49 protein-coding genes (1 of these 49 only partly in view) are annotated in these 56,320 nt (G+C 71.4%); 23 read left to right on the top strand and 26 right to left on the bottom strand.

The genetic code is table 11. From position 1 onward, the window contains the following. Positions 1–432 carry the 3' end of a hypothetical protein gene (locus tag ACO2Q3_RS14915; protein ID WP_423307811.1) on the top strand. It extends 615 nt beyond the left edge of the window, so 432 of the gene's 1,047 nt are visible here — the last part of the coding sequence; its start codon lies beyond the left edge, outside the window; its stop codon occupies positions 430–432. A gap of 27 nt (positions 433–459) precedes the next feature. On the opposite strand, the gene ACO2Q3_RS14910 is transcribed toward ACO2Q3_RS14915, so the two are convergent. Beyond that, complete coding sequence (locus ACO2Q3_RS14910; protein WP_423307809.1) at positions 460–1,203, bottom strand: phosphodiester glycosidase family protein; 744 nt, start codon at positions 1,201–1,203, stop codon at positions 460–462. Positions 1,204–1,296: 93 nt separating this feature from the next. Between ACO2Q3_RS14910 and ACO2Q3_RS14905 the strand changes: the two genes are divergently transcribed. The 3 genes from ACO2Q3_RS14905 to ACO2Q3_RS14895 all read left to right on the top strand — a co-directional run bounded on the left by ACO2Q3_RS14905 (position 1,297) and on the right by ACO2Q3_RS14895 (position 3,572). Further along, entirely contained in the window at positions 1,297–1,641 is a 345-nt protein-coding gene (locus ACO2Q3_RS14905) for a YciI family protein (RefSeq protein ID WP_423307807.1), read from the top strand. Between the two features lie 10 nt (positions 1,642–1,651). Further along, positions 1,652–2,185: a DUF1993 domain-containing protein gene (locus ACO2Q3_RS14900; RefSeq protein WP_423307805.1), complete on the top strand. Its 534-nt coding sequence runs from the start codon at positions 1,652–1,654 to the stop codon at positions 2,183–2,185. A 145-nt stretch (positions 2,186–2,330) separates the two neighbouring features. Then, positions 2,331–3,572: a pyridoxal phosphate-dependent aminotransferase gene (locus tag ACO2Q3_RS14895; RefSeq protein ID WP_423307803.1), complete on the top strand. Its 1,242-nt coding sequence runs from the start codon at positions 2,331–2,333 to the stop codon at positions 3,570–3,572. Here ACO2Q3_RS14895 and ACO2Q3_RS14890 read toward each other — a convergent pair. The 4 genes from ACO2Q3_RS14890 to ACO2Q3_RS14875 form a co-directional block, all read right to left on the bottom strand. Then, the gene (locus ACO2Q3_RS14890; protein ID WP_423307801.1) at positions 3,563–5,239 is read right to left on the bottom strand and encodes a winged helix-turn-helix domain-containing protein; all 1,677 of its coding nucleotides are present in this window, start codon (positions 5,237–5,239) and stop codon (positions 3,563–3,565) included. The genes ACO2Q3_RS14895 and ACO2Q3_RS14890 overlap by 10 nt on opposite strands. A gap of 251 nt (positions 5,240–5,490) precedes the next feature. Then, a complete protein-coding gene (locus ACO2Q3_RS14885; protein ID WP_423307799.1) occupies positions 5,491–5,856 on the bottom strand; it encodes a UrcA family protein in 366 nt (121 codons plus the stop codon). A 197-nt stretch (positions 5,857–6,053) separates the two neighbouring features. Next, entirely contained in the window at positions 6,054–6,476 is a 423-nt protein-coding gene (locus tag ACO2Q3_RS14880; RefSeq protein WP_423307797.1) for a MaoC/PaaZ C-terminal domain-containing protein, read from the bottom strand. 3 nt (positions 6,477–6,479) lie between these two features. After that, positions 6,480–6,989, bottom strand: a complete 510-nt coding sequence (locus ACO2Q3_RS14875; protein ID WP_423307795.1) for an FAS1-like dehydratase domain-containing protein — start codon at positions 6,987–6,989, stop codon at positions 6,480–6,482. A gap of 216 nt (positions 6,990–7,205) precedes the next feature. On the opposite strand from ACO2Q3_RS14875, the gene ACO2Q3_RS14870 reads away from it, so the two are divergent. Both ACO2Q3_RS14870 and ACO2Q3_RS14865 read left to right on the top strand, forming a co-directional pair. Next, positions 7,206–7,388 carry a hypothetical protein gene (locus ACO2Q3_RS14870; RefSeq protein WP_423307793.1) on the top strand — a complete coding sequence of 61 codons (183 nt, stop codon included), beginning with the start codon at positions 7,206–7,208 and terminating at the stop codon, positions 7,386–7,388. An 82-nt stretch (positions 7,389–7,470) separates the two neighbouring features. Continuing rightward, positions 7,471–7,899, top strand: coding sequence for a hypothetical protein (locus ACO2Q3_RS14865; protein WP_423307791.1), 429 nt, complete (start codon positions 7,471–7,473; stop codon positions 7,897–7,899). Between the two features lie 30 nt (positions 7,900–7,929). Here ACO2Q3_RS14865 and ACO2Q3_RS14860 read toward each other — a convergent pair whose 3' ends face one another. Continuing rightward, complete coding sequence (locus tag ACO2Q3_RS14860) at positions 7,930–8,955, bottom strand: N(4)-(beta-N-acetylglucosaminyl)-L-asparaginase (protein ID WP_423307789.1); 1,026 nt, start codon at positions 8,953–8,955, stop codon at positions 7,930–7,932. Between the two features lie 127 nt (positions 8,956–9,082). Here ACO2Q3_RS14860 and ACO2Q3_RS14855 point away from each other — a divergent pair, with 127 nt between their 5' ends. After that, entirely contained in the window at positions 9,083–9,835 is a 753-nt protein-coding gene (locus ACO2Q3_RS14855; protein WP_423307787.1) for a copper homeostasis protein CutC, read from the top strand. Here ACO2Q3_RS14855 and hisC read toward each other — a convergent pair. Together hisC and ACO2Q3_RS14845 are read right to left on the bottom strand one after the other, a co-directional pair. Beyond that, positions 9,806–10,867 carry a histidinol-phosphate transaminase gene (hisC, locus tag ACO2Q3_RS14850; RefSeq protein ID WP_423307785.1) on the bottom strand — a complete coding sequence of 354 codons (1,062 nt, stop codon included), beginning with the start codon at positions 10,865–10,867 and terminating at the stop codon, positions 9,806–9,808. The genes ACO2Q3_RS14855 and hisC overlap by 30 nt on opposite strands. Positions 10,868–10,954: 87 nt before the next feature. Further along, entirely contained in the window at positions 10,955–12,256 is a 1,302-nt protein-coding gene (locus tag ACO2Q3_RS14845; RefSeq protein WP_423307783.1) for a glycosyltransferase family 87 protein, read from the bottom strand. 283 nt (positions 12,257–12,539) lie between these two features. Here ACO2Q3_RS14845 and ACO2Q3_RS14840 point away from each other — a divergent pair, with 283 nt between their 5' ends. Further along, positions 12,540–13,295 (top strand): N-acyl homoserine lactonase family protein, encoded by a 756-nt coding sequence (locus ACO2Q3_RS14840; protein ID WP_423307781.1) that lies wholly within the window; start codon positions 12,540–12,542, stop codon positions 13,293–13,295. An 87-nt stretch (positions 13,296–13,382) separates the two neighbouring features. On the opposite strand, the gene ACO2Q3_RS14835 is transcribed toward ACO2Q3_RS14840, so the two are convergent. Beyond that, on the bottom strand, positions 13,383–14,561 hold the full coding sequence (locus ACO2Q3_RS14835) for a carbohydrate porin (protein WP_423307780.1): 1,179 nt from the start codon (positions 14,559–14,561) through the stop codon (positions 13,383–13,385). Between the two features lie 208 nt (positions 14,562–14,769). Between ACO2Q3_RS14835 and ACO2Q3_RS14830 the strand changes: the two genes are divergently transcribed. Then, entirely contained in the window at positions 14,770–15,144 is a 375-nt protein-coding gene (locus ACO2Q3_RS14830) for a hypothetical protein (protein WP_423307778.1), read from the top strand. Positions 15,145–15,164: 20 nt separating this feature from the next. On the opposite strand, the gene ACO2Q3_RS14825 is transcribed toward ACO2Q3_RS14830, so the two are convergent. Further along, on the bottom strand, positions 15,165–17,048 hold the full coding sequence (locus tag ACO2Q3_RS14825) for a methyl-accepting chemotaxis protein (RefSeq protein ID WP_423307777.1): 1,884 nt from the start codon (positions 17,046–17,048) through the stop codon (positions 15,165–15,167). Positions 17,049–17,268: 220 nt separating this feature from the next. Here ACO2Q3_RS14825 and ACO2Q3_RS14820 point away from each other — a divergent pair, with 220 nt between their 5' ends. Then, entirely contained in the window at positions 17,269–17,853 is a 585-nt protein-coding gene (locus ACO2Q3_RS14820) for a sigma-70 family RNA polymerase sigma factor (RefSeq protein WP_423307776.1), read from the top strand. Between the two features lie 91 nt (positions 17,854–17,944). Here ACO2Q3_RS14820 and ACO2Q3_RS14815 read toward each other — a convergent pair whose 3' ends face one another. The 11 genes from ACO2Q3_RS14815 to ACO2Q3_RS14765 form a co-directional block, all read right to left on the bottom strand. Next, positions 17,945–20,374, bottom strand: coding sequence for a glycosyltransferase (locus tag ACO2Q3_RS14815; protein WP_423307774.1), 2,430 nt, complete (start codon positions 20,372–20,374; stop codon positions 17,945–17,947). 548 nt (positions 20,375–20,922) lie between these two features. Then, entirely contained in the window at positions 20,923–22,356 is a 1,434-nt protein-coding gene (locus tag ACO2Q3_RS14810; protein ID WP_423307772.1) for an efflux transporter outer membrane subunit, read from the bottom strand. Beyond that, entirely contained in the window at positions 22,353–24,035 is a 1,683-nt protein-coding gene (locus ACO2Q3_RS14805) for an MFS transporter (RefSeq protein ID WP_423307771.1), read from the bottom strand. Before ACO2Q3_RS14805 ends, ACO2Q3_RS14810 begins: the two co-directional genes overlap by 4 nt. Continuing rightward, on the bottom strand, positions 24,032–25,174 hold the full coding sequence (locus ACO2Q3_RS14800) for an HlyD family secretion protein (protein ID WP_423307769.1): 1,143 nt from the start codon (positions 25,172–25,174) through the stop codon (positions 24,032–24,034). Before ACO2Q3_RS14800 ends, ACO2Q3_RS14805 begins: the two co-directional genes overlap by 4 nt. Positions 25,175–25,269: 95 nt before the next feature. Beyond that, on the bottom strand, positions 25,270–25,692 hold the full coding sequence (locus ACO2Q3_RS14795; RefSeq protein WP_423307767.1) for an OsmC family protein: 423 nt from the start codon (positions 25,690–25,692) through the stop codon (positions 25,270–25,272). 109 nt (positions 25,693–25,801) lie between these two features. Further along, positions 25,802–27,571 carry an ATP-binding protein gene (locus ACO2Q3_RS14790; protein WP_423307765.1) on the bottom strand — a complete coding sequence of 590 codons (1,770 nt, stop codon included), beginning with the start codon at positions 27,569–27,571 and terminating at the stop codon, positions 25,802–25,804. 175 nt (positions 27,572–27,746) lie between these two features. Further along, entirely contained in the window at positions 27,747–28,685 is a 939-nt protein-coding gene (locus ACO2Q3_RS14785) for a nickel/cobalt efflux transporter (RefSeq protein WP_423307763.1), read from the bottom strand. Beyond that, on the bottom strand, positions 28,682–29,695 hold the full coding sequence (locus tag ACO2Q3_RS14780) for a class I SAM-dependent methyltransferase (RefSeq protein ID WP_423307761.1): 1,014 nt from the start codon (positions 29,693–29,695) through the stop codon (positions 28,682–28,684). The genes ACO2Q3_RS14785 and ACO2Q3_RS14780 overlap by 4 nt, the downstream gene beginning before the upstream one ends. Positions 29,696–29,716: 21 nt before the next feature. Continuing rightward, complete coding sequence (locus tag ACO2Q3_RS14775; protein WP_423307760.1) at positions 29,717–29,971, bottom strand: metal-sensing transcriptional repressor; 255 nt, start codon at positions 29,969–29,971, stop codon at positions 29,717–29,719. Between the two features lie 43 nt (positions 29,972–30,014). Continuing rightward, positions 30,015–31,451 carry a serine hydrolase domain-containing protein gene (locus tag ACO2Q3_RS14770; protein ID WP_423307758.1) on the bottom strand — a complete coding sequence of 479 codons (1,437 nt, stop codon included), beginning with the start codon at positions 31,449–31,451 and terminating at the stop codon, positions 30,015–30,017. Positions 31,452–31,518: 67 nt separating this feature from the next. Next, entirely contained in the window at positions 31,519–32,685 is a 1,167-nt protein-coding gene (locus ACO2Q3_RS14765) for a helix-turn-helix domain-containing protein (RefSeq protein ID WP_423307756.1), read from the bottom strand. 313 nt (positions 32,686–32,998) lie between these two features. On the opposite strand from ACO2Q3_RS14765, the gene ACO2Q3_RS14760 reads away from it, so the two are divergent. From ACO2Q3_RS14760 to ACO2Q3_RS14740, 5 genes are all read left to right on the top strand, one after another. Further along, a complete protein-coding gene (locus ACO2Q3_RS14760) occupies positions 32,999–35,518 on the top strand; it encodes a TonB-dependent receptor (RefSeq protein ID WP_423307754.1) in 2,520 nt (839 codons plus the stop codon). A 38-nt stretch (positions 35,519–35,556) separates the two neighbouring features. Continuing rightward, positions 35,557–37,053, top strand: a complete 1,497-nt coding sequence (locus ACO2Q3_RS14755) for an MFS transporter (protein ID WP_423307752.1) — start codon at positions 35,557–35,559, stop codon at positions 37,051–37,053. Between the two features lie 88 nt (positions 37,054–37,141). After that, the gene (locus tag ACO2Q3_RS14750; protein ID WP_423307750.1) at positions 37,142–38,386 is read left to right on the top strand and encodes a TetR/AcrR family transcriptional regulator; all 1,245 of its coding nucleotides are present in this window, start codon (positions 37,142–37,144) and stop codon (positions 38,384–38,386) included. Positions 38,387–38,481: 95 nt separating this feature from the next. Continuing rightward, positions 38,482–38,736, top strand: a complete 255-nt coding sequence (locus ACO2Q3_RS14745) for a GlsB/YeaQ/YmgE family stress response membrane protein (protein WP_423307748.1) — start codon at positions 38,482–38,484, stop codon at positions 38,734–38,736. Between the two features lie 113 nt (positions 38,737–38,849). Next, positions 38,850–40,679: an MATE family efflux transporter gene (locus ACO2Q3_RS14740; protein WP_423308013.1), complete on the top strand. Its 1,830-nt coding sequence runs from the start codon at positions 38,850–38,852 to the stop codon at positions 40,677–40,679. A gap of 55 nt (positions 40,680–40,734) precedes the next feature. Here the strand turns inward: ACO2Q3_RS14740 and ACO2Q3_RS14735 are convergent, their stop codons facing one another. Continuing rightward, positions 40,735–41,631 carry a LysR family transcriptional regulator gene (locus ACO2Q3_RS14735; protein ID WP_423307746.1) on the bottom strand — a complete coding sequence of 299 codons (897 nt, stop codon included), beginning with the start codon at positions 41,629–41,631 and terminating at the stop codon, positions 40,735–40,737. A gap of 112 nt (positions 41,632–41,743) precedes the next feature. On the opposite strand from ACO2Q3_RS14735, the gene ACO2Q3_RS14730 reads away from it, so the two are divergent. Genes ACO2Q3_RS14730 through mmsB form a run of 4 tightly spaced genes read left to right on the top strand, consistent with a single transcriptional unit; the run spans position 41,744 to position 46,388 of the window. After that, entirely contained in the window at positions 41,744–43,255 is a 1,512-nt protein-coding gene (locus ACO2Q3_RS14730; protein WP_423307744.1) for a CoA-acylating methylmalonate-semialdehyde dehydrogenase, read from the top strand. A gap of 13 nt (positions 43,256–43,268) precedes the next feature. Beyond that, entirely contained in the window at positions 43,269–44,405 is a 1,137-nt protein-coding gene (locus ACO2Q3_RS14725; protein ID WP_423307742.1) for an isobutyryl-CoA dehydrogenase, read from the top strand. A gap of 16 nt (positions 44,406–44,421) precedes the next feature. Next, complete coding sequence (locus ACO2Q3_RS14720) at positions 44,422–45,495, top strand: enoyl-CoA hydratase/isomerase family protein (RefSeq protein WP_423307741.1); 1,074 nt, start codon at positions 44,422–44,424, stop codon at positions 45,493–45,495. Further along, on the top strand, positions 45,492–46,388 hold the full coding sequence (gene mmsB / locus ACO2Q3_RS14715) for a 3-hydroxyisobutyrate dehydrogenase (RefSeq protein ID WP_423307740.1): 897 nt from the start codon (positions 45,492–45,494) through the stop codon (positions 46,386–46,388). Before ACO2Q3_RS14720 ends, mmsB begins: the two co-directional genes overlap by 4 nt. Before the next feature lie 187 nt (positions 46,389–46,575). Here mmsB and ACO2Q3_RS14710 read toward each other — a convergent pair whose 3' ends face one another. After that, the gene (locus ACO2Q3_RS14710) at positions 46,576–47,352 is read right to left on the bottom strand and encodes a tyrosine-protein phosphatase (protein WP_423307739.1); all 777 of its coding nucleotides are present in this window, start codon (positions 47,350–47,352) and stop codon (positions 46,576–46,578) included. A 122-nt stretch (positions 47,353–47,474) separates the two neighbouring features. Between ACO2Q3_RS14710 and ACO2Q3_RS14705 the strand changes: the two genes are divergently transcribed. From ACO2Q3_RS14705 to ACO2Q3_RS14690, 4 genes are all read left to right on the top strand, one after another. Continuing rightward, on the top strand, positions 47,475–48,254 hold the full coding sequence (locus ACO2Q3_RS14705) for an enoyl-CoA hydratase (RefSeq protein WP_423307738.1): 780 nt from the start codon (positions 47,475–47,477) through the stop codon (positions 48,252–48,254). 193 nt (positions 48,255–48,447) lie between these two features. Continuing rightward, positions 48,448–49,035, top strand: coding sequence for an OmpH family outer membrane protein (locus ACO2Q3_RS14700; protein ID WP_423307737.1), 588 nt, complete (start codon positions 48,448–48,450; stop codon positions 49,033–49,035). A 153-nt stretch (positions 49,036–49,188) separates the two neighbouring features. Beyond that, a complete protein-coding gene (locus ACO2Q3_RS14695; protein ID WP_423307736.1) occupies positions 49,189–51,183 on the top strand; it encodes an ATP-binding protein in 1,995 nt (664 codons plus the stop codon). After that, positions 51,180–52,928, top strand: coding sequence for a hypothetical protein (locus ACO2Q3_RS14690; RefSeq protein WP_423307735.1), 1,749 nt, complete (start codon positions 51,180–51,182; stop codon positions 52,926–52,928). Before ACO2Q3_RS14695 ends, ACO2Q3_RS14690 begins: the two co-directional genes overlap by 4 nt. 158 nt (positions 52,929–53,086) lie before the next feature. Here the strand turns inward: ACO2Q3_RS14690 and ACO2Q3_RS14685 are convergent, their stop codons facing one another. Genes ACO2Q3_RS14685 through ACO2Q3_RS14675 form a run of 3 tightly spaced genes read right to left on the bottom strand, consistent with a single transcriptional unit; the run spans position 53,087 to position 56,163 of the window. Beyond that, positions 53,087–54,211, bottom strand: coding sequence for a protein-glutamate methylesterase/protein-glutamine glutaminase (locus tag ACO2Q3_RS14685; protein ID WP_423307733.1), 1,125 nt, complete (start codon positions 54,209–54,211; stop codon positions 53,087–53,089). Between the two features lie 6 nt (positions 54,212–54,217). Then, positions 54,218–55,117 (bottom strand): CheR family methyltransferase, encoded by a 900-nt coding sequence (locus ACO2Q3_RS14680; protein WP_423307731.1) that lies wholly within the window; start codon positions 55,115–55,117, stop codon positions 54,218–54,220. Then, the gene (locus ACO2Q3_RS14675) at positions 55,117–56,163 is read right to left on the bottom strand and encodes a methyl-accepting chemotaxis protein (protein WP_423308011.1); all 1,047 of its coding nucleotides are present in this window, start codon (positions 56,161–56,163) and stop codon (positions 55,117–55,119) included. The genes ACO2Q3_RS14680 and ACO2Q3_RS14675 overlap by 1 nt, the downstream gene beginning before the upstream one ends. Positions 56,164–56,320: the final 157 nt, after the last annotated feature.

Raw genomic sequence — 56,320 nt, 5'->3', positions numbered from 1 at the left:
GACACCGTCGCCCGCCACTTCGACATCCCGGTCAACCGCGAGGGCGCGTCCTGGGCGATCATGGCCTTCATCATGGTCGGCTGCGTGGCGGGCTACCTCTGGTACAACGCCGCGCCCAGCCAGGTGCTGATGGGCGACGCCGGCTCGCGCCCTCTGGGGCTTCTGATCGGCATGCTGGTGGTGGCCACCAACAATCCGCTGTTCCTGCTGCTGGTCGGCTCGGTGATCCTGCTGAACGGCGCCACGGGGCTGGTAAAGGTGGCGCTGGCGCGGTTCTTCGGCCTGCGCATCCTGTCGAAGATCCGATTTCCGCTGCACGACCATTGCCGCAAGGAGCTGGGCTGGTCGAACACCCAGGTGCTGGTGCGCTTCATGCTGCTACACCTGGGGGTGTCGGCCCTGCTGGTGATCCTGGTGCTGAAGATTCGCTAGAGCGCGGCGGAGGGGCAGGGACGCGCCCTAGCGTCCCCTGCGCAGCACGACCACGAAGGTCCCCAGGCCGGTGCGGCCGTCCTGCCGCTTCAGTGTCGGCGACCACAGACTGGCCACGTGGCCGTCGAGGTAGAGGACGTCCGGGCAGCCCAGGCCGTCGCGCACGAACCGCGCCAGGCGGCCGAACGACACCGGTCCGTCGCTGACCACGAACAGCGCCAGGCGGCCCTTGACCCCGACCGCGTCGCGCACGGTCAGCGAGGTCCCGTTGGGGGCGATCGCCGGGTGCAGCACGCCCCGCGAGACCAGCAGCGGCCCGGACTGGGTGGCCCACTGCGCCGCCGGCGCGGCGGCGGCGAAGGCTTCGGACTCGTCCACGTGCGGCGCGCCGTCGGCGCCGGTCCAGAACACGCCGTTGGGCTTGAGGAAGAAGTTGCCCGTTCCCGCCGCGCGGTTCAGCGCCGCCTCGGTCCGGCCCCCGGCGACGTAGAGGCCCACCGGCGACTGGTCGGGCTGGTACATGCCGCCGTTGAGGGCGAAGCGCACCCGGGCGGCATCGCCGCCTAGAAACGCCCTCAGACCCTGCAGGCTGTCCAGCGGCCCCGTCGGGCCCCGCGCCGCCAGGCGCAGGATGTCGTGCGCGGGGTCGTAGCGGCAGACCACGAAGCCGTCGCCCTCGAACGTCGCCTTGCGGCAGGCCGGGGCGGCGGACAGCGGCGTGGCCCACAGGGCGGCCAGCAGCGAGGCGATCAGCAGCACGACGCGGCGCATCCAGGCTCCGGAAGCGAGACGAAATTCGGATGTAGGATCGCCGCGACGACCCGCGTCCTGAGGTCGGCCAACCCGGCCGCAAAGGAGCCCAAGATGCAATACCTGCTGATGCTCTATGTCGAGGAAGCCGGCTGGGGCCGGCTGACGCCCGGCGAACAGGAAGCCGCCATGGGGGCCTACGGGGCCTACAACCAGGCGCTCGCCGACAGCGGCGCCATGCTCGCCAGCGGCCGGCTGCAGCCCGTCGCATCCGCCCACACGGTCCGGGTCAAGGACGGCCGGCGCCAGGTGCTGGACGGCCCGTTCGCCGAGACCAAGGAGGTGGTCGGCGGCTACTACCTGATCGAGGCCGCCGACGAGGCCGCCGCGCTGGACTGGGCGGCGCGCTGCCCGGCCGCCGGCCATGGGGCGGTCGAAGTCAGGCCGGTCTGGGGTTGAGGGGCGCGCCATGAGCCGGGACATCCATCGCCTCGCCGTCGGGACCTTCGCCCCGATGCTGCGCAACCTCTCCACCTGGATCGACAAGGCGGCGGCCGGCCGCGCCGATCCGGACGCCCTGACCGCCGCCCGCCTGGCGCCGGACATGTACGACCTGGCGCAGCAGGTTGAGCTCGCCTGCCGCCACGCCGCCGACACGGTCGCCAGGCTCACCGGCCGACCGCCGAGCCCGCCCACGGAGGCGCAGGACCTGGCCAGCCTGGCCCGGCTCCAGGCGCTGATCGCCCGCACGGTCTCGGCGGTCGAGGCGGCCCCGGCCTCCGGCTTCGCCGGCGCCGAGGATCGCGACATCCGCCTGCCGCTGAACCCGCAGATGGAGTTCCGCTTCAGCGGCGAGCGGCTGCTGCGCGACTGGGGCCTGCCGCACTTCTATTTCCACCTGGTGACGGCCTACGACATCCTGCGCCACGAGGGGGCGGCGATCGGCAAGCAGGACTATCTGGCCCAGGTCGCCGACGCGATCACGCCGCTGGGCGCGCCCTGATCGCAGGCGCCGGCCTGTGCAGGCGGCGCCCATCGTGACCCGATGGTGGGCGCCGTCGCCGCGCCGCCGCCCGCGGCCGGCCACTCGGCTTGCCTGCGCCGGTCGCGGGCGGTGAAGCTGATCCATCCGCGGATGGAGAGCGCCGATGTCCGACCCTGCCGATCAGACCCCGTCTTCGCTGCTGGCCCGCCGGGGCTTCCTGGGCTTCGCCGCCCTGGCCGCCGCGGCGCCGATCGTCGGCGAGGCCACCCTGGCGCGGGCCGCGACTGCCGCCACCACATCGCCGCCCTCAGGCATGGCCCTGCACGGCCAGTCGCCGAATACGCCGCCCCCCGACGCGGTGCTGATCAACGCCAACGAAAATCCCCTCGGCCCGTCGCCCGCCGCCTGCGAGGCGATCGCCAGGATCGCGCCGCTGGGCGGGCGCTACGACCTGCTGGGCGAGACCGACAAGCTGGCGGCGACCTTCGCCGCCCAGCACGGCCTGCCGCAGGACCACGTGGCGGTCTACGCCGGCTCGTCGGAGCCGCTGCACTATTCGGTGCTGGCCTTCACCTCGCCTGAGCGGGCGCTGGTCACCGCCGACCCCTCGTACGAGGCGCCGATGTACGCGGCCATGACCACCAAGGCGCCGGTGCGCAAGGTGGCGCTGGCCGCCGACTACGGCCACGACGTCAAGGCGCTGGTCGCCGCCGACCCCAAGGCCGGCGTGATCTATATCTGCAATCCCAACAACCCCACGGGCACCATCACCCGGCGCGAGGACATCCTCTGGGCGCTGGAGCACAAGCCGGCGGGGTCGATCCTGCTGGTGGACGAGGCCTACATCCATCTGTCCGACGCCGAGGACGTGCTGGACCAGGTCGCGGCCGGCAAGGACCTGATCGTCCTGCGCACCTTCTCCAAGATCTACGGCATGGCCGGCATCCGCTGCGGCTTCGCCGTCGCCCGGCCGGATCTGCTGGCCCGGTTGCAGCCGTTCGGCCAGAACGCCATGCCGGTCACCGGCTCGACCGCGGCCCTGGCCTCGCTCAACGACGCGGACCTTGTGCCCACGCGCAAGAAGCTGATCGGCGACACCCGGCGCGACACCCTGGCGTGGCTGAAGGCGTCCGGCTACCGGGTGATCGGCGACCCGCAGACCAACTGCTTCATGATCGACACCGGCCTGGATGGAAAGGCGGTGATCGCCGCCATGCGCGCAAAGGGGGTCTGGATCGGCCGCACCTGGCCGATCTGGCCCAACGCCGTCCGGGTCTCCGTCGGCACGCCGCAGGAGATGGCCAAGTTCAGGACCGCCTTCAAGGCGACCATGGACTCCAAGGCGGCGCTGGCCTGGAACGCCCCGCCGTCAGCCGGCGCGCCGCGGTTTCCGCATCAGTCCTGAGTGAGCATCGCCGCCTCGCAGGCCTCGCTCTGCAGGCGCGCCTGCAGGTCCGCCAGCAGCCGCTCGTAGCGGGGATGGCCACGCAGGCCGTCCAGGTCGACGTCGCTCATCACGTACTTCAGCTTCACCGCCGAGGTGGCCGCCAGCACGGGGGCCAGCAGCTCGACGGCATAGTCGGGATCGCCCAGCTGGGTGACCGCCGCGCAGGCGAAGTTGTGGCGCATGGTCTGGTTGTCGGGGTCGATCAGCAGCGCCCGCTCGATCCATTCGCGGGTGCGCTCCACCTCGCCCAGCGCCGACAGCGCCAGCACCCCGGCGCTGAGCGCCGGACCATGGCTGTCGTTGCGCGAAAGCCACCACTCCGCCCGCGCCAGGGTCATTCGCGCGGTGCGGCGCAGGCCCTCGGTGTCGCCCAGGGCGCGGTAGCAGGACATCAGCATGCCGGCGCAGTTCACCGCCGGATCGCCCAGCTGGCTGGAGCGCTCATAGTGCCGCGCGGCGTCCTCGAAGCGGCGCTGCAGATAGGCCACGCGCCCGGCCTCGGCATTGGCCTCCCAGGCGTCGGGTTCCAGCTCGATCGCCAGCTCGGCCCAGGCCCGGGCCTCGGCGTCGCGGCCCTCCTGCCACATGTACCGCGCGACGATGGCGTGCGCCGCCGCCAGCTTGGGGTCCAGCGCCAGCGCCCGCTGCGCCGCCTTCAGCCCGCCCTCGCCGCCCAGGCCGTGGATATAGTGCAGGGCGTTCTGGCCCCAGGCCATCAGCGCCCAGGCGCGGGCGAACCTGGGGTCGATCTCGGTGGCGCGCACGCACAGGCGCACGATCCGGCGCAGCTCCGACACCTCGGCGTCGCGACCGTTCACATAGTAGCGCCGCGCCATCAGGTACAGGTTGTAGGCCTCCAGGCTGACGGTGCCGCGCGTCTCGATCGCCTGCTTCTCCTCGGGCAGCAGCTGCAGCTTCAGCGCCGCGACGATGGCCTCGGAGATCTCGTCCTGCAGGGCGAAGATGTCGTGCAGGTCGCGGTCGTAGCGCTCGGCCCAGACCTGGCCGCCGCTGGCCACGTCGATCAGCTCGGCGGTGATCCGCACCCGACCGCCGGCCTTGCGCACGCTGCCGGTGACCACGTGGCCGACGCACAGCCGCTGCGCGGCCTCGCGCGGGTCGGCCGAGCGCAGGCCGAAGGCGGTGGTGCGCGCCACCACGAACAGGGACGAGACCTTGGACAGGTCGGTGATGATGTCCTCGGTGATGCCGTCGCTGAAGTACGCCTGCTGCGGATCCTCGCTCATATTGGCGAACGGCAGCACGCACACCGACAGGCGCGGCGGCGGTTCGTACCGCGCCGGCTCCAGCGTCGCCGCCAGCATCTCGGCGACCTCGCACGGGACCAGCCGGTAGCCGACCTTGGTGACGGTGACGATCTCGAAGCCCCCAAAGCCGTCGGCGAGGCGCCGCAGCCGGCTCATCGCCCGGTTCAGGGCGTCCTCGCCCACCACCACGCCGGGCCAGCAGGCGGCGAAGATCTGCTCGCGCGAGACCACCTGGCCGCCGGCGCGGATCAGGGTCACCAGCACCTGCATGACCCGGGGCTCGAGCAGCACCTCGCGGCCGTCGTCATGGGTCACCACGCGCAAGGCCGGCTCCACCTTGAGCGGGCCCAGGCGCACGGGCGTTGCTTCGCCCAGGACCACCGGCGCGAGCCCCGCGCCGGCGAGGCCGGGCGGGGCCGCGGACGGGACCAGGTCCGTCCGGGGATCGGGTGGTGATTCATCGCTCGCCGGCGGGATATCCCGACCGGCGAGCATACTCTCGAAGGTGTGCATGGAACGACGCCGCCGCGAACTCTGCCTGGGTTGCTACATAGGGGGGCAGGCCGCGGCCCGCCATCGCGCCGTGTCAGCATTGGTCGCTACCCCGCTCAGGGCCGCGCCTGCGCAAGACTCGGCGAGGGCGGCGCGCGTCGGGTGAGGGCGGCCACGCCGGGGGCGCCGAGCTCGGCCACCGCCTGGTCCACCTTGCCCCTGACGCAGGTCTTGTAGCGGTCCCAGCGCACCAGCTCGGTGACGGCGGGTTCGGGGCTGCAGACCTCGCGCGCGGCCACCGTCAGGCGGTGCAGGGCGGTGCGGGCGCCGGCGGTGGTGTCGAGGTTCAGGTCGGCGACGGAGACGCGGACCATGACGTTGTCGTTGGTCTCGATCTCCGGACCGATGGCGCCGGCGCGCGCGGCGGCGAACGGCAGGACGGCGAGGACGATCGCGCCCGCGATCAGGGACTTGGCATGCATGGGGAGGTCCTTCCGGATCGAACCGGCGCGGGGTTGCGCCGGGGGCCGGAAAGGACGCGATATCGCCGTTCGCCGACAGGACGGCGGCCTGATGATCGGCTGATGAAGCCCTGACGGGGGTGATGTCTGGCGGGTGGAGAAGGCGAAGGGCCGGCGCGCCTTGCGGCGGCCGACCCCGTGGTCTCGAACGCGAAGCCTTACGGGTCGAGCCGCGCCTCGGCATAGCCGCTCACCACGACGACGCCGTTCTGGTTCTTGGTCTCGACGTCCAGCTCCACCAGCTTGACGCCGTCCTTCTCGGTGATCGCCTTCACCGTGGCGGTGGAGTCCAGGGTGTCGCCCGGCCAGACCTGGCTGGTGAAGCGCACGCCGTACTTGGTCAGGCGCGCGTCGCCGACGTAGTCGGTCAGCATCTTGCCGGTCATGCCCATGGTCAGCATGCCGTGGGCGAACACCGACGGATAGCCGGCCACCTTGGTGGTAAAGATCTCGTCCGTGTGCAGCGGGTTGTAGTCGCCGGAGGCTCCGGCGTACTGCACGATCTGGGTGCGCTTCAGGTCCTCGACCAGGCGCGCGGTGTGGGTGTCGCCCACCTTCAGTTTGCTGGCGCTCAAAGCCATCGCTCAGGCCTCCGTCTTCTGGTCGACAGGGCGCTCGGTGCGCACGCCCACCGAGCGGGCGGTGATCACCAGCTCGCCGTTCTGGTCGCGGTATTCGGTGACGCTCTCGGAGAACACCAGCTTGCCGGAGCGCTTGCCTTCCTTCTCCCAGGTCTTGCCGGGCTTGCTCTCGGCGGTCAGCACGTCGCCGGGCTTCAGGTGCCGGTGGTACTCGAAGTGCTGCTCGGCATGCAGGCCGCCGCCACCGCCGCCGCCACCCCCGCCGCCGGCTTCGCGCACGACGCCGGTGGGATTCTTGCCCGAGCCGAACCACGGCTGGCCGATCTTCGGGCGCAGGAAATAGTTGGGGTCGAACTGGGCGCTCGACTGGGCGAAGGTCGGCGGGGCGATGATGCCGCCCGCCTCGGTGCCCTTGGCGTAGTCCTCGTCATAATAGACCTGGTTGTCGTCCCCGACCGAGCGGGCGAACATCAGAATATGCCCCGCCTCGACGGGAAATTTCTTGGCTGCCATCAAACGTCCTCCGAAATGGGCGCTTCCTCTGAAGCGCGGCCCCGCTCTCGAAGAGGCGAGGCTCGCCCCTACCCAAACGAGGTTGCCGCGACGGCGTCAACCGGCTTGACGCACGCTTCGCGCCCGCAGGCGCGCCTGCGGGAAGAAACTTTGCCTTGGGGCGGCGCATTACTGCACCGACACGCAATTTGCTGTCCTGGAACAGGAGGCTTTCCGATGGCTGACAATGGTGGTGGCGGTGGCGCCGGCATGGGACTGATGGTCGGCGCGCTCGCCGTGGTGGTGGCCGTGATCGGCGTGGTGGTGTTCACCGGAGGCAACTTCGGTCAGAGCAAGACCATGGACGTCAACATCAAGCCGCCGCCGATCTCGGCGCCGTCGGCGCCGGCCGCCAAGTAGTCGGACGGCCCGCGGCCCGGTCGTGCATCGACCGGCCGGGCCGCGCGTTATGCGTCGCAGGTCCAGCAATGGAGATTCTGTGATGTTGAAGATCGTGATCGGGCTCGGCGCCCTCGCCGCCTGCAGCCTGCCGCTCGCAGCGGCGGCCCAGTCGTACCACCAGGACAACCCCCAGGATGACGGGGCGGCGGCCTGGAGAGACTACAACTTCCGGCCCAACACCGGCGAAGAAGCCTACGGCAACGGCGCCGACGACAGCCGCAGCTACAGCGACGACGCCCGCGGATACGGCGACGACGACCAGGGGCCGCCCAGCGCCGGCGCCTACGGCGCCGACAGCGCCTATCAGGGCCCGGACTACGCCCCGCCGCCGGCTGTGGACGGACAGTTCACCGGTCGCACGGGCGCGTCGTGGCGCGACGACAACGGACGCCGGTGCCAGTGGCGCGAAGTGGTGCGCCAGGACGGCGATGGCTACGATTCCTACAAGTGGGTCACCGTCTGCCGGTGAACGGCGCCCTGAGCCGGCAGGCCAGCGGCCTCAGTAGGTGCTGAGCCCCGGCAGGAGGCGATCCTGCCGGACGCCGTCGCACAGGGCGTAGGTGAAGCCCTTCTGGATCGACCAGGCCCCGGCCTCGCCGGTCTTGCTCAGCGCCAGGAAACCCACCTGCAGGTCCCTGGCCTCCGGCTTGCGCTGCAGAATCCGTTCCACCGCCTCGCGGCAGGCGTCCTGCGGCGTGCGACCCTGGCGCATCAGCTCGACCACCAGGAACGAGCCGACGTTGCGGATCACCTCCTCGCCGACCCCGGTGGAGGTGGCGGCGCCCACCGCGTTGTCGACATAGAGGCCGGCGCCGATGATCGGGCTGTCGCCCACCCGCCCGCGCATCTTCCAGGCCATGCCGCTGGTGGTGCAGGCGCCCGAGAGGTTGCCTGCCGCATCCAGCGCCAGCATGCCGATGGTGTCGTGGTTGCCCGGGCCGCCAGGGACGCCCAGAGGCGCGGGCCCGGTCTTGCCGTATGTGCCTACCTCGCTGTTGGCCACGGGCTGATAGCGGTTGGTCTTCAGCCAGTCCTGCCAGGCGGCGCGCGACTCGGGGGTCAGCAACTCCTCGCGTGGGAAGCCTTGCTCGACGGCGAACTGGGTCGCCCCCTCGCCGACCAGCAGCACGTGCGGCGTCTTCTCCATCACCCGCCGCGCCACGCTGATCGGATGGGCGATGTGCTCGATGGCGGCCACCGCGCCGCAGCCGCCGTGCTCATCCATGATGCAGGCGTCGAGGCTGACGTGGCCGTCGCGGTCCGGATAGCCGGCGCGCCCGACGCTGTGGTTCTTCAGATCCGCCTCGGGCACGCGGGCGCCGGCCTCCACCGCGTCCAGCGCCCGTCCACCCTTCGACAGGACCGCCCAGGCGGCCTGGTTCGCCGCGACGCCGAAGTCCCAGGTCGACACCACGCACGGCCGGGTCAGGACCGGGCCGCGCGGCTCGGTCGCCCCCGCCCGTGCGGCGGCCAGCGCCGCCGGCGCCAGCACGGAAGCCTTGAGGAACAGGCGGCGATCGGTCATGGGCGAGGCTCCGGGGCAGGGTCGGGCGGCCAGCAGGGTCCAGGCGGCCGTTCCCCGTCAAGCGGAGCGCGGCCGGATCGTGGGAAGGAAGGCGGATGAGCAAATTTCAGTCGCGCGAGCTTCAGGCATGAGCGGCCGGCGCATCCTGCTGGAGGTGTGCGTCGACAGTCCCGAGGGGCTGCTGGCCGCGGTGGCCGGCGGCGCGGACCGCATCGAGCTGTGCTCGGCGCTGGCGGCGTCAGGGCTGACGCCGTCGCCGGGGCTGATGCGTCTGGCCGCGCAGGTCCCGATCCCGGTCTACGCCATGATCCGGCCCCGCGCCGGCGACTTCCGCTATTCGGCCGCCGAGGTCGACGCCATGCTGGCCGACATCGACGCGGCGCGGGTGGCGGGACTGGCCGGGGTGGTGTTCGGCGCCAGCGATGCGGCCGGGGCCCTGGACGAGCCGCTCCTGGCGCGGCTCTGCGCGCACGCCGCCGGTCTGGGCCTGACGCTGCACCGGGCCTTCGACGTGGTCCCCGACTTTGCCGCCGCGCTGGAGACGGCCGTGGAACTCGGGTTCGAGCGAATCCTCACCTCGGGCGGCGCGCTGACCGCCCTGGAGGGCGCCGACCGGATCGCCGGCTTCGTCGCCCAGGCGGCGGGGCGGATCGGCGTGCTCGCCGGTTGCGGCGTGTCGGCGCGCAACGCGGCGCAGATCGTCCGCCGCACGGGCGTGCGTGAAATCCACGGCTCGTGCAGCCGCGCGGTCGGCGAGGGTGGCCTCGCGCCCCGCGAGCGGGCGCTGGGCTTCGTCGATCCGGCCGAACGGGTGACCGACAAGGCGTCCGTGGCGGCGCTGGTCGCGGCCCTATCCGGCCAGGATGTCGCCGAGGGCTGACAACAGCCGGTCGACCTGGGCCGGCGTTCCGACGCTGATCCGAAGGTGGTCGGCGATCCGAGGGGCGTTGAAGTGGCGCACCAGCACCGCCCGCTGGCGCAGCGCGGCGGCCAGGTCGGCGCCCCGGCGCCCGGGGTGGCGGGCGAACACGAAATTGGCGGCGGAGGGCAGCACCTCGAAACCCAGGGCCGCCAGCCCGGCCGACATCCGTTCGCGCTCGGCGATCACCGCGCCGCGCGCCCACTGGAAGTGCGCCTCGTCGTGCAGGGAGGCGATCGCGCCGGCCTGCGCCGGACGGCCCAGGGGGTAGGAGTTGAAGCTGTCCTTGACCCGGGTGAGGGCTTCGATCAGGTCGGCATGGCCCAGGGCGTAGCCGACGCGCAGGCCCGCCAGCGCCCGGGACTTGGACATCGTCTGCACCACCAGCAGGTTCGGGTGCTGGGCGATCAGCGGCGTGGCCGTCTCGGCGCCGAAGTCCACATAGGCCTCGTCGATCACCACCGGAATGTCGGGATGCGCCTGCAGCAGGGCGGCGATCTCGGCGCGGCCAAGGGCGATGCCGGTGGGCGCATTGGGGTTGGCCAGGATGATCGCCCCGGCCGGCGCCCGGTAGTCGGCGACCCGGACCCGCATGGCGTCATCCAGCGGGACGGTGCGCAACTCGACGCCGAACAGGCGCGCCCATACGGGATAGAAGCTGTAGGTCACGTCCGGCGCCAGCAGTGGCGCGGGCTGCTTCAGCAGGGCGGCGAAGGCGTGCGCCAGCACCTCGTCGGAGCCGTTGCCGACGAACACCTGCGCCGGCTGCACGCCGTGGTAGTCGGCCAGCGTCTCGCGCAGCGCCGTGGCCTGCGGGTCCGGATAGAGCCTGAGGGCGTCGCCGGACTCCGCCTCGATCGCGGCCAGCACCGCCGGCGAGGGGCCGAACGGGCTCTCGTTGGTGTTCAGCTTGACCAGGTCGGGAATGCGCGGCTGCTCGCCCGGGACATAGGGCGACAGATCGTGTGTGAGGGCGCTCCAGTATCGGCTCATGGCAGTGGGTCCGGCGTCGACGTGCGGGCGCGTTCAGTCGGGCGCCCGGCGCTGCGATGCAAGCGGATTGGGGCCGGGCGGCCGCCGTCAGGCCGCGGCGCGCTCGCCCTCGCCCTCGGCGACCAATGGGCTCCAGTTGGGCGCGGCGCGCGGCGCCAGCGCCAGGTGCGCCCGCGCCCGGTCGGGGCCGAACACCGCCATCAGGGTGGTCAGGGCGAAGAAGCCGAACATGGCATAAGGGCCCGCATAGGGCTGGATCGACCAGGCGAGCAGCAGGTAGGCGCCGGTGGCGGTCAGCACGCCGCCCCAGGACGTCGCCCGGCAGATCAGGGCTACGGCGGGCACCACGAACAGGGCCGCGTCGTACCGCATGGCGTAGGGCGAGGCGAGCAGCCCGGCGGCCATCAGCGCGATCAGGCGGAAGGCCGGGTCGCTGCGTCGCCGCCACACCCACCACACCAGCCCCGCGCCCGCGAACGTGCTGGCCGCGCGCAGCAGCAGCATGGCGTCCTCCGATGCGTGCAGATGCACCCCGGCGCTGGCCGGCGAGATCATGCTGGGGATGAAGGCGGGATCGTAGAGCACGATGCGCTCGAAGTGCGGCAGGGCCTTCACCCAGTCGAGCCAGACCATCGGCCCCAGCCAAAGGGTGGTCACCGTCGCGACGGCGATGCCGGTGGCCGCCGTGGCCACGAACGGTCGCCAGGACCGGGCAGCAAGGTAGGCCAGGGGCAGGAACACCAGGGCCGTGGGCTTCAGGCAGGCCGCCAGGCCCAGCAGCACGCCGGCCAGGATCGGTCGCCGTTCGATCAGCAGCACGCCCAGGGCCGTGGCGCACACGGTCAGGAAGGTGGTCTGGGCCGCCAGGACGGTGAGGGAGGTGGCCGGCAGGGCGGCGATCAGCACCATCCCGAGCAGCCGTTCCCGGGGGATGAACTTCTGCGCCGCGCCCGCCAGCGCCGCGACCGTCGCCAGCACCCAGATCACAGTGCTGCTCCAGAAGGACGCCAGGCTAAGCGGCGAGAACATCAGCAGGGCGCTCGGCGGGTAGATCCACGGCCGTTCGCGGTTCAGGCCGCCGATCAGCCAGCGCTGCGCCTCGGTGATGGCGCGGAAGTTGTACAGGTGGCCGGGATGGGTCAGGGCCATGCGGCCCGCGGTCCACAGGGGCAGATAGTCGAGGGCGAAGGGCTGGATGTGCAGGATGTGGGCCGCCTTGGCCCAGTCGACCTTGGCCAGCACCAGGGCCAGCATCAGCAGAGCCGGATAGCGGATCCAGGCGGGAACCGGCTCAAGCCCGAGATGCGCCGCCCACTTGCGGGCGCCGCGCAGGGATTCGCCCGCGGACTCGCGGCCGAGCGCCGGCTCCTCATCAACAAACGAACTCATCCACGCCCCCGAATGGACTGTTCACCCAAAACCAGATCGCCGGAAACCTAGCCCGTTCGGCCGCAGCCTGAAGACCCTCGCGCCTCCAGCGACGCTCGAAAGGCGTGAAATGCACAGCGAACGGGCTAAGTCGAGAGGCTAGACGGCCCCGGGGGAAATATATCGCCGCCGGTGTGCTGTTTTCGCGGCGCCGGCGTGCGCCGGATGCGGGGCGTTCCGCGCCGATGGTGCTGGACAGGCGCGGCCCCCGCCGCCCATGGTCGCGAGCCTTGGGAGACCCCTGATGAGCCTGAAGCTTTTCGGCTGCGTGTGCGGCCATCTCGACAGCGCCGGCGCGGCGATGGGTGTGGCGGCGCCGCGGGTGAAGGCGCCGATGCCGTTCTACGTCATCGACCACCCGAAGGGCCTGACCCTGTTCGACTGCGGCCTGCACGAAGGCATGCTGGCGGCGGACGACGTCTACCGCGGCCGGCTGGCGTCGCAGGACATGCACGTGGTGATGGGCCCGGACGAGACGCCGGCGGCCCGCATGCAGGCGCTGGACTTCGACCCTGCGGCGGTGACGCACATCGTGCTCTCGCACCTGCACTTCGACCACGCCGGCGGCCTGCACCGCTTCCCCAACGCCACGGTGGTGGTGCAGCGGCGCGAGTGGGAAGCCGGCTTCGACGAGCAGCTGGCCGCGCGCTACGGCCTGCCCCGCGCCTATTTCGACCTCGGCCACCCGGTGACCCTGATCGACGGCGAGCACGACCTGTTCGGCGACGGCGCCCTGACCCTCGTGCCCAGCTACGGCCATACGCCCGGCCACCAGTCCCTGCGGGTGCGCAGCGAGGCGGGCGAGCACCTGCTGGTCGGCGACGCCTGCTATTTCTGCGACGTGGTGCGCACGCGCAGCTTCCCCTCGTTCGCCGACAAGGCGGCGATGAACGCCTCTCTCGACGCGCTGCTGGCCTTGCAGGGGCCGGACACGGTGATGGTGTTCGGTCACGATCCCGATCAGTGGGGCGACACGCCGGTGCTGCCCGTCTCACGGTGAGCCTGCGGACCGACCCCGTGGTCCGCGCCGCCCATCAGGTGCGACGTACACCGCCGCGAAGACCGACTTCGTGCAGCGGCACAGCGCCTAGAAGTTCACCGTCGCGCGCAGGCCGAGCACCACGGCGTCCTTGATTGCCGGGTCGCCGGACGGGCGATGGATGTACTGCAGGTCCGGCTGCAGGGTCAGGTGCGCGCCCAGCTTGTCTGCATAGGTCAGCTCCAGCACCGTCTCGGCGACGTCCAGCGGTTCGCCGGCGTCGGCGCTGTTGGCGCGGTACTTGGCCGACAGGGTCCCCCAGCTGACACCCAGCGCCAGCACGCTGTCCGGGCGCGAGGCGATCACGTGGCTGGCCGTGACGCCGACGGCGCCGGCGGCGCGATAGGGCGTGGTGTCGCCGTCGGATACGCCGAACCGCAGGAAGGCCGAGGCCTGAGGGCCCTTGTCCCCCTTCAGCACCGGCTGGTCGATCATCACATAGGCGCCGTGCGTCGCCGCCGGCTTGGGATCGCCCGAGGGCAGCGTGTCGCGCAGGTCCGGCTGGCCCTTGGAGTAGCCCCAGGCGCCGACGGCGATCTTGCCGCCGCCGGTCTTCCAGCCCGTCTCGCCCCACAGGATCACCCCCTGCGAGAAGTCGGTGTTCACCCCGCCGGGGTCGCCCAGCGTGCCGGCCAGGGCGTTGACCACGGCGAAGCGGACATAGACGTCGCTGCGCGGCTGCACGTTGATGCGCAAGGCCAGGGCGGGGGAGGGGAAGATCGACGGGCCGTTGGGGCCGGTGGCGGCGATCTCGGACGAGATGCCGTAGGTCGGACCCAGGAAGATCCCGGCCGAGTCGGTGACGTTGAACTCGCTGTTGGTGTCGTAGAGGCCGGCGCGCACGTCCACCAGGCCGTCGGCCAGCGACTGGTCGATCCAGGCCTCGTAGACCTTGGCCCGGGCGTGGACCACCTCGATGTTGTCGACGCCCTGCAGCGAGCCGGCGAGGTCGCCGGGATGGCCGCCGTGGTTGGCCAGGAAGCTGACGTGCAGGCTGGCGCCCCGCCAGTGCGCCGCGGCGTCCAGATCGACGTCGGCATTGACGCTGAGGTTGTCGAGAACGGCGGTGTCCCGCTGCAGGCCGCCATCGGCCACGCCCATCACGTCCAGCTTGTAGGCCATCGATAGGGCCACGCCCTTCAGGCCCTCGGCATGCGCCGACGCGGCCAGCGCAAGGGCGCCGGCGCCGGCCAGGGCGGCGATGATCGATCGAGTGTTGCGCCGCATCGTCAGGCTCAGGTCTTTGTCCGCAGGCGTTGTTTCATTGACGAATTAATTTCCGGCCACCGCGTGGGGAAAACTACCCAGGTCGAGTGACAGGATGACTTTCGGCGGACACCCCTGAGAACGATCCGCAAGAGCATCTTGACCCGGCGACGCTTTGGCCCGACGATTGCGGCGCTGGCTGGGACGGGTCTCAGTTCGGGATAGCACGATGATCGATCTTCCCTGGCGCCGCGGGCTGCTGGTCGTGGGCCTGGCCCTGGTGGCGAACGCCGCGGCGGCCATGAATACCTCCGGCTGGAAGTTCGAGCAGCCATCGGTGGCCGGCCTCGACCAGGGCGTGCGGGTGCACGGGTCCGTGTGCCGCATCTCAGCCGTCACGCCGGGTGGCCTCTCCGGTGTCAGGATCGAGCTGGTCGACGGCTCCGGGCGCCTGCTGGCCTTCAGCGTCGCCCGCCTGTCCCGCGACCTGGCCGGCCGGGACGTGGGCTGCGCCTTCTACGATCGGCGCACCGACTGGCAGCTGAACGTCGGCGACCGGGTCCGCGTCTGCGCCGCCGGCGATGGCGACTGCCCGGTCGGCTGATAGCTGACGGTCATGCGACGCTAGAATTCCTCCCATCCGTCGACCACCGAGCCGCCGCCGCCGGCCGCCCGCATCTTCGGCGCTGGCGTCGCGACCTTGCGTGGAGACGCGGCTGTTGTCGTCTTCACGGCGCCGCCCGACACCCGGAAGCGGGCGATCAGCTGGGTCAGCTCGCCTGTGTCGCCCTTCAGCGAGTGGGTGGCGGCGGTGGCCTGCTCGACCATGGCGGCGTTCTGCTGCACCACCTGGTCCATCTGGTTCACCGCGCTGTTCACCTCGCTGAGGCCAGTGGCCTGTTCGGCCGCGGAGGAGGCGATCTGGGTGACCAGGGCGTCGAGCTCGGCCACCCGCGAGACGATGGACTGCAGGGCCTTGCCGGTCTCGCCCACCAGTTCCACCCCTTGTCCGACCTGGGCGGAGGAGGCCGAGATCAGGGCCTTGATCTCCTTGGCCGCCTCGGCGGACCGCTGCGCCAGGGCGCGGACCTCGGAGGCGACCACGGCGAAGCCGCGGCCGGCCTCCCCTGCACGGGCGGCTTCCACCCCCGCGTTCAGCGCCAGCAGATTGGTCTGGAAGGCGATCTCGTCGATCACCCCGATGATCTGCGTGATCTTGCCCGAGCTCTGCTCGATGGCGCCCATGGCCGCGACCGCGCCGGACACCACCTCGCCGGAACGCACGGCGTCGGCCTTGGCGGCGTTGACCGCCTCGTTGGCCTGTCGGCTGTTGTGCGCGGTCTGCTTCACCGTGGCGGTGATCTGGTCGAGGGCGGCGGCGGTTTCCTCCAGGGAGGCGGCCTGCTGCTCGGTGCGCCGCGACAGGTCGTCGGAGGCCTGGGCGATCTCGTCGGCGCCGGCGGAGATGCCGCCGGCGTTGCCCAGGATCACCGTCAGGGTGTTTTCCAGCTCGGCGATGGCGCTGTTGAAGTCGTCGCGCAGCTGCCGGTACTCGGCGGGAATCTCGTCGGCCATGCGGTAGGTCAGATCCCCCGCCGCCAGGGCGGTCAGAGCCTTGCCCAGCGAGCCGGCGACCAGGCTGCGCTCGTTCACCAGCACCTGGGCCTCGGCCGCGCGCCGGTCCGCGTCGGCCCGCTGTTCCTGGGCCCTGGCGTCGGCCTCCACCTGCGCCTTGGCCAGGGCGGCCTGGCGGAAGGATTCCGTGGCCTTGGCCATCGCGCCGATCTCGTCGGGTCGCCCGGCGCCGGCGATCTGCGCCGCGGTGTCGCCCGCCGCCAGCCGGGCCATGGACCTGGCCAGTTCCTCGAGCGGGCGCACCAGCACCCGCCGGCTCAGCACCACCAGCGCGCCAGCGGCGGCGACGGCGACGGCCAGGGCCGCGAACATCACCAGCATGGCGATGCGGCCGAGGGCCTCGCCGCGGCGGGCGCTGGCGTCGTCGGCGGCCTCGATCTTCTGGCTGGCCTCGTCCATGGCCTTTTCCAGGAACTTGAACTTGGCGTTGAACGCCGGCAGGTCCGCCGCCGCGCCGGCCCGGTCGCTGGCGACCTTGCCGACCAGCGACTTGGCGCTGGCGACATAGGCCTGGATCGGCGCGTCAAGGGCGGCCAGCGTCGCCACGATCGCCGGGTCGCGGGCCATCGACCTGGAGCGCTGCACGCTGTTCTGGATCTGCGCCGCATGGTCGTCGAGGTCTGCGCGGATCTTGTCCAGGTCGCCGCCCACCGTCGGATCGGCGGCCAGCAGCGCGGACTTCACATCGCCGTTGATCGCATCATGCGCCTGGTCGGCCTCCATGTGCCTTTGCACCAATTGGGCCGAGCGTTGTCCGTCGCCGATCTGACCGCTGAGCTGGCTCACGGCAGCCGCGCCCACGCCAGCGATCAGGGCGCAGATGACGAAGACGGCGCCGCACGCCAGCGCCACCCTGGATTTGATGGTGTTCAATGTCGCTCCCCAGCCGCCTCGCCCGGTCAGGAAGGGCGTAACGTCGGCCTTTGATGGCGCTGGCGCCGTTGAGACATGGTGAATCCCCTGACCCTGCGACCCTGGGCCGCACCAGGGAACCGCCACGAAGAATCTTGACCGTGGGCCGCAACCCTTTTCGCGCGCCGTGCATTGAACCCCTCGAAGGGCGACTTCGAAGCCCGCTGAGGATGAGACAGAGATGGACGACCAGACCCTCGCCGACGAAGCCTTCCGCGCCGAGCTGATCCCGGTGATCCCGCACATGCGGGCTTTCGCCCGGACGCTGTGCGGCAACGCCGTGGAGGCGGACGACCTTGTGCAGGAAGGCCTGGCCAAGGCGTGGAAGAGCCGCGCGAGCTATGAGCCGGGGACCAGCCTGAAGAGCTGGACCTTCACCATCATCCGCAACCAGTTCTATTCCGACAAGCGCCGCTCCTGGCGCCAGTCTTCGCTGGATCCGGAAACCGCCGAGCGCACCCTGGTGGCGGTGACCAACCCCACGGGGGCCCTGGAGCTGGACGAGGTTCGCCGGGCGTTGTCCATGCTGCCTCCCGACCAGCGCGAGGCGCTGATCCTGGTGGCGGTGGCGGGCATGCCCTACGAGGAAGTCTCCGCCATCTGCGGCTGCGCCGAGGGCACCATCAAGAGCCGGGTGTCCCGCGCCCGTCAGCGTCTGGCCGAGATCATGGCCGACGGCCACATCGACGAGGACCAGGCTCAGCCCGCTGCGGCGATGGAGACTTTGCTGAGCGACGCCCGCCGGCTGGCCGCCCGCGCCGCCTGACATCGCGGGGACTGAGCTCGCGCAAAATACAAAGAGGCCGCCGTGGCGACAGCCCGGCGGCCTTTCTGCTGTCCTTCGCCAGGCGCCGGCGTCAGTCCTGGCCGACGGCCAGCGCCAGCGGCGCGGGGGCGCTCGGCAGGTGGATCTCCCGCACCAGGGTCTCAAGCGGGCCCTCGGCGTCCGGCTCGGCCGCGGCCGGCGCGTCGATGCGCCAGGTGAACGCGCGGCTGAGCGCGTAGTTGACCACGGCCCCGGCCACGGCGCCGGCCAGCGCGGCCAGGAACCAGGCGTCCGCGAAGGTCTTGATCGCCACTGCCAGCCCCTCGCTGATCAGCGCGCCCGCCAGGCAGGAGGCGTAGAACAGGCCCAGTCCCTTGAGCATCGCCGGCCCGGTCAGCCGCGCATCGCGGAAGGTCAGGGCGTTGTTGAGGAAGAAGTTCGAGGTCATGGCCGTCAGGATGGCCAGCGCCTGGGCCAGCCAGAACGGCGCGCCGAACGCCTTGGCCAGGCCCAGCGCCGCCAGGTGCACCCCCACCCCCACGGCGCCGACCGCGGCGAACAGGGTGAAGCGGGCGGAGAGCAGGCCGTTGCTGCGCTTGGCGACGATCAGGGCGACGAGATCGGCCATCACCCGGAAGTCCAGCTTGGACTCCCCGGCGATGCGCGGACGCAGCGCCCCACGGGCCTCCACGGTGCGCGGGGCGCGGCGGCCGGAGGCGATCAGGTCCAGCAGGATCTTGAAGCCGACGCCGGACAGGCGCGGACGCACGGCCTCGTACCAGTCCCGCTGGAAGACGAACTGGCCGCTCATCGGATCGGTGACCCTGACGCCCAGGGCGAAGCGGGTGACGTGGGTGGCGATCCGGCTGATGGCGTCGCGAAAGCCGGTCAGGCCGGTGCCGCTGTCGTCGGCGTAGCGGCTGCACAGCGCCACGTCTGCGCCGGTCTCCACTAGCCGGTCGTAGATCTCGCGCAGCTTTCTCGGATCGTGCTGGCCGTCGCCATCCATCACGCCCAGCACCTCGCCGCGGGCGGCGTCCCAACCGGCGATCGCCGCGGAGGCCAGACCGCGCACGCCGGAGCGGCGGATCAGGCGCACGTTGGGCGTGCGGGCGATCACCGCCAGCACCGCCTCGGCCGTGCGCTCGTCGGCTGAATCGTCGACAACGATGATCTCGTGGGCGACGGGCGCCAGGGCCGCGCCCACTTCGTCGATCACCCTGCCGATGCACTCGTGCTCGTCCAGGGTGCAGATCACCAGCGACAGGGCGGGGCGCCCGGCGGGGCGGCGCAGGCGTTGCACATGGCCGATGGCCTCGGCCGCGATCGCCGCCTCGGCGGGGGCCGCGTCCAGCGGCGCTTCGGCGGCGCGCCAGGCGACCAGGCCGGCGATCACCAGGGCCAGGGCGATCGCGGGCGGCGCCAGGGCGGCCGCAATCGTCACCTGCGACAGGCAGCCGAGCACAGCGGAGGCGATGGCGACCGTCCACAGCGCCTGCCGCGTCGTGATCCGCCCGCCGACGCCCAGGCTGGCGTTGGCCGTGATCAGGATCGCCATGGCGGGCGCCAGCATCTCCAGGTCGTAGCCCATCAGGCGCGGGTTGAGCAGCTGCGCGGCGCCGACGCCCAGCAGCATGGTTTCGGTCCCCGACAGGCGCAGCCGTCGCGACAGCCTGTGAGCGGCCAGGGTGATCATGGCGGCGAACAGGGCGAAGCCGGCGATCGCCATCGGCGTGGGCAGGGCGAGCGGGGCGATCCAACCCAGGAAGCCGACGCCGGGCCGGCCGGTAAGCACCACCTTGTCAAGGGCGGCCTGCCAGGCGGCGTTGTCGGCGCCCGCCGTAAGGAAGCCCGCGGCGATCACCGCCCCGGCCGCCGCAGCGCCCAGCACGGATCGGACGGCGCGCGTGGCCAGCGGCGCCCGGTCCAGCAGCAGCACGATCAGATAGGTGGCGAACACCGGCTTGACGGCCGCCGCCAGGGCCACGGCGGCGATGAACGGCAGTCGCCGGCGCGGGAATGCCAGCAGGCTGGCCAGCACCAGCCCGTGGCACAGGATGGCGATGTTGCCGCAGGAGATCACCCCGCCGGTGATCAGGCCCAGGCCCGCGAGCCGGTCGCGGGCGCTGGCGGCGAATGCGCGCGTGCGGAAGAGCGCCAGGCCCAGCCAGGCGCAGGCGGCGACGTAGAGGCTGACGTATACGGCCTTCAGGGCGGTGAGGCCGAACAGGGCGGTGAGCAGACCCGCTGCGCGCGCCACCATGGGCGCATAGACGAAGGCGGCCGGACGAAGGCCGGCGCAGGCGCCGCTGACGCCATAGATCGGCAGGCCGTGCTGCGCCTGGGCGCCGGCGCAGGCGATGGCGTCGAAGTCGTTCCACCACCAATAGCCGGTGAACAGGCGGCTGATCAGGGCGACGGTCAGGGGCAGGGACAGGAGCGCCGCCAACAGCCAGGTCGAAAGCGGCGACCGCGCGGGAAGAGCCGGCGACTCGGGCAGCCTGCCGTCGAAGGTGGTCATGAATGGGCGCCTGTGTAGTTCCAGAGGGCGGGCGGACGGGGCACGGCTACAATCCTGAGTCGTTGCGACCAAGGCGTTTGCGGCCTGGCGGCGTAGATAGCGCGTCGCTGGCGGTTTGACCGCCCCGGCGGACGAAAAAACGCGCACGGCGATCACATCCGTCGCCGTCCTGGACCGGCCGGCCCGCCGCGAACGGTCCGCGCCAGGACTTTCCGGCGGGGACGATCCGGGCATCTTCGGGCCGGCGCCGCGGGGGCGGTCGCCAACCGAGTGGCCGTCGGTTGATCATGTCGCATCCGTCCCAGAGCGACGCCCGGCGGACCGGCCGGGCGCTGCCCGACAGGTCGCAAGCCAAAGTGGCCAAGGTGTGTTCGAAGCGTTGCAGCAAGGTGCTCCGGAATGCGCGCGCAGATAGAATTGTTACAGTTCCGGAGGCGCGCAGGCGGCCGTCACGCGCCGGGGCGGCGCCTCCATGGCGCAACAACGTCCGGCGCCGCGGAAAGTCTCCGCGGACCGCCCTTGAGGCGCAGCGATCCCCTCCAGGCGCGTCAGCGCGCAGCCGTCGCCCATCCGCCGCCCAGCGCCTTGAACACCGCGATCTGGTCCTGGGTGATGGCGGCGTCCGAGGCGGCCACCGCCTGGTCGGCGTTCACCAGCGCCTGCTCGGCGGTCAGCAGGTCCAGCTGCGTCGTGGCGCCCGCCAGGTACTGGCCGTGCGCCAGCTCGTAGGCCCGGCGGGTCTTCTCGTCGGCCAGGCCGAGCGCCTCGCGGCGGTCCAGCTCTGCGCCGTAGGCGGTCAGCGCCTGCTCGGTCTCCTTCAGCGCCTGCAGCACGGTGGAATCGAACCCGGCCAGGGCCGCCTGCTCACCCGCCTTGGCGGCGCGGATGCGCGCCCGGGGCAGGCTCTGGTTGGGGAAGGTCCAGCTCACCGAGGGACCCACGCCCCAGGTCAGGCCCTTCTCGGCGGTGAGGTCCGACAGGTGCGAGCCGACGCCGCCGTAGAGGCCGGTCAGCGACACGCGGGGATAGAGGTCGGCGGTGGCGACGCCGATCCGCGCGGTGGCGGCGGCCACCCGCCGGTCGGCCTGGCGCACGTCCGGCCGGCGCTTCAGCAGGCCGGCGCCGTCCCCCACCGGGATCAGGCTCAGCAGGCGCGGGGGTGCGACGCAGGCCTCCGCTTCGGCCGGGGCGTTGACCGGCGTGCGGCCGAGCAGGGCGGCGAGCTGGAACAGGGCTGAACGGCGGGCGCCCTCCAGGGGCGGGATCGAGGCGCGGACCTGGGCCAGCAGGGCCTGGGCGCGCACCTCCTCGAACTCCGAACCGGCGCCCGCCTTGCGGCGGTTGGTGGTGATCTCCGACTCGCGGCTGACCACCTCCAGGGCGTGGCGGGCGACGGCCAGCTGTTCGCCCAGGGTGCAGACCTGGGCATAGGCGCGGGTGGTCTCGGCGGCGACCGTGGTGCGCAGGCCGTCGCGGGCGGCGGCCACAGCCTCGGCGTCGTCGCGGGCCGCCTCGATGGAGCGCCGCACGCGGCCGAACAGGTCGACCTCGTAGGACACGTCCATGAGCGTATCCAGCTTCCAGATGGTCACCGGCTTGTGGCCGCCCAGCTCCAGGATCTCGTCGGTGGCGGCGTCGCGGCCATAGAGGGCGCCGGCCACGGCGGTGGTGTTGGGGTACTGGCCGGCGCGGGCCGCCTCCAGCAGGGCCCGAGCCGCCGAGAGGTTGGCCTCGGCGGCGGCGAGGTCGCGGTTGGCGGCGAACGCCTCGGACACATAGCCGTCCAGCCTTGGATCGTTGTACAGCCGCCACCAGTCGTCCGGCGGGGCGGCGGTCGCCTCGGCCGCCGGCCTGACCGAGACCAGCGGCCCGGCCGCGCCCGGGAGCGTCGCCGGAGCACGGTAGTCGGGGCCGACGGCGCAGGCGCCCAGGGCGAGCGTTGCGAAGGCCGCGAGGATGGCGAGAAGGGGCTTGCGGGTCATGGCGCGGCGGTCCCGGACGGGGCCGCCGGCGGCTCGGGCGCAGGCCGTGGCGGGAACAGGCCGGAGAACAGCGGCAGGTGCGAGGCGGGCCCGATCGGCGCGGGCTTGTGCGCCACCACCAGCGCCAGCGCCAGGGCGGTCAGGCCGCCGATCACCACGAAGCCGTCGATCACGCCCTGGGTGGCCGCGGCGCTGCGCACCACCTGGCCCAGAACGGTCGCGCCGCGCCCGGCGGCGGTGACCGGGTCCACCGAACGCCCGGTGGCGGCGGCATAGGCGCCCAGGCGCTGCAGCACCGCCGGATCGCCGATCGTCACGTGCTGGCCGATGTGGTTGGAGGCCGTCTGGCTGCGCACCCGCACCAGGGTGGCGATGAAGGCCGTGCCGATCTGGCCGCCCATCAGGCGGGCTGTCTGGATCGCCGCGCCGAAGGTCAGGGCGTCCTGCGGCTTCAGGTGCAGGATGCCGAAGAAGATGATCCCGGACAGGGCGAAGCTCTGGCCCACCGCCTGCAGCAGCTGCGAGACCAGGAACTGGTCCGACGACCACACGGGGGTCAGGCCGTGCGCCACGATCAGGCAGGCGATGGCGATCAGGATGAAGCCCACCGAGGACACCAGCCTCGGATCCGAGCGGCGCAATGACAACGCGGCCAGCGGGCAGACGATCAGCTGCGGCGCGGCGATCCAGATCAGGGTCTGGCCGACCTCCAGCGCGCGAAAGCCGCGCACCTGCCCGAGGTACTGCGGGATGAGGAAGGCGGTGGACAGGATGGTCAGGCGCAGGAAAGCCACCAGCAGCAGCAGCCGCGGCAGCGGGCGGCCGAAGGCGACCTTGAGGTTGATGAACGGCATCGCCGTGGTGCGTTCGTGCAGCAGGAACACCGCCACCAGGATCACGCCGGCGATCAGCAGGCCGCAGATCAGTCCTGAGTTCAGCCAGTCCAGGCGGTTGCCCTGGTCGAGGGCGGCGTAGATCAGCGCCATGCCGACGCCACTGGTGGCCAGGCCGAAGCGGTCTGACTTCGGAATGACCGCCGGCTTTGGGTCCGGCCTGGTGCCCCACTTGAAGCAGGCGGTCATGCCCAGCGCCAGCGGCACGTTCTGCCAGAAGATCCACCGCCACGAGAGATGGTCGACGTACCAGCCTTCGAGGGAGGCGGAGATGTTCAGCGAAAGCTCGAGGTTCAGGGCGTAGAGGGCGATGCCGTAGGCCCAGAGCCTGGGCGGGGTGGCGCGCAGGATGAAGCTGAGCGTCAGGGGGATGAAGAAGCCGGACGCGATGCCGCCGGCGAACTGCAGGACCAGCAGCATGCCGAGGTTGCTGGAAAAGCCCTCCAGCAGGGTGATGAAGGCGTAGGCGAGCGCCGCCTCGATCAGCACGCGCCGCGCGCCGAACACCCCGCCGATCCAGATGGCGAACGGCAGAATCAGCATCTGCGCCACGGTCTGGGCCGTGGTGATCCAGGCGCCCTCGTCGAAGCCAGCCCCCACGGCGCCGCGGATGTCGCCGAGGCCGAAGGTGGAGAGGCGGCCATTGAGGGTGGAGATGAAGGTGCCCAGCAGCACCGCCGCCAGTCCCCACCACGGGATCGGGCCGGCCGGCGGCAGGCCGGCGGGGGCGGCCGGGGGCGGAGCGGCGGGCGGGGAGCCGGCGACGGCAGGGACTGCGCCGCTCATCGGCGGCCGTCGTGGGCGTCGATGCGGGCCACAACGGACATGCCGGGCCGCAGGCGGTCGGCCAGGCCGTCGGCGTCGTCGATGGCGATCTTCACGGCGATGCGCTGCACCACCTTGGTGAAGTTGCCGGTGGCGTTGTCCGGCGGCAGCAGGGCGAACTGCGCCCCCGAGCCGGGGGCGAAGGCGATCACGTGGCCCTTCAGCGTGTGCCCCGGGAAGGTGTCGACGGTGACCTCGGCCCGCTCGCCCACCGCCATGTGTGTCAGCTGGGTTTCCTTGTAGTTGGCGATCACCCAGACCCGCGGCAGCGGCGTCAGGGTGGTGATCTGGCCGCCGACGCCGACGTACTGGCCGGGGCGCACCTGGCGCTGGCCGAGCACCCCGTCGGTGGGGGCGACGATCTGGGTGTAGCCGAGGTTGATGCGCGCCACCTGCAGGGCGGCCAACTGCTGCTTTTCGGCGGCGGCGGCCTGGGCGCCCTGGGCGGCCAGCACGCCGAGCTGGCGCTGTGCGGCGGCGGCTTGCGCCCGATTCTGGTCGAGGAGGGCGCTCAGTTGGGCGCGGGCGGTGCGCAGCTTCTCGCCGGCCTCGGGCGACGACGAGCCCGTGGCCAGCAGTTCCTTCTGACGGGCGATGTCGCGGGTGTTCTGCTCCAGCTGCGCCGAGGTCGAGGCCACCACGGCCTGGGCGGCGGCGAGGTTGGCCTCCTGCAGGTCGTGCTGCGCCTTGAGAGTCAGTTCCTGCGCCTGCGCCGAGGCGACGGCCGCCTCGCCCTGCGCCACCACCGCGCGGTAGTCGTCGTCCACCACCTGGGCGATGACCTGGCCGGCCTTCACGTGGTCGAAGTCCTGGATCGGCACGGCGCGCACGTAGCCGCCGACCTTCGCCGAGATCGGTGTCAGATCCGACTGCAGATAGGCGTCGTCCGTCTGCTGCCAGCCCGGGGCCCCCTGCCAGCGGTTCCAGCGGGTGGTGACGATGATCAGGATGGCCAGCGCGACGCTGAAGACGATGGCCCGCCAGGTCCACTCCGGGAGCGACGACCAGTCGACGCCGCGCCGGGGGCGGGGCGCGCCGGCGGGTGGCGGCGGCGGCGGTGCGGCCGGCGGCGGCGGAGCGGCAGAATCAGTCGCCGTCATGCAGAACTCCCCAGACCGGGCGCAGCGGGGCCGCCCGGCCTCCCTTCCGTGACGTCATATTGGCGCCCCCCGCGGCGGTCGACGAGAGGCTGGGTTCAGAGCAGCTTTGCGTCGAGCGTGATCTCCGCATTGAGCACCTTGGACACAGGGCAGTTCTTTTCCGCGCCAGCGGCGAGGTCCTTGAATGTCGCCTCGTCGAGGCCCGGAACTTCAGCCGTGAGGGTGAGGGCCGACTTGCTGATCTTGAAGCCGCCGCCGTCGGGATCGAGGCTGACCGCCGCCTCGGTGTTGATCGCCGTCGGGGTGTAGCCGGCCTGCTGCATGGCGAAGGCCAGGGCCATGGTGAAGCAGCCCGCGTGCGCCGCCGCGATCAGCTCCTCCGGATTGGTGCCTTTCTCGTTCTCGAAGCGGGTCTTGAACGAATAGGGCGTCTCGCTGAGCACGCCGGAATCGGTGGTCAGGTCGCCGTCGCCGTCGCGACCGGTGCCGCGCCACGCGGCCTTGGCCTTGCGGATCATGATCTTGTTCCTCTCGGGGTCGTGGGGTTCACGCCGCGAGGGTAGGCAAGGCGCAGCCTGCGTCTTGCACGGGACCATCCTTGCCGGTCGTTTCCCGGCAGGCTCGATCTCAGCCGGCGCGGAGGCTGGCGTCCTCGGCTGCCGGCGCGCGCGCCACGGCGGCCTCGATGGCCGCGAACAGCCGGACGATGTCGATCGGCTTGCCGACGTGGTCGTCCATGCCGGCGGCGCGCATCTCGGCCACCTGATGCGTCATGGCGTTGGCCGTGAGGGCGATCACGGGCGTCGGCCGGCGCGCCTCGGCCGCTTCGCGCCGCCGGATTTCCTGGACGGCGGCGACACCGTCCATCACCGGCATCTGCACGTCCATCAGCACCACGTCCCAGTCGCCGGCGGCCCAGGCGTCCACGGCCTCGGCGCCGTTGGTGACGATGGTCAGGTCGGCGCCGGCGTGGCCCAGCAGGGCGGCGAGCACCAGGCGGTTCGCCTCGTTGTCCTCCGCCGCCAGGATGCGCAGCGGGGGGCCGGCAAGGGGAGCGGTCTCTGCGACGGCGGCCGCCGCCCCGGTTGCGGCCAGGCGCTCCAGCGGCAGGGATAAGGTGAAGGTCGACCCTCGGCCGGGCGCGCTCTCCAAAGCGATGCGCCCGCCCATCAGGGCCAGCAATTCGCGGCAGATCGCCAGGCCCAGCCCGCTGCCGCCGTGGCGGCGCGTGGTGGAGGCGTCCAGCTGCACGAACTTGTCGAACAGCTTGTCGCGCTGATCGTCGGCGATGCCAGGGCCGCTGTCGGCGACCGCCACGCTCAGCCAGCCGTCGGCGCCGGTCCAGGCGGTGACCTCGACCGCGCCCTCGGCGGTGAACTTCACGGCGTTGGAGACCAGGTTGTGCGCCACCTGGCGCAGGCGCGTGGGATCGCCCCGATACTGGCCCAGCGCCTCCGGCTCGATCTGCAGGTTCAGCGTCAGGCCCTTGTGCTCGGCCAGCTGGGCGAAGGCGGAGACCGCCGCCTGCAGGGTCTCGCCCAGGTCGAACGGCGTGGCCTCGATCTGCATCAGGCCGGCCTCGATCTTCGACAGGTCCAGCACGTCGTTCAGCACGGCGGTCAGGGACTGGCCGGCCTGGCGGATCACCGACAGGCGCTGGCGCTGCTCGTCCGACAATTCGCCCGCGGCCATCGCCTGCGCCATGCCCAGGACGCCGTTCAGGGGCGTGCGGATCTCATGGCTCATGGTGGCCAGGAAGGTGGTCTTGGCGGCATTGGCCTCGGCCGCCTCGTGTTCCTTGCGCCGCGCCACCGCCAGGGCCTCGGCCATGCGGTTGTCCGCGCCGATGCGCTTGGCGGCCGCCTGGTAGACATAGCCGAAGAAGGCCAGCACGCCGCTCAGCGCCAGGCCGGTCTTCAGCCAGGCTGGCGCGGGGCCGTGCGCGGGATGCTGGCCGGCGATCAGGGCGCCGACCAGGCCGCACAGCAGGGCCGCGCCCAGGGCGGCGCCGCCGATGCGGCGCGAGATCGCCAGCTCGTCGAGGCTACTCATGGCGACGCCGCCGATCACCGACATGCCGGCGATCACGGCCGTCTTCGTGCCGTCGTCGGCCAGGCCGATCGGCAGCGCGCAATAGGCGACGGTGTGGATGAAGGTGTAGAGGGCGAGGGCGCTTTCCAGGCGGTCGCCCGGGGCCGGACGCCGCGCGATCCAGTCGCACAGCGCCACGCCGCATCCGACCACCGCGAGGTTCGCCGCCAGCCACGCCAGGGCGAAGGCCGGGCCCAGGAACGCCCAGGCCGCGCCGGCGGCGAGGACGGTCAGCGGCAGGATGATCCTGCGGTCGCGCTGGCGGTAGGCGAGGACGTCGGTCCAGGGGCGCACGGGCTTGGCCATGCCGGAGCTCATGCTCCAGTCCCCACCGGACCTGACGCGACGCTCAGCACTCGGTACGCCCTCTCGCAGCGCGACCCCCCGAAGGCGGGACGGCACGGGGCGCACTATCCAAACGGGAAATGACCATAGGGTTACGGCGAGGTGGCGCCGCGTGAGGATTTTGGCGCTGCGGTTGTCAGCTGGCCAGGGCCTGGATCGCCTGCGCCCCGACCGCCAGCCCGACGACGCCGATCAGCGTCGCCGAGGCATAGGGCGCGCGCCTGGCGAAGGCGGCGAAGGCGCCGGAGAACCGGCGTTCCGCATGCCGCATGCCCACCGCCGCCACCACGCCCACAGTCACCATGGTCGCCGCCAGGCCGATCGAGAAGCACAGCACCAGCAGCGCGCCCAGGGCCAGCTGCTTCAGCTGCAGGCACAGCAGCAGCACGGTGATCGACGCCGGGCAGGGGATCAGGCCGCCGGTCAGGCCGAACAGGATCACCTGGCCGGTCGTCACCTGCCGGCCGGCGAACCGGCGCGCGATGTCCTCGGCGTGGGCGCGTTCGTGGGCGTCCGCATCCTCGCCCGCCAGCGCGGCGAGGTCGGCCTGAGCGTGCGCCGGGAGCGCGCCGTGAGCATGGCGATGATCGTCGTGGTCGTGGTCGTGGTCGTGGCCGTGCGCGTGGTCATGGTCATGCGCATGGTCGTGCCCGTGATGGTGGTCATGCGTGTGGGCGTGGTCATGATCGTGGTCGTGGTCGTGGTCGTGGTGCGCGTGCGCCCCCGGGCGCCCTTCGCGCCAGGTCCGCCACAGCATCCAGGCGGAGATGGCCACGATGACGGCTGCGGAGGCGAGCTGGAACCAGGGCTCGGACGTCTCCAGGTTCAGGTTGCGGCCGGCATAGAGGCCGCCCAGGGCGATCACCCAGACCACCAGGGTGTGCGACGCCGCCGCCGACAGCCCCAGCAGCACCGCCTGGGCCACGGTGCCGCGGATGGCGATGATGAAGGCGGTCATCACCGTCTTGGAATGCCCAGGCTCGAGGCCGTGCAGGGCGCCGAGAGTCAGGGCGCTGGGGATGAACAGCCAGAGGTTCGTCGACCCCTCGCGCAGCAGCTGGGCCAGGTCGGTCATGCCGCGGTGGCCCCGCTGACGGCGGCGGGCTTTTCCAGCAGCACGAACCAGGCGCCGTTGAACGCGCCCTCGTCGATCACCTGGAAGCCGGCGGCCCGCGCCATGCGCCGCCAGCCGGCCTTGCTGGTCAGCAGCAGCGAAAACACGTTGGCGACGGCGAACATGGTCAGCCCGGGCGTCCAGACCGCCATCAGGAACCGCCCGCCGGGGCGCAGCACGCGGAACGCCTCCTCGAGACCCTTCTGCTTGCCGGCCCCGAGATGGTCGTAGACGTGGGTCGAGACCGCGGCGTCAAAGCGTCCTTCGGCGAACGGCAGGGCGGTGAGGTCGGCCGACTGCACGTCCACGCGCCCCGAAAGGCCGGCGCGTTCCAGATTGTGCCGCAGCAGCTCGCGCCCGCCTCCGTCGATATACCCCGCGTCGAAGCGGTCCACGGCGACCACCCGGGCCGCGCCCAGCACCCGGCTGAGGGCGATGGTGGTGCGCCCGGCGCCGCAGCCGGCGTCGAGCACCAGCGGGGCCTCGCCGCGGATCAGGTCGACCATCGGCAGCACCACGTGATCGGGCCGCTGGAAGCCCTGCATGATCTGGTTGCCGGTCATCAGCACGATCGCCAGCGCCACGGCGATGAAGCCCAGCGGCCACAGCGCCGGCCACTGCAGCTCGATGACGATCGCCGCGGTGGCGGCGACCAGGGCGGCGATGGCCAGGCCGTTCATCCATCCCGGTCCCCAGCCGAAGTCATACCCGTCCTTCGCCGCCGGGCGGATCAGCCGCTGCACCCAGCCGCGGACGCCGGCGGACCAGGCCGAGGCGATCAGCACGATCGCCCCCAGCACATGGAAGCCGGCGAACAGCAGGATCGAGGTCGAGGCGATCTTCAGCTGCGGGAGGAAGATCATCATTCCGGCGCCGGCCAGGACGCCGGCGACGCCCATCAGCCACATGTGGCTGTGCGCGTTGCGCGGGCCGCGCGACGAGCCTTGCGGCGGGCCTTGGGTGTCGGACATGGGCCTCCCTCCTGACGGTCGTCAGAGATACTTGGCGAGCTGCTTGATCTCCCTGAGGTCGTCGCGCGCGTGCTCGCCACCCTCCAGGCAGTGCTCGATATGGTCGTGGATCAGCTCGCGCTTGGCGTTGCCGACGGCGGCCTCGACCGCGTGCAGCTGCTGCGCCAGGTCCAGGCACGGCCGCCCGCCCTCGATCATGGCGATGACCGAGCGCAGGTGCCCCTCGGCCCGCTTCAGGCGCTTGACGATGGCGGGATGCGAGGCGTGCTGATCCATGCGCCCATCCTATCCCCCTGGATAGGATGGGCAAGCGCGATGTTCAGCCCGCCGCGGCCAGCACCTCGCGGGTCAGCCGCTCCAGGCCGGCGATGTCCTCGCGGTCGTTGAAGGCCATGCCCATGCGCACGATGACGACGTGTCGCGAGGGGATGATCAGCACGTACTGGCCCTGGCTGCCGCGGGCCATGAAGCTGTCCGCCGGCAGGCCGGCGGCCACCCGCATCCGCTGCGCCTGGCCGTCGCCACGATTGGTCCAGAAGCCCGCGCCATAGCCGAACGCCTCGCTGCCCGGCGTCGGGCGGGCCGAATAGTCGACCCAGCCCGCCGGCAGGATGCGTTCCCCGCCGACCACCCCGTCGTCCAGATAGAGTTGGCCGAAGCGCGCCCAGTCGCGGGCGCTGGCCCACAGGTGGCTGGCGCCGACGAAGGTCCCGGCGGCGTCGAATTCCAGGGTGGTCCGGGTCATGCCCAGCTTATCGAACAGCTCGCGGTGGATGAAGCGCAGGGTCGAAGCCGCGTCGCCGCCGGCCTCGTCTCGGATCAGGCGCGACAGCAGCAGGGTATCGCCGTTGGTGTAGACCCACCGCGATCCGGGCGGGTCCTTCAGCCGGGCCTTCTCGGCGAAGCCGGCCATGTCCGAGGTATCGAACACCATGTGCGTGGTGGGGTCGAAGGCCACCGACAGGCCGTTGGTCATCGACTGGCCGATGTCGAGGCCGCTGGCCATGCGCTCGAGGTTGTCCGGCGTGATGGCGTGGCGGGGATCCTTCGGATCGGCCCAGGCGGCGACCGGCGCCGGCCGGTTCATGTCGAGCCGGCCCTGGCGCACCAGGATCCCCAGCAGGGCGTTGGTCACCGACTTGGTCATCGACCAGCCCAGGATCGGCGTGTCGACGCCATAGCCGGCGGCGTAGCGCTCGGCGATCACCCGGCCGTCCTTCAGCACCACGACCGCCTTGGTGGCCCGGTGCGGACCCTTGGCGGTCTCCGCGAAGGCGTGGTCCAGCGCCGCCTTGAGGGCCGGATCCGCCGGCTCGACGATCTGCAGGCCGGCGATCGGCGCCAGTAGCGGCGGGGCCGGCGGCGGCAGGTCGACGGTGGGGGCGGGCCGGCGCTCCGGATGTCCGCCGGGGGTCTCCAGGCGGCAGCCAAGGCCCGGATGAAAGGCGGCGGTGCGGCGATGGCCGCCGGCGGTGGTCACGGTCACGCTCATGGCCGCGCGGTCGACCTTGCGGACGATCAGCGGGCCGATCGGCCCGGCGCTGGGGGCCAGGGCGTCGCGGTAGTAGGCGTCGGGATCCTGGCCGCTGACGAACACCGCCCCGCACAGCTGACGCGCGGCGTAGCCGGAGGAGACGCCGAGGGCGTCGTTCAGGCTGCCGCAGGCCGCCAGGCCGGGGGCGGCGGCGATCAGGCCGGCTGCGGCGGGAAGCCAGCGACGCAGGGGGATGCGGGCGGCGGGACGGGCGGAAGGCATGGGGGCTCCGGGGCTGGCGCGGCAGGGCCGCTTGGACGCCCCTGCATGCCGACCGTGGCGGCCGCCCTCACGCCGAGTTCGAAATTCGGCCAGCCGATCCTGGAATGAAGCTTTCGGCCGCCGGGTCCGATGGCTGCTCGCTGTCCCCGGCAGGACCGCCGGACTGACGGCGCCACGCGCTGGGCGTCAGGCCGGTCTCGGCCTTGAACGCGCGGTTGAACGGGCCGAGCGAGGCGAAGCCGGCGTCGAGCGCAATGGTCAGGATCGGCACGGCGTCCTGTCCGCGGTCGGCGAGGGCGGCCCTGGCCTCGGCGATCCGGTAGCCGTTCAGGAAGCTGTTGAAGTTGCGATGGCCCAGCCCCTGATTGATCAGCCGGCGCAGGCGATATTCCGGCAGTCCCTGACGTGCGGCGAGCTGGCCGATGGTCAGGTTCTCCTGGCGATACAGTCGCTCCACGGCCATGGCGCGCTGCAGGTCGGCGACCAGCGCCAGGTCCTCGGGCGTCAGCGGGGCCTCGGCGGCCGCCACTGGGGAGGCGGGCTCCGCCGCCGCGCCGGCCGGTTCCGGGAAAAGGCTCGCGCCGCCGCCGACGCTGAGAAGAGACCAGGCGACCACTCCGGCGATGGCGGCGAGGCTCAGGGCCTGCAGCAGCGCGACCAGGTGCGGCGCCGCCGCAGCGGCGCCGAGGCCGTTGGCCAGGGTGTTGAAGACGATATAGCCCGCGCAGGCGCCAACGATGAACAGCCGCAGCCGCCGGCGTCGCTCGACCAGGTCGGCGCGCCAGGAGGCGAGGGTCTGAACCACGGCCAGCGTGGCGAACGCCAGGCCCGAAAGCGCCATGGCCGCGTCCGCCAGGCGGAAGGCGACGTCGCCACGCGCCAGCAGTTGGCCCTGGGCGAGGCCCAGGGCGGCGAGGGTCAGCCAGAGCCCCAGGTGCCAGGGTCTCGGCCGGAAGCCATCGTCGAACAGGCTGCGGGCGAACAGCCAGAACACCATGTTGTTGCCGGCCGTCAGCGCCATGATCGGCGCCGCCCACACGCCGAGACGGCCATCCACCCCGCGCGCCGTGCAGATGGCGAAGGCGGCTACGCCGAGGGCGAAGGCCGCCCCCAGGCGTCCGGCGATGACACGGCCATGGTCGCGCGCCAGGAGCCCCGCCAGCATCAGCAGCAGCACGCAGGATCCGCCGCGCAGCAGCAGGTTCGCCGTGGTGAGCAGGGAGGCATCGGCCATCACGCGCAGGTCTAGCACCCGCCGGCTTCGGCGGCCACGCATCCGCCCGAACGCGCGTTTCAGAAAAGTGTCGCGGCGCCCCTAGCGTCACCTCTGAAATCTGGGTACCGTTTTTTCAAATTCTGCGCCGCGTGGCGTCTCGGGTGGATCGCTGCGCTTGAACGCGTCGGTTCAAACCCCTGACAAAGCGCAGAAAAGCAGAGGCGCCCGACAATGGGGCAACCGCAAGACGCGAGTCTGGCGTCGCGCGGTCGTGGGATGGAAGCGTACCTGGAAAACAAAACGGCGTTCGCGCCGAAGGGGAGGGTTTGACATGTCCAGGAAAGTGCTGCTGCGGGCTGCCTGCGGCTGGATGGCGCTGGCCGGCGGGCTGGCGGGCGGCCTTGCGGCCAGGGCCGCGGACGCCGGGACGGACGCCAACGCGCCGTCATCCTCCGCCCCGGTGCTGGGCGAGGTGCTGGTCACGGCGCAGAAGCGCAGCGAGAACCTCGAGAAGGTGCCGGTGGCGGTCTCGGCCTATACGTCGAAGCAGCGCGACCTGGTGGGGATCGAGACCATCCAGGACCTGACCAACTTCACGCCGGGCCTGGCCTATTCCACCTCGCTGGACCGGGCCTATGTGCGCGGCGTCGGCCGCCAGACCAACAACCTGTCCACCGACCCCGGCGTGGCCACCTATTCGGACGGGGTCTACAATTCCAGCGTGGTGGCCGCGGCCGGCGACTCCCTGTTCGTCGAGCGGGTGGAGGTGCTGCGCGGACCACAGGGCACCCTCTATGGCCGCAACTCCGTCGGCGGGGCCATCGACTCGATCTCGCGTCGGCCCAGCCGGACCTTCTACGCCGAAGGCCGGGCGGTGATCGGCAACTACGGGACGCACAATGTCGAGGCGGCCGTGTCCGGCCCGCTGAACGACGAATGGCGCTTCCGGCTGGCGGCCTATCGCAATGAGCAGACCCGGGGCTATTTCCACAACGTCGCCGGCGGACCCAGCGAGGGCGGCCGAGGCAGCAGCTGGTACGTGGAGGGCCAGGTCGACGCCAACCTCGGCGAGCACCTGGATTTCTGGGCCAAGCTCAGCGACTTCGGCTACGACAATTCATACCGGGGCGGCAATTCGGTGGGGTCCTACGACTACGCCGAGTATCCGCCCGGCAGCCTGGGCCCGGGATCGTCGTTCGGCTTCACCCTGCCGGGGTTCACGGAGATCGGCTCGGCCACGCAGAACCCGGGCCTGAGCAACATCCGCAACTTCTCGACCAACACGCCCGAGCGGGCGCATCTGACCAACGACTACAACGCCGCGATACACCTGACCTGGCACACGCCGTGGAACGCCGACCTGAAGTACATCGGCGGGTTCAGCACCTATCGCTACGCCCTGCTGACCGACTACGACAATACCAGCATCACCTCATACCAGATCCCGACCAACCCGAGCCTGGTGTGCGGCGGCTTCGCCTGCCCGCCGCTGACGGTCTATCCAACGGTGATCTTCGGCTACAAGGAGAACAAGACCTACTTCAGCAACGAGCTGAACCTGACCTCGACGGGGCATGGCCCGCTGCAGTGGATCGTCGGCTTCTACCAGTACCACGAGCACTACAACCAGCCGGTGGACATCCCGCTGCCGGACCAGGCGCAGCTGGCCGCGCCGGCCGGGGCGCCGGCCAATCCCAGCCGCGACATCTATTACATCGACCAGAACATGCACGAGAGCTCGTACGCGGGCTTCGCCCAGGCGGACTGGTCCTTGAACAGCCAGTTCAAGATCACCGGCGGCATCCGCTACAGCCACGACGCCAAGAGCGGCGTGGAGCATACCCGCCAGCTGTGCTTCGCCCTGCCGGCCTGCGGCTTCGATCCGGCGGTGTATGGCGCCTTCACTCCGGCGCTCGACATCACCAGCTTCCTGATCGCGCCGCTGAGTGGGGTATATCCGGGCGCCGGCCCGATCACGGTGGATCCGAAGACCGGCGTCTATTCGCGCAACCTCTCCGGCGCCTGGAGCGCCTGGACCGGCACGGCCGGCCTGCAGTGGACGCCCACCGAACACGCCATGGCCTATTTCAAGTACAGCCGCGGCTACAAGTCGGGCGGCTTCAACTCCGGCACCCTGTCGCCCTTCCCGGAGACCCAGCCGGAGGCGATCGACGCCTATGAGCTGGGCGCCAAGGTGACGCTGGCCCGGCGGCTGCAGCTGAACGGGGCGCTGTTCTACTACGACTACTTCGGCATGCAGATTCCGCTGTCGACCCAGCCGCCGCAGGGGCCGGTGACGACGATCTTCGTCAACCTGAACCACGTGGTGTCCTACGGCGCCGAGCTGGAGGCGGTGTGGCAGGCGACCGACGACCTGCAGCTGCTGCTGAGCTATTCCTACCTGCACGCCACCATCAAGAGCGGCTGCTGCTTCGCCGACGCCATCCAGCCGGGCCTGGGCCTGCAGAGCGTGGTCGGGCAGACGGTGCCGGAGTCGCCGCGCAACAAGGTCGCGCTGAACGGCAACTACACCTTCCACCTCGACGCCGGGACCCTGACCCTGTCGGCCAGCTATATCTGGAAGGACCGCACCTACGATGCGATCTTCAACCGGCCCTGGTACCTGGCGCCGGCCTATAGCCAGGTCGACCTGCGGGCCAGCTTCACCGACAAGGCCAACCGCTACACGGTGATCGCCTTCGCCAAGAACCTGAACAACGCGGCGGGGGCCGACAACGTCGGCGCGACCCTGCTGGGGGCGGCCGCGCCGGGGACCCTGGCCTACAGCCAGACCATTGGCCTGATCCCGCCACGGACATACGGTGTTGAACTGCAATACCGCTTCCGGTGAACTGGAGGGCAAAACCACACAAGGTCGAGGAACGTCCGATGCCGCAAGACAAGCCCGCGCCCCGGCTGGGGCTGGGCGTGAAGCTCAGCTATGGCTTCGGCTCCGTCGCCTTCGGGGTGGCCAGCCAGGCGCTGTCCACCTCGATCATCGTGCAATACCTGAACCTGGCCGTGGGGATATCGGCGGTTCTGGTCGGGGCGGCGATCATGGTCTCGCAGATCGTGGACGCCGTGGTGGACCCGCTGGTGGGCCAGTGGTCGGACGGCGTCTCGACCCGCTGGGGCCGGCGCCACCCGTTCATGTACGCGTCGGCCCTCCCCTGCGCCCTGGCGTTCTACGCCCTGTGGCACCCGCCGACCGCCTGGGCGCCCATGCAGCTGTTCGCCTACATGGTGGCGGTGCTGGTGGTGGTGCGGATCTTCAACGCCATGTACGAGATCCCCTCCTCGGCGCTCGCCCCGGAACTGGCCCCCGACTACAACGACCGCACCGGGCTGCTGGCCTACCGCTGGTTCTTCGGCATCCTCGGGGCGACGGTGATGATCGCCTTCCTGAACATCGTCTTCCTGCGCCGCGACGCGACCCACACCCTGGGCGTGCTGAACCGCGAGGGATATTCGCAGTGGGGCGCGATCGCCGCCGTTGTGATCCTGGTGTCGATCCTGTTCTCGTCCGCGGCCACGCACCGGCTGATCCCAACCCTCAGCCCGCCGACGATCCGCAAGACCGGCGCGCGCGTGGCGCTGAGGGAATCGTTCGGCGCCCTGACCAACCCGTCGATGGCGGCGCTGATGGCCTCGGGCTTGATCTCGGGGGTGGCCGGCGGGGTGACGGCGACGGTCAATCCCTACCTCTACCTCTACTTCTGGGGCCTGCCGCCGCAGCTCACCGCCACCCTTGTGTTCGCGGCCCTGCCGGCCAGCATCCTGGCGACGGTGCTCGCGCCGATCGTGTCGAAGCGCTACGGCAAGAAGCCGACCATGATCAGCCTGTTCGCCATCTCGCTGGTGGCGTCGCTGGTGCCGATCACGATGCGCCTGACGGGCCTGGCGCCGCCCAACGGCAGCGTCTGGGTGACGGTGCTGCTCAGCGCCGACGTGTTCGTTGCCGGCATTCTCGGCCTGATGGGCTACATCATCGTCTCGTCGATGGTCGCCGACGTGGTGGAGGACCAGGCGGCACGGTCCGGCGTGCGCTCGGAAGGGCTGCTGTTCGCGGCCAACGGCCTGCTGCCCAAGCTGACCGGCGGCATCGGCGCCTTCCTGGGCGGGCTGCTGGTCACCGCCGTGCATTTCCCGGTCAGGACGCAGCAGGGCGCGGTCGACCCGCATATCGTGCACAACCTGGCCGTGGCCTACCTGCCGATCACCGCCGTGCTCAGCGGCGCGGCGATCTTCGTGCTGCGCTACTACCGGATCGACAAGTCGACGCACGAGCACAACCTGGCCACCATCCAGGAGGCGGCGGCGATCGCGGAGCTTGCCCACGGCGAAGATCCGGCGACGCGGGCCGCCGCCATCACTCAGGTCACCTGACCCGCATCCGGTCGCGCACAACCCAATGGCAGTGGACGGGGCCCGCCCCCCGGGCTAGCCCGGGGGCATGGATGACACGAGCGGGGCCATGACGCGCGGGGGCGCGACGGGCGGCGGGCGAGGCGGGCGAAAGTTCCAGGCCCGCCGCGACCTGATCATCGGCGTCGCCACCGAGATGCTGAACGAGCGCGGCGTGCGCGGCATGACCCTGGCCGACGTCGCCGCCCGCGCCAGCATGGTGACCACCGGCATCGCCTACTATTTCGGCCGCAAGGAAGCCCTGGCCGCCGCCTGCTTCGAGGCGGGGCTGGTGCGGCTGGAGGCGCTGGCCGCCGCCGCCATGGAGGGGGACACCGCCGAGGCGCGGCTGACCTTGTTCGTCCGCGGCTATTTCGCCCTCAGCGAGCGCATCCGGCGGGGCGAGGAGCCGGATATCCCGATCTTCTCCGACATCCGCACCCTGTCCGAGCCGATCCTCAGCCTGGTGCTGCAGCGCTACATGACCTTCTTCGGCAAGGTGCGCGACCTTCTCCGGACGCCCGAGCTGGCCTGGCTGCGCGCCAGCGCCGCGGCCGCGCGCACCAACATCATCCTGGAACAGATCTACTGGCTGCGCGCCTGGCGGGGCCGATACGACGCCGAGGACCAGGCGCGGCTTTGCGAGCGCATGCTGGACGTGCTGCTGAACGGCATCGCCGCCCCGGGGGCGATCTGGGCGCCGCGGCCGCTCGACCTGGAGCAGGCCATGACCCCGCGCCTCGGCGCGGCGCCGGAGGCGCTGATCACGGCCGCCATCCGCCAGATCAACCAGCACGGCTACAAGGGCGCCTCGGTGGAGCGGATCTCGGCCGCGCTGAAGCGCACCAAGGGCGCTTTCTATCACCACATCGAGGCCAAGGACGACCTGGTGCTGGCCGGCTTCGAGCGGACCTACGACGTGCTCAAGGCGGCGCAGAGCGAGGCGCTGCGGCTGGACGCAGACCCCTGGGTCAGGCTGCATTCGGCCGCCGCGGCGCTGGCGGAATTCCAGCTGACGCCGCGCGGGCCGCTGATGCGCACCTCGGCGCTGCAATCCCTGCCCGAGGCCCTGCGCGCGCCGGTGATCGAGCGCTCCGACCGCATCGCCCGGCGCTTCTCCGGCATGATCGCCGACGGCGTCGCCGCTGGAGTGCTGCGTCCGGTGGACCCGGCCGTGGCGGCGCAGATGCTGAACGCGGCGATCAATTCGGTGGCCGACCTGCGGCTGGGCGACCGCGAGCGCGAGCCGCGCGAAGCCGACCGGCTGTACATGGCGCCGATGCTGATGGGCATCCTGAAACGCGTGAATGTGTAGCCGCCGTGTGCGGCCGCGCCGGAACCCCCGCCGCGTTCGCGATTTCCTTCGGGCATAAGGCGGAGCGGGTCCGCCTCCTCTCGTGGAGGAGAGTCATGTCCATTCTCGCATGGCTGGTGGTCGGCCTGATCGCGGGCTTCATCGCCAGCAAGATCATCAACAAGCGCGGCGAAGGCTTCCTCATGGACATCGTCCTTGGGGTCGTCGGCGCCATCGTCGGCGGTTTCATCTTCAACTTCTTCGGCCATTCCGGCGCGACCGGGATCAACATCTACAGCATCTTCGTGGCGGTGATCGGCGCGATCGTGGTGCTGTTCGCCTACCACGCGGTGGTGGGTCGAAGGGTCTAGCGGCGTTGCTATGATTTCGATTCCATCGAAATCATAGCTGCATCGAATTCAGTATTGTTACGTCAAGCGGCGCCTCAGGGTCGGCAAAACCCTGGAGCGCCGTCTTGCTGTCCGTGACCCACCTGAAAACCCTCTCTGCCCAGGCCTGGCCGGCGATCGCCGCCCTGGTGATCCAGAACGCCCTGGGCGTGATCACGACGGCCCTGGTCGGGCGGCTGGGCGATGCGGCCCTCGCGGGTGTCGGCGTGGCCAACGCCCTGTTCTCCGTCCTCCTGGCGTTGCTGTTCGGTCTCGATGCGGCGGTGCAGACCCTGTCCGCGCATCGCCTGGGCGCGGGCGACGCCGCGGGCGCTGGCCGGGCCCTGCGCCGGGGCCTCATGGTGAGCGCCGGTCTGGGCGTGGCGCTGATGGCGGTGATCTACGGCGCCGCGCCGAGGGTGATGCCCCTGGCCGTCCACGATGTCGCCGCGGCGCGCGCCGGCCAGGCGTTCCTGGAGGGATTTGCGCCGCTCCTGCCGGTGCTGGGGCTGAACATGACGTTCGCCGCATACTGGTACGGCGTCGGCCGACCGGGGCGGGCGCTGCTGGTCAGCGTGGCGCAGACGCCGGCGCACGCCCTGCTGTGCTGGACCCTGTCGCTCGGCCCCGCGGGCCTGCCCGCGCTCGGGCCGTTCGGGGCCGGGCTGGGCGCCAGCCTGGCCGCCACCTTCGCCCTGGGCCTGCACGTCGCCCTGGCCTGGCGCACGCCGGGCCTGCGCCGGCCGCCGCCGGGCCGCGATCTGGGCGAGATGGCCCGCATCGGCCTGCCGATCAGCCTGCAGCAGTCGCTGTACTACGTCGGCCTCACCCTGGCTTTCACGGTGATCGCCCGGATCGGCGTCGCGCCGCTGGCGGCGGCCAGCGCGATCAACACCCTGGCCCTGGTCGGCGCCTTCGCCGCCGGAGGGGTCGGCACCGCCGCCGCGAGCCAGGTCTCCGCCGCCCTGGGGCGGGCCCAGCCGCGTGAGGCCGAGGCCTGGGGCTGGATGTCGGCCGGCTTCGCCGCGGCGATCCTGGCGCCGTTTTCACTGGCGCTTCTGGCCTTTCCCGAGGCCGCCTTGCGCCTTTTCCTCAGCAACCCCGCCACCGTCGCCCTGGCCGTGGCGCCGGCCCGCCTGATGGCGCTGAGCCTCTGCGTGACCGGCGTCTCGACAGTGCTGGGCTACACCCTTCGCGGCGCCGGATCGACCACGGCCGCATCGCTTCTCGGCTTCGCCAACCAGTGGCTGATCCACCTGCCCTTCAGCTGGTGGGTCGGGGTGAGGCTGGGCTTTGGCCTGACCGGGGTGCTGCTGGTGCTGACGCTTTCCGGCGTCGCCAACGCCGCGCTCCTGGCGCTGCTCTGGCGCCGGCGCTTCCAGGCCCGCAGGCAGGACGACCTGCCGCCCGTCGACCTGGCCCGCCGCATCGTGGTGATGGGTGGCGCGGGGGCCGGCAAGTCGACGCTCGCGCGACGCCTGGGCGAACGGCTCGGCCTGCCGGTGACCCACCTCGACCGTCTCTTCTACGGTCCGGGCTGGGCGCCGGTCGGCGAGGACGCCTTCCGCGCGCGTGTGGCCGCCGCGCTTGCCGGGGACGCCTGGGTGGTCGAGGGAACCTATCACGAGGCCGCGGCGCTCAGCCTGCCCCGGGCCGACCTGGTGATCTGGCTGGACCGTCCGACGGCCCTCAGGCTGTGGCGCACCTGGCGCAAGACGCGGATCGGGCGCATGCGGCCGCGCGCCGACCGACCAGACGGCTGCGACGAGGGCTTCGGCCTCACCTATGTCCGCACCATTCTGGCGTTCGGCGCGTGGACGCGGGCGGTCGAGGCCTCGGTCCGTCGGGTGGCGAGCCGGGCCACGGTGCTCTGCCTGCGCTCCGACCGGCAGGTCGACGCCCTGGTGGAGCGGCGGGTCGGCTGACGGGCGCGGGCGGGGGCGCCAGCGCACTGCGGCGGCTGCGGGCGGCTTCCCGACGTCAGGCGGATTGCGGCGTCAGCACCGCCCGCTCGGCGGCGACCAGCGCTTTCAGCCAGTTGCGCACGGCGCGGATGCGCGCGGTGGCCGCCACGTCGCGGTGGGTGGAAATCCAGAAGCGACGCGTCAGGCGAACGGTCTGCGGCAGCACGCGCACCAGGCCCTCGGCCATGAAGCACGGCAGCACGCCGACGCCGCCGCCCGCCGCCAGCATCTGCCGCTGGGCGCGCAGCGAGGTGGACGACAGGCGCGGCCGCAGCCCCGGGTCGATCTCCTCGAGATAGCGCAACTCGGGCGCATAGATCTGGTCCTCGACATAGCCGACCAGCCAATGATCGCCGAGCGCCTCGACACTGGCCGGAGCCGGACGGGCGGCGAGATAGGCCGGCGCTGCGAAGAGGCCGAGGGCGTAGTCGGTCAGCGGTTCGACCAGCAGACGCGGGCTTTCCGGCGCACTGAGGGTGATGGCCATGTCCACCTCGCGCTTCAGCGGCGACATCAGGCCGGGATTGGCGATCAGCTCAAGGGCGAGGCGCGGGTGGCGGCGGGCGAGGTCCGGCAGGGCGGGGGCCAGCACCTGACCGCCGAAGCCCTCCGGGGCGCTCAGCCGCACGGCGCCGGCCACGGCGCCGGCGGTGGCGTCGGCCTGGGCGCTTTCCAGGGCGGCGTTCATCGCGGCTTCGGCGACGCCGGCGCCGTCCAGCAGCCGCGTCCCGGCGGCGGTGAGCTGCAGGCCGCTGCGGGTGCGCACGAACAGGGTCGCCTTCAGGGCGCTCTCCAGGGCGGCGATGCGCCGGCCGACGGTTGTGGCGTCGAGGCCCAGGCGCCGCGCCGCGGCGGCCGTGGTTCCGCTCCGGGCGGCGGCGATGAACACCCTGAGGTCGTCCCAGTCGAACATCGGCGAGCTATGAGCTGCAGAAGTGCAGGTAGCAAGGTGGGAATTTGCAGCGGCGCGGCGGCGCCATGCGGTGCTAGGGGTTCAGGCCCATTCGAGGAACGCGGGAACAGCCATGCGCCAGATCAGCCATTTCGTCAGCGGCGCCTCGCTCGCCGGAACCTCCGGCCGCACGGGCGAAGTGTTCGATCCCAACACCGGCGAGGTCCAGGCCACGGTTGACCTGGCCAGCGCGGCCGAGCTGGACGCGGCGGTCCGCGCGGCGGCGGCGGCGCAGCTGCGCTGGGCGGCGGTGAACCCGCAGCGCCGCGCCCGGGTGCTGTTCGAATTCAAGCGCCTGGTCGAGGCGCGCATGGACGAGCTGGCGAGCCTGCTGTCGTCCGAGCACGGCAAGGTGGTCGCCGACTCCAAGGGCGATATCCAGCGTGGTCTGGAAGTGATCGAATTCGCCTGCGGCATCCCGCACGCGCTGAAGGGCGAGTACACCGAGGGCGCCGGCCCCGGCATCGACGTCTATTCCATGCGCCAGCCCCTGGGCGTGGTCGCCGGCATCACCCCGTTCAACTTCCCGGCCATGATCCCGATGTGGATGTTCGGCGTGGCGGTGGCCTGCGGCAACACCTTCATCCTCAAGCCCTCCGAGAAGGACCCGAGCGTGCCGGTGCGGCTGGCGGAGCTGTTCATGGAGGCCGGGGCCGCGGTCGGCATCGACGTGGCCGGGGTGCTGAACGTGGTGCATGGCGACAAGGTGGCCGTCGACGCCATCCTCAAGCATCCGGAGATCCGGGCGGTGAGCTTCGTCGGCTCCTCCGACATCGCCCACTATGTCTACGCCACCGGCACGGCCGAGGGGAAACGGGTGCAGGCCATGGGTGGGGCCAAGAACCACGGCATCGTGCTGCCGGACGCCGACCTCGACCAGACGGTGAAGGACCTGGTGGGCGCCGCCTACGGCTCGGCCGGCGAGCGGTGCATGGCCCTGCCGGTGACGGTGCCGGTGGGCGCCAGGACCGCCGAGGCCCTGCGCGAGCGGCTGCTGGCCGAGATCGACACGCTGAAGGTCGGCGTCTCCACCGATGCGGCGGCGCAGTACGGCCCGGTGGTCAGCGCCGCGCACCGCGCCAAGATCGAGGGCTATATCCAGATGGGCGTCGACGAGGGCGCCGAGCTGGTGGTCGACGGCCGCGGCTTCACCCTGCAGGGTTACGAGAAGGGCTTCTTCGTCGGCCCCAGCCTGTTCGACCACGTCAAGCCGAGCATGAGGACCTACCAGGAGGAGATCTTCGGCCCGGTGCTGCAGATGGTCCGCGCCGAGAGCTTCGAGGAGGCCCTCGAACTGCCATCCGCCCACCAATACGGCAATGGCGTCGCCATCTTCACCCGCAACGGCCGCGCCGCGCGCGAATTTGCCTCGCGGGTCAACGTCGGCATGGTCGGCATCAATGTGCCGATCCCGGTGCCGGTGGCCTACCACACCTTCGGCGGCTGGAAGCGCAGCGCCTTCGGCGACGCCAACCAGCACGGCATGGAGGGCGTGCGGTTCTACACCAAGGTCAAGACCGTGACGGCGCGCTGGCCGGAAGGCGAATCGGCCGACAGCGCGTTCGTCATCCCGACCATGAAATAGGGACCTTGCGGCGATGAGCTTCACCCTGAACGAGGACCAGCAGGCGATCTGGGACGCCGCCAGCGCCTTCGCCGAGGCAGAGCTGGCGCCCCATTCGGCGCGCTGGGACGAGGAGAAGCACTTCCCCGTCGACGTGCTGCGCCAGGCGGCCGCCCTGGGCTTCGCCGGCATCTATGTGCGCGAGGACGTGGGCGGCTCGGGTCTGGGGCGGCTGGACGCCTCGCTGATCTTCGAGGCGCTGAGCCACGGCGATGTCTCCACCGCGGCCTTCATCTCGATCCACAACATGGCCTCGTGGATGATCGACCGCTTCGGCGCGGACGACCTGCGCCAGCGCTACCTGCCCAAGCTGACCAGCATGGAGCTGATCGCCTCCTATTGCCTGACCGAGCCCGGCTCCGGCTCGGACGCCGCCTCTCTCGTGACCACGGCGACCCGGGAGGGCGACGACTATGTGCTGACGGGGGCCAAGGCGTTCATCTCCGGCGCCGGGACCTCGGACCTCTATGTGGTCATGGCCCGCACCGGCGAGGCGGGCGCGCGCGGGGTCTCCACCTTCGTGGTGGAGAACGGAACCCCCGGCCTCAGCTTCGGGGCGCAGGAGCGCAAGATGGGCTGGTCCAGCCAGCCGACGGCCATGGTGCATTTCGACGGCGTGCGCGTGCCGGCCGCCAACCGCGTCGGCGACGAGGGGCAGGGGTTCCGCTTCGCCATGGCCGGTCTCGACGGCGGGCGGCTGAACATCGCCTCGTGTTCCTTGGGGGGCGCCTGTCTGGCGCTGGAGACCGCGCAGGCGCACCTGTCCACCCGCAAGCAGTTCGGCCGCCCGCTGGCCGACTTCCAGGCGCTGCAGTTCCGCCTGGCCGACATGGCCACCGAGCTCGACGCCGCGCGGCTGATGGTGCGGCGGGCGGCGGCGGCGATGGACGCCGGCGATCCGAACGCCACCCGGTACTGCGCCATGGCCAAGCGCTTCGCCACTGACGCCGGCTTCGAGGTGGCCAACCAGGCGCTGCAGCTGCACGGCGGCTATGGCTACCTCAAGGACTACCCCCTGGAACGGATCGTCCGCGACCTGCGGGTGCACCAGATCCTGGAAGGGACCAACGAGATCATGCGCGTGATCATCGCCCGAGAGATGCTGAAATGAGGGAGATGCTGAAGGGATGAGCGAAGACCCCCAGGTCGACCCCGAGATCGTCGTCTCCCGCGAGGGCGCGCTGGGCCGGCTCAGCCTCAACCGGCCCAAGGCCCTGGGCGCGCTGAACATCGCCGTCATCGAGGGCATGACCAAGGCGCTGCTGCAGTGGCGGGATGATCCTACGCTGCACGCGGTGATGATCGACCACGTCGGCGAGCGCGGCTTCTGCGCCGGCGGCGACATCCGCTTCCTGGCCGAGAGCGCCGCCGGCGACGGCTCGGGGGCGAAGCACTTCTTCTTCATCGAGTACCAGCTGAACGCCCTGATGGCGGACTATCCCAAGCCGATCGTGACGATCATGGACGGGGTGACCATGGGCGGCGGCGTCGGGCTGTCTTGGACCAGCCGCTATCGCGTCGCCACCGAGCGCACCACGCTGGCCATGCCCGAGACCGGCATCGCCCTGTTTCCGGACGTGGGCGGGGGCTGGTTCCTGCCGCGGTTGCCGGGGCGGACAGGGCTCTACCTGGCGCTCACCGGCGCGCGCATAAAGGCGGCGGACTGCCTCGCCCTGGGGATCGCCACCCACAATGTCCCGTCGAGCGAGCTTGCGGCGCTGAAGCAGACCCTGGCGGCGGACGCCGAACAGGTGGAACAGGTGCTGCAGAGCTTCCACGTCGATCCCGGCCCGGCCCCGATCGGCGCCCTGCGCCATGAGATCGACCGCCTGTTCGCCCACGACCGCGTGGAGGAGGTGATGGCGGCCCTGGCCACTGACCCGTCGCCCTGGGCCAAGGACCAGGCGCGGATCCTGGCGACCAAGTCGCCCACCAGCCTGAAGGTCTCCGCCCGGCTGCTGGCCGAGGGGCTGAAGGCCGCCAGCTTCGCCGAGGAGATGGTCACCGAATACCGCGTCGCCTGCCGGGTCGGGACCAGCGCCGAGTTCCGCGAGGGGGTTCGCGCGGTGATCGTCGACAAGGACAACGCCCCGGCCTGGAATCCGCCGGACCTGGCGGGGGTCACGGACGCCGCCATCGACGCCATCTTCGCCCCGCTGGACCACGACTGGGCGCCGCTCTCGCAAGAGGTATCCGCATGAGCACCATCGCCTTCATCGGCCTCGGCAACATGGGCGGCGGCATGGCCGCCAACCTGGTCAAGGCCGGCCAGACCGTGATCGCCTATGACCTGGTCCAGGCCGCCCTCGACCGCGCCGCCGGCCATGGCTGTCGCATCGCCGCCTCCGCCGCCGAGGCGGTGGGCGAGGCCGACGTGGTGATCACCATGCTGCCGGCGGGCGCGCACGTGCGCCAGGTCTGGAGCGCCGATGTCATCCCTCACGCCCGGCAGGGGACGCTGCTGATCGACTGTTCCACCATCGACGTTGACAGCGCCCGCGCGGTGGCCGAGGCGGCGAGCGCGGCCGGCTTCCGTGCGGCCGACGCCCCCGTCTCCGGCGGCATCATGGCGGCGGACGCCGGAACCCTGGCCTTCATGGTGGGGTGCGCCGACGAGGTGTTCGCCGAGGTCGAGCAGGTGCTGACGCCGATGGCGCGCGCGGTGATCCACGCCGGCGGCGCGGGCGCCGGCCAGGCCGCCAAGATCTGCAACAACATGGTTCTGGGCGTGTCGATGCTGGGCGTCTGCGAGGGCTTCGCCCTGGCGGAGAAGCTGGGCCTCGATCCGGAGCGGTTCTTCGACATCGCCTCGAAATCGTCCGGCCAGTGCTGGAGCCTGACCACCTACTGCCCCTGGCCCGGTCCGGTGCCTACGGCGCCCTCGAACCGCAACTACGAGGGCGGCTTCCTGGCCAACCTGATGCTCAAGGACCTGAAGCTGGCCCAGGCCGCCGCCGCCGCCTCCGGCGCCAGCACCCCGCTGGGCGCGCAGGCCGAGGCCCTCTACGCCCTGTTCGCCGGCCTCGGCCACGGCGACAAGGACTTCTCCGCCGTGCTGCAGATGCTTCGGGGAAAGCTGGAGGAACTGGCTTAGCAGGCGCTGACCTGTGGCCCCTTCCACCATTCGCCCTTCGGCCGAATGGTCCCCCTTCCCCGTTTCACGGGGCAGGAATCGCAGCGGCGCGGCCTCTTCTCCTCCCACGCGGAGCGAAGCGGAGCGGGGGAGGGGGACCATTCGGCTACCAGCCGAATGGTGGAGGGGGCCTGCGAACGCGCCGGCCCTACCCTAGCAACCGCTCGCAGATCGCCTCGCGCATGGCCTCATCCACCCCCAGCACATCCGCCAGGTATGCATCCACCGAGCCGCTGCGGTCGGTGATCACCTTGAACGAGGCCTGCAGATAGTCGGGATGCACGGAGACGGCCATGCGCAGCGCCTCGGGGCTGGCCCGGACCCCGGCCTGGTCGCGCATCCAGCCGCCGAGGAAGCCCATCTTCCGCTCGATGCGGGCCTCGTCGTTGGTCAGCAGGTAGTCGGCGATCATGTCGTCGTGCGCCACGCCGGCCAGATGGTGGGTCAGGGCGCAGATCAGGCCGGTGCGGTCCTTGCCGGCCGCGCAATGCACCACCAGGGGACCCTCGCCATCGGCCAGGATGCGGAAATAGCGGCGGAACAGGTCGATGTGGCGCGCCTCGAAGGGGCTCAGCCGGTACATCGCCAGGCTGTCCTCGTAGAACCAGGCCGGGGTCACCTCGTCCAGGCCCCGCAGCACGTCCAGCCAGTCGTGATGCTCGGAGACCATGTCGTTCTCGACCACCTGGGCGTCGAACCCCGGCCAGCGCCTGGCGGGCTCGCGCCGGCGCTCCTCGGGGCGGCGCAGGTCGACGATGGCGGTGACGCCGAGGTCGCGCAGCCGGGCGAGGTCGGCGTCGGTGGCGTGCGCGTGGTAGCCCGAGCGGTACAGCCGGCCGGCCTTCAGCGCCCGCCCGCCGGCGCCGGCATAGCCGCCGAAGTCGCGGAAGTTCTCGATCCCCTCGAAGTCGATATGCCGTTGCATGACGATCGCTCTAGCCGAGTCCGGCCCGCGCGGCGAGGCGCCGGGGCGCGACTGCTGACACCTCGCTGGACGGGGCGCACGCCGCGCCTTAAGCGCCTAGCCGATATCTGAAAGGACAGCCGATGGCCTACGAGACCCTGATCGTCGAGAGCCCCGAGCCGGGCGTGACCCTGATCCGGCTGAACCGGCCGCAGGCGCTGAACGCCCTCAACGGCCAGCTCATGGACGAGCTGACCGCGGCCCTGGACGCCGCCGAGGCCGATCCGTCCGTGGGCTGCACGGTGATCACCGGTTCGGACCGCGCCTTCGCCGCCGGCGCCGACATCAAGGAGATGGCCTCCAAGTCCTACGCCGAGGTCTATGGCGAGGACTTCATCACCCGCAACTGGGAGCGCGCCTCGCGCTGCCGCAAGCCGGTGATCGCGGCGGTGGCCGGCTTCGCCCTGGGCGGCGGCTGCGAGCTGGCGATGATGTGCGACTTCATCATCGCCGCCGAGAACGCCCGGTTCGGCCAGCCGGAGATCAACCTCGGCGTCTCGCCGGGGGCGGGGGGGACCCAGCGGCTGACCCGCTTCATCGGCAAGTCCAAGGCCATGGACATGATCCTCACCGGCCGGATGATGGACGCCGCCGAGGCCGAGCGTTGCGCCCTGGTCAGCCGGGTGGTTCCGCTGGACCAGCTGCTGCCGACGGCCCTGGAGGCGGCGAAGAGGATCGCCGGCCTGTCGCCCAACGCGGTCAAGCTGACCAAGGAAATGGTCAACGCCGCCTACGAGACGCCTTTGCACCAGGGGATCATGCTGGAGCGGCGGCTGTTCCACTCGCTGTTCGCCTTCGACGACCAGAAGGAGGGCATGGCGGCCTTCGTCGAGAAGCGCCCGGCGAAGTTCACCGGCCGCTAGACCGCGATTCTGCGTAACGCCGGTCTCGAATCGTCTGGCGTCGCCGCGCGGGGTTGCTAGGTTGCGCGCCGAACGGGCCGCCCGCCGGCCGACGCCATGATTTGACCGTCAAGCTGCCGCATCGAGGCGGCGCCGGACGGAAGAGCGCGGCGCCGGCCGCCGATCTCCGGCCATCGAGGAAAGGTTGAACTGAATGCGATCCATGATCTCCGCCGCCCTTGTGCTGGCCCTGGCCGCGCCGGGTCTCGCCGTCGCGCAGACGGCCTCAAGCCCACCGCTGGGCGGGCCGCTGGTGCCCGGCGTCTGCCTGATGTCCGTCGCCGCGGTGGACGCCAACGCCAAGGTGGGCCAGGCGGCGACCGCGCGCCTTCAGGAACTGCAACGCGCGGCGCAGGCGGAGGTGAACAGCGAGACGGCCGCCCTGCAAGCCGACGACAAGGCCCTGCAGGCGCAGAAGGCCTCGCTCAAGCCCTCCGAGTTCGACGCCAAGGCGCGCGCCCTGCGCACGCGCGCGGCCGCCTTGCAGCAGAAGGCCAACCTGCGGTCCCAGCAGTGGGAGCTGACCCGGCAGAAGGCGCTGCAGCGCATCCACGGCGAGATGGAACAGGTGGTTCCGGCGGTCTACAAGGCGCACGGCTGCGGCCTGCTGGTCGACCGCAATGCGGTGCTCGGCGGCAACATGGGCAACGATCTGACCAAGTCCGTGGTGGACGCCCTCGACGCCCGCATCACCACCATCAGCTTCGACCTGGAGCCGCCTCCGGCGCCCCCGGCGCGCTAGCTAGCGACGACGGGATCCGCCCGGTGGGCGGGTCCCGGGCAATCGCGCGCCGCGCCGGTCGAAAATCCGCGTTCTTCAACGTATCCGCAACGGCTGTTCTGTTAGCTGGTCGGCGGAGCGGCTCCAGAACGGGGCCGATGAAGGATCTGGGGCTTGGCAGGCGAAGAACGCCCGGCGCTACCACCCGCGCTGCAAGGCGAGGCGGGGGACTATCTTCGGCAGCTGGCCGACGCCGGTCAGGACTGCATGTGGATTCTGTCCGTCGATGGCCGGACACGGTTCGCCAACAGCCGGGGGCGCAGCCTGCTGCAGGCCGCCGGCGGCGACGCCGAGGACTTTCCCATCGTCGATGTCTGGCCGGCCGAGAGCCGCGCCTCGCTGGCGCGCGCCCTGGCGGGGGCCGCCGGCGGCCAGGAACAGCGCTTCCGCACCTTCTTTCGCGACGACCAGGGCGGCGGCGCCTACTGGGAGACCCTGGTCTCGCCGGTGCGCAGCGACGGGGCGACTGTCAGCGAACTGATCGCCGTCTCGCGCGACGTCACCGCGACGGTGGAGACCCAGGCCTTCCTGGAGACCGTGATCCAGCTGTTGCCGGCGCCGCTGACGGTCAAGGACGCCAACACCCGCCGCTACCTGGTGATGAACCGGGCGGTGGAGGAGCTGATGGGAATCGAGGGTGGCGAGGGCATCGGCCGCCTCGCCGAGGAGATACTGCCGGCCGACCGCGCAGCCCGCATCCGCGGCGCCGACGAGGCGGTGCTGCGCGAGGGGCGCATGGCGCGGCTCGAACACGTCACCTTTCCGTCCGTGGGCGACGGCCCGCGCTACTTCAATTTCAAGATCCTCGCCACACACGACGACGCCGGGCCCCGGCACCTGGTCACCATCGGCGACGACGTCACCGAGCGCAGGGCCGCGGCCGAGAAGCTGCAAGCGGCGCTGGAGGCGGCCGAACAGGCCAGCCAGGCCAAGAGCGCCTTCATCGCCAACATGAGCCACGAGCTGCGCACGCCGCTGAACGGCGTGCTGGCGGGCGCTGAGCTGCTGGCCGGCGAGACCCTGTCCGATCGTGGCCGAGAGCTGGCGGTGATGATCCGCGCCTCGGGTCGCGCTCTGGAGCGTCTGGTCACCGATATTCTGGAGATCGTCCGCGCCGAGCGCGGCGAACTGGCGCTGGACCCGGCGCCGTTCTCCATCGGCGAGGTGCTGGACCAGGCCCTCGATGAGGTGCGTCCGGCGCTTGCCCTGCGCGGCATCGGCCTGCGTGCGGCGCTCGACCCCGAGCTGACCGGCGCCGTCACCGGCGATGCCGGGCGTCTGCGCCAGGTGCTGGACCAGCTGCTGTCCAACGCCGCCAAGTTCACCGAGCGCGGCCGCATAGAGGTGCGGGTCAACCGCACGATGGGCGAGCGGGTGCGCTTCACGGTGGCCGACACCGGCATCGGCTTCGATCCTGAGCTGGGGCCGCGCCTGTTCGAGCGCTTCTTCCAGGCCGACGAGAGCTATACGCGGCGGTTCGAGGGGTCCGGCCTGGGCCTGGCGATCAGTCGCGAACTGGTCACCCGCATGGGCGGGACGATCACCGGCGAGGGGCGGCCGGGCGAGGGCGCCGCCTTCTGGTTCGAGATCCCCCTGCCCGCCGTCGTCCCCGATCGCTGGGAGACGGACGCCGCGGGGAGCGGGGCGTCGCTGCCGGAGCTGCGCATCCTGATCGCCGACGACCACCCCACCAACCGGCGCGTGGTGCAGCTCATGCTCGGCGACCTGGCGCAGGTGGTGAGCGCGGAGGACGGCGCCCAGGCGGTGGACGCCTTCCGGGCCGCCCGCTTCGACGCCGTGCTGATGGACATGCAGATGCCGGTGATGGACGGCCTGGCCGCCGTGCGCGCGATCCGGCAGCTGGAGGCCGAGGCCTGTCGTCCGCGCACGCCGATCATCATGCTCACCGCCAATGCGCTGGCGGAGCACCGGGCGGCCAGCGCCGCGGCCGGCGCGGACCTGCACCTGGGCAAGCCAATCACCGGCCAGGGCCTGGTGGCCGCGCTTCAGGCGGCGCTGGCCCGGCCTGGCGAGGAGACGGACATGGCGCCGCAGGACGCCGATCTTTACCCGGCCTTCGTGGGTGGTCGTGCAGGGTCCCCCGCGTGAGAACCTCAGCCGCCACGACCGACGACTTCGCCCCGTTCGCCGCCGCCCCGCAGGGCGGGCATTCGAACGCCGCCGACCGCCTCAGCCGCGCCCGTCGCACCGTGGAGGGCCGCTTCCTGGAGGCCGGCGAGGTGCTGGGGCGGGCGGTCGAAGGCCTGTCGGCCCTGGTCGGCGCCCTGGAACAGCTGGCGGCGGCCGTCGACGTCGGCACGGTGGCGCAGACCACCGCCGAGCTGAACGCCGCGGCCGACGGCCTGATGCGCCTGCCCGAGCGGCGCGCGCGCCGGCGCGAGGGCATCGGTCGCATGAGCGGCGCTGGCCGGCGCCTGACCGGCGGCATCGAGGACATGCGCCGCAACCTCGCCTATCTGCGCGCCTATGCGATCAACGTGAAGATCACCGCGGGCGGCATCACCGAGGCCGGCCGCGAGTTCGGCGACTTCGCCCAGGAGATCTGCGACTGCATCGAGGCGGGACGCGGACAGCTGGACGCCTTCGAGGCCGAACTGCGCGCGCTCGCCGGCGCCTTCTATGCCGCCGCGGCCCAGGAACAGGCGCTGGCTGAGCATTGCGCCGGCCTGCTGCCGGCCCTGCCCAACGGCCTGCGCCACAGCGCCGAGGCCATGGCCGCCCAGCGCCACCGCATCGGCCAGGCCGCCGTGGGCGTCAGCCACCTGGCGCGCACCGTGCAGCGCAAGGTCGGCCAGGCGCTCGGCGCCCTGCAGATCGGCGACATCACCCGTCAGCGGCTGGAGCACGTGGACGAGGGCCTGGCCATGCTGGCGCAGGCGCAGGGCCTGGATGAAGACCAGTTCCGCCGGATGTCGGCCTATGTGCACGGCCTGCTCGCCGCCCAGCTGCGGGCGGCCTCGGCCGACTTCCACGCCGACGTCGGCCGCATCGGCAAGGCCATGGCCGGCCTGGCGACCGATGCGCGCGAGATCCTGCGCCTGCGCGAGATGGCGTTCGGCGACGATGGTCGTGGCGGCGGCTTCCTGAGCCAGCTCGAGAGCCAGGTCGGCCAGGCCGTGACCCTGGTGGACGACATGAGCCGCGCCGATCAGCAGGCGCGCGGGCTGGGCGGCGAGGCGGCGGAGGCCGCCACGCGGCTGGGCCAGCGGATCGTCGGCCTGCGCGACATGAAGACCGATGTGCAGCAGATGGCGCTCAACACGACGCTGAAGTGCAGCCGCATCGGCGAATCCGGCAAGCCGCTGGCGGTGATCGCCGTCGAGCTGCGCCTGCACGCGGGGCATATGGAAGAGTCGGTGCAGGCGGCGCTGGGCGGGCTGGAAGGCCTGACCGAAGGCGCCTCCGAGCTGTCCGGCGAGCGCGACGCCCAGATGGAAGGCGGCGTGGTCGCCGACATCGGCGCCAGCCTGGCCGGGGCCGCCGACCGGCTGCGCCAGGCGGGCGAGGCCGTCGAGACCGATCTCGAGCAGCTGGCCCGGCAGGGCGACGCCGTGGTCGAGGCGCTGAACGCGGCGGTGGCGCGCATGGACTTCCAGCGCGAGATCGGCGCGGCCATCGACGCCGCCGCCGAGGCCTTCGACCGGCGGGCCGACGGCCTGATCCACGTGGAAGACCTCGAGGCCCCGCTCGGCGACCTGCTGGAGCGCCTGGCCAGGCGCTACACCATGGCCCAGGAACGCGAGACCCACGCCAGCTTCACCGCCGGACTGACCTTCGCGACCGTGGATCTGGCGGCGCCGGCCGCCGAGACCGACGAGGACGTGCTGTTCTGATATCCACTGTCATCCCGGAATTCGCACAGCGAATATCGGGGACCGCGGCAGGCGCTGTTGTTCGTGGAAATGACTGGGCGATCGGCGCTTCCAGCGGTCCCGGATAAGGCGCTGGCGCGCCTTTCCGGGATGACAGAGGGAAATAGGGCCCCAGGCGGCTAACGCGCGGCCGCCATCCGCAGCATCTCGGGGGCGATCTGGGACAGGGCCACCACCCGGTCGACGCAGCCCAGCGCGATGGCTTCCTTGGGCATGCCGAACACCACCGAGGTGGCTTCGTCCTGGGCGATGGTGCGGGCGCCGGCCTGCTTCATCTCCTGCATCCCGCGCGCGCCGTCGTCGCCCATGCCGGTCATGATCACGCCGATGGCGTTGGCGCCGGCGGAGCGGGCGGCGGAGCGGAACAGGACGTCCACGGAGGGTCGGTGGCGCGAGACCAGCGGGCCCGGCCTGACCGAGACATAGTAGTTGGCGCCGCTGCGCTCGATCATGGTGTGCAGGTTGCCGGGGGCGATCAGCACCCGGCCGCGCAGGATGGCGTCGCCGTCGGCGGCCTCCTTGACGTCGACCTCGCACAGGCTGTCGAGCCGCTTGGCGAACGAGGCGGTGAACTTCTCGGGCATGTGCTGCACGATGACGATGCCGGGGGCCGCCGAGGGCAGGGCTTCCAGCACCTGGCGCAGCGACTCCGTGCCGCCGGTGGAGGCGCCGATGGCGATGATGCTCTCGGTGGTGCGCGCCATGGCCCGGCCGCTGGGCGGCGGCAGCATGGCGTCGGCGCTGAGCTTCTTCTCCGGCTCGCGCACGCCCGGGCTCAGGTTGGCGCGCGGCGAGGGCGCGTCGAGCACCGGGGGGGCGTGGCGACGGCCCTGGATGCGGGCGCCGGCGGCGGCCTTCACCGCGTCGCAGATGCGGATGCGCGATTCCGCCAGCGCCTCGGCGACCCCGACCTTGGGCTTCAGGATGATGTCGACGGCGCCCGCCTCCAGCGCCTGCATCAGGGTTTCCGAGCCCGCCTCGGTCAGCGACGAGCACATCACCACCGGCACCGGGTGCTGGCTCATCAGCTTGCGCAGGAAGGTGATGCCGTCCATCCGCGGCATCTCGACGTCCAGGGTGATGACGTCCGGAATCTCGTCGCGGATGCGCCGGGCGGCCACGAACGGATCGGAGGCGACGCCCAGCACCTCGATCTGCGGGTCCGAATTCAGCACGTCGGCCAGCGTCTGGCGGACGGTGGCGGAATCGTCGACGACCAGGACGCGGATCTTGCGGGGTGGCACGGGGCTCTAGGCTCGCTGGAACACGGTGTTGGCGATCTGCGTCACCGGCAGGTCCAGGCCGACGATGGATTCCGAGTGGCCGAGGAACAAGTATCCACCCGGTCGCAGGTGCGAGCAGAGCCGCGACAAGACCGCCGCCTGCGTCGGCTTGTCGAAATAGATCAGGATGTTGCGGCAGAAGATCAGGTCCATGTCGCGATCGACCGGGTACTGATCGTCCATCAGGTTCAGCCGCGCGAAGGTCAGGTGCGAACGCAGCTCGGGCGCGATGCGCACCTCGGGCCGACGGGGATCGCGCGCGCGCATCACGTAGCGGCGGCGCAGCTCCATCTCCACCGGCTCGATCATCGCGGCGGGGAACACCCCGGCGATGGCCTGCCCCAGGACCTCGGTGCACAGGTCGGTGCAGAGGATCGAATAGTCCTGCCGGGTGCTGGCGCGGCTTTCCTCCAGCACCATGGCCAGGGTGTAGGGCTCGGCGCCGGTGGAGCAGGCCGAACTCCAGGCCTTGATCTCGCGGCGGCCGGTGCGGGCCAGGGCGGGCAGGGCGCTGGACGCCAGGAAGCGGAAGTGCGCCGGCTCGCGGAAGAACTCAGTCTTGTTGGTGGTGACGGCGTCGATCAGGTGGATGATCTCGCTGTCCATGCCGCCTTCATCGAACAGGTAGCGGCAGTAGCCGTTCAGCGAGTCGATGCGGGTGGCGCGCATGCGCCGCCGCAGCCGGCCCTCGAGCATGGTGCGCTTGGACGTCGGCATCTTGATGCCGCTGTAGCCGTGGATGAACTCGGCCAGGCGGCGGAAGTTCTTGCCGCTCAGCTGGTCGAGGCGGGCGGGCTCCTCCTCGCGCCGGCGACGGCTCGACGCGACGGGTTCGGCGATGTCCTCGGCGAGGGCGGGCTGACCCATCAGGCGTACTCCCGGAAGTCCTGGTCGTCGGCGTCGGGGCCACCCTGGGCGAGGTCGAGGGCGAAGCCCTTGGCCTTGGCCTGCTGCACGGCGACCGTGGCCTTGGCGACGGCGGGGGACTTGCGGATCGAAGGGGTCTTGAGCGGCGCGGCCGGGCGGCGGGCGGGAGCCCGGCGCTGGGACCCGGCGGTGTCGGTTCGGAAATAGGCGATGGAGGCCTGCAGTTCCTCGGCCTGGGCGGCGAGCTCCTCGGAGGTGGCGCTCATCTCCTCGGAGGCGGAGGCGTTCTGCTGGGTGACCTTGTCGAGCTGCTGGATGGCCTCGTTGATCTGGCTGGCGCCGATGTCCTGCTCGCGGCAGGCGGCGCTGATCTCGGCCACCAGCTCGGCGGTCTTGCGGATGTCGGGCACCAGGGAGGACAGCATCTCGCCGGCCGACTGGGCGGCCTTGACGGTCTCGGAGGAGACGGCGCTGATCTCGGCGGAGGCGGTCTGCGAGCGCTCGGCCAGCTTGCGCACCTCGGAGGCGACGACGGCGAAGCCCTTGCCATGCTCGCCGGCGCGGGCGGCTTCCACGGCGGCGTTGAGGGCCAGCAGGTCGGTCTGGCGGGCGATCTCCTGCACGATGGTGATCTTCTCGGCGATGGTCTGCATGGCGCTGACGGCGCGGGCGACGGCCTCGCCGGAGACCTCGGCGTCCTTGGCCGACTGACGGGCGATCTTCTCGGTCTGCGCCGCGTTGTCGGCGTTCTGCTTGATGTTCGCCGCCATCTCTTCCATGGCCGCCGACGCCTCTTCCGCCGCCGAGGCCTGTTCGGTGGCGCCCTGGCTGACCTGTTCCGAGGCCGAGGACAGCTGCTGGCTGCCCGACGACACGTTCTCCGAGGCGCTCGCCGCCTCGGTGACCACGTTGCTCAGGCGCTCGAGCATGCGCTTCAGGGCCAGGCCCATGGTGTCCCTGTCGGACTGCACCTTGGCGGTCACCGTCAGGTCGCCGTCGGCGATCTTGTCGGCCAGTTCGGCCGAGCCGCGCAGGCTGGCGACCATGCGCTGCAGGGCCAGGCCCATGCTGTCCTTGTCCGACTGCGGCCGGACCTCGACGCCGAGGTCGCCGTCGGCGACCTTGTCGGCCAGCTGGGCGGTGGCGCGCAGATTCTCGATCATCTGCTTCAGCGAGTGGCCCAGCACGTCCTTGTCCGACAGC

Source organism: Caulobacter sp. KR2-114, assembly GCF_049446115.1.
Taxonomy (GTDB): domain Bacteria; phylum Pseudomonadota; class Alphaproteobacteria; order Caulobacterales; family Caulobacteraceae; genus Acaudatibacter.
The sequence above is the reverse complement of the archived record's forward strand: the minus strand, read 5'-3'. Positions and strand labels throughout refer to the sequence as shown.

Coding starts and splice junctions, on each gene's coding strand:
- ACO2Q3_RS14870 (WP_423307793.1), top strand. CDS start 7,206: ATGGCTGACAATGGTGGTGGCGGTGGCGCCGGCATGGGACTGATGGTC.
- ACO2Q3_RS14905 (WP_423307807.1), top strand. CDS start 1,297: ATGCAATACCTGCTGATGCTCTATGTCGAGGAAGCCGGCTGGGGCCGG.
- ACO2Q3_RS14745 (WP_423307748.1), top strand. CDS start 38,482: ATGTCCATTCTCGCATGGCTGGTGGTCGGCCTGATCGCGGGCTTCATC.
- ACO2Q3_RS14835 (WP_423307780.1), bottom strand. CDS start 14,561: ATGCGGCGCAACACTCGATCGATCATCGCCGCCCTGGCCGGCGCCGGC.
- ACO2Q3_RS14790 (WP_423307765.1), bottom strand. CDS start 27,571: ATGGCCAAGCCCGTGCGCCCCTGGACCGACGTCCTCGCCTACCGCCAG.
- ACO2Q3_RS14805 (WP_423307771.1), bottom strand. CDS start 24,035: ATGAGCGGCGCAGTCCCTGCCGTCGCCGGCTCCCCGCCCGCCGCTCCG.
- ACO2Q3_RS14815 (WP_423307774.1), bottom strand. CDS start 20,374: ATGACCACCTTCGACGGCAGGCTGCCCGAGTCGCCGGCTCTTCCCGCG.
- ACO2Q3_RS14855 (WP_423307787.1), top strand. CDS start 9,083: ATGAGCGGCCGGCGCATCCTGCTGGAGGTGTGCGTCGACAGTCCCGAG.
- ACO2Q3_RS14785 (WP_423307763.1), bottom strand. CDS start 28,685: ATGACCGACCTGGCCCAGCTGCTGCGCGAGGGGTCGACGAACCTCTGG.
- ACO2Q3_RS14895 (WP_423307803.1), top strand. CDS start 2,331: ATGTCCGACCCTGCCGATCAGACCCCGTCTTCGCTGCTGGCCCGCCGG.
- ACO2Q3_RS14705 (WP_423307738.1), top strand. CDS start 47,475: ATGGCCTACGAGACCCTGATCGTCGAGAGCCCCGAGCCGGGCGTGACC.
- ACO2Q3_RS14710 (WP_423307739.1), bottom strand. CDS start 47,352: ATGCAACGGCATATCGACTTCGAGGGGATCGAGAACTTCCGCGACTTC.
- ACO2Q3_RS14865 (WP_423307791.1), top strand. CDS start 7,471: ATGTTGAAGATCGTGATCGGGCTCGGCGCCCTCGCCGCCTGCAGCCTG.
- ACO2Q3_RS14800 (WP_423307769.1), bottom strand. CDS start 25,174: ATGACGGCGACTGATTCTGCCGCTCCGCCGCCGCCGGCCGCACCGCCG.
- ACO2Q3_RS14875 (WP_423307795.1), bottom strand. CDS start 6,989: ATGGCAGCCAAGAAATTTCCCGTCGAGGCGGGGCATATTCTGATGTTC.
- ACO2Q3_RS14810 (WP_423307772.1), bottom strand. CDS start 22,356: ATGACCCGCAAGCCCCTTCTCGCCATCCTCGCGGCCTTCGCAACGCTC.
- ACO2Q3_RS14860 (WP_423307789.1), bottom strand. CDS start 8,955: ATGACCGATCGCCGCCTGTTCCTCAAGGCTTCCGTGCTGGCGCCGGCG.
- mmsB (WP_423307740.1), top strand. CDS start 45,492: ATGAGCACCATCGCCTTCATCGGCCTCGGCAACATGGGCGGCGGCATG.
- ACO2Q3_RS14765 (WP_423307756.1), bottom strand. CDS start 32,685: ATGGCCGATGCCTCCCTGCTCACCACGGCGAACCTGCTGCTGCGCGGC.
- ACO2Q3_RS14840 (WP_423307781.1), top strand. CDS start 12,540: ATGAGCCTGAAGCTTTTCGGCTGCGTGTGCGGCCATCTCGACAGCGCC.
- ACO2Q3_RS14770 (WP_423307758.1), bottom strand. CDS start 31,451: ATGCCTTCCGCCCGTCCCGCCGCCCGCATCCCCCTGCGTCGCTGGCTT.
- ACO2Q3_RS14845 (WP_423307783.1), bottom strand. CDS start 12,256: ATGAGTTCGTTTGTTGATGAGGAGCCGGCGCTCGGCCGCGAGTCCGCG.
- ACO2Q3_RS14775 (WP_423307760.1), bottom strand. CDS start 29,971: ATGGATCAGCACGCCTCGCATCCCGCCATCGTCAAGCGCCTGAAGCGG.
- ACO2Q3_RS14675 (WP_423308011.1), bottom strand. CDS start 56,163: ATGGTCGCCAGCCTGCGCGGCTCGGCCGAACTGGCCGACAAGATCGCC.
- ACO2Q3_RS14910 (WP_423307809.1), bottom strand. CDS start 1,203: ATGCGCCGCGTCGTGCTGCTGATCGCCTCGCTGCTGGCCGCCCTGTGG.
- ACO2Q3_RS14720 (WP_423307741.1), top strand. CDS start 44,422: ATGAGCGAAGACCCCCAGGTCGACCCCGAGATCGTCGTCTCCCGCGAG.
- ACO2Q3_RS14880 (WP_423307797.1), bottom strand. CDS start 6,476: ATGGCTTTGAGCGCCAGCAAACTGAAGGTGGGCGACACCCACACCGCG.
- ACO2Q3_RS14755 (WP_423307752.1), top strand. CDS start 35,557: ATGCCGCAAGACAAGCCCGCGCCCCGGCTGGGGCTGGGCGTGAAGCTC.
- ACO2Q3_RS14725 (WP_423307742.1), top strand. CDS start 43,269: ATGAGCTTCACCCTGAACGAGGACCAGCAGGCGATCTGGGACGCCGCC.
- ACO2Q3_RS14820 (WP_423307776.1), top strand. CDS start 17,269: ATGGACGACCAGACCCTCGCCGACGAAGCCTTCCGCGCCGAGCTGATC.
- ACO2Q3_RS14900 (WP_423307805.1), top strand. CDS start 1,652: ATGAGCCGGGACATCCATCGCCTCGCCGTCGGGACCTTCGCCCCGATG.
- ACO2Q3_RS14885 (WP_423307799.1), bottom strand. CDS start 5,856: ATGCATGCCAAGTCCCTGATCGCGGGCGCGATCGTCCTCGCCGTCCTG.
- ACO2Q3_RS14750 (WP_423307750.1), top strand. CDS start 37,142: ATGACGCGCGGGGGCGCGACGGGCGGCGGGCGAGGCGGGCGAAAGTTC.
- ACO2Q3_RS14830 (WP_423307778.1), top strand. CDS start 14,770: ATGATCGATCTTCCCTGGCGCCGCGGGCTGCTGGTCGTGGGCCTGGCC.
- ACO2Q3_RS14680 (WP_423307731.1), bottom strand. CDS start 55,117: ATGGGTCAGCCCGCCCTCGCCGAGGACATCGCCGAACCCGTCGCGTCG.
- hisC (WP_423307785.1), bottom strand. CDS start 10,867: ATGAGCCGATACTGGAGCGCCCTCACACACGATCTGTCGCCCTATGTC.
- ACO2Q3_RS14700 (WP_423307737.1), top strand. CDS start 48,448: ATGCGATCCATGATCTCCGCCGCCCTTGTGCTGGCCCTGGCCGCGCCG.
- ACO2Q3_RS14760 (WP_423307754.1), top strand. CDS start 32,999: ATGTCCAGGAAAGTGCTGCTGCGGGCTGCCTGCGGCTGGATGGCGCTG.
- ACO2Q3_RS14795 (WP_423307767.1), bottom strand. CDS start 25,692: ATGATCCGCAAGGCCAAGGCCGCGTGGCGCGGCACCGGTCGCGACGGC.
- ACO2Q3_RS14780 (WP_423307761.1), bottom strand. CDS start 29,695: ATGTCCGACACCCAAGGCCCGCCGCAAGGCTCGTCGCGCGGCCCGCGC.
- ACO2Q3_RS14730 (WP_423307744.1), top strand. CDS start 41,744: ATGCGCCAGATCAGCCATTTCGTCAGCGGCGCCTCGCTCGCCGGAACC.
- ACO2Q3_RS14735 (WP_423307746.1), bottom strand. CDS start 41,631: ATGTTCGACTGGGACGACCTCAGGGTGTTCATCGCCGCCGCCCGGAGC.